This window comes from Cellulosimicrobium sp. NPDC030954 (assembly GCF_055571305.1).
Map to the genome: position 1 here is coordinate 314954 of NZ_JBVIFN010000004.1, position 56501 is coordinate 371454.

Here is a 56501-nt window from a genome sequence, read left to right on the forward strand (position 1 = left end):
CGCCGGCGAGCCGGTTGCCCGACGACGCACCCTCCTTGGGCCCGCCCGGCACCGGCGCCTTGCCCTTCGCGCCCTTGCCCGGCTGCCGGTACCCGCCCGCCAGCAGCTCGGCCGTGTCGACGTCCTCGCGCGCGAGCATGTCCGTCACGTCGGAGATCCGCTTGCGCAGCGGGGTCGGGTCGACCCCGTGCTCCGTGTTGTACGCGATCTGCCGCTCGCGACGACGCTCGGTCTCCTCGATCGCCGCGGCCATCGCCGGCGTGATCTTGTCCGCGTACATGTGCACCTGGCCCGAGACGTTGCGGGCCGCGCGACCGATCGTCTGGATGAGCGACTTGGGCGACCGCAGGAAACCCTCCTTGTCGGCGTCGAGGATCGCGACGAGCGACACCTCGGGCAGGTCGAGGCCCTCGCGCAGGAGGTTGATCCCGACGAGGACGTCGTACTCGCCGAGGCGCAGCTCGCGCAGCAGCTCGACGCGCCGCAGCGTGTCGACCTCGGAGTGCAGGTACCGCACCCGCACGTCCTTCTCGAGCAGGTAGTCGGTGAGGTCCTCCGCCATCTTCTTGGTGAGCGTCGTGACGAGGACCCGCTCGTTCCGCTCGACGCGCTCGCGGATCTCGTGCAGCAGGTCGTCGATCTGCCCCGTGGTGGGCTTGACGAGCACCTCGGGGTCGACGAGGCCCGTCGGGCGGATGATCTGCTCGACGACGCCGTCCGCCATCGAGAGCTCGTAGTCGCCGGGGGTCGCCGACAGGTACACGGTCTGGCCGATCCGCTCGACGAACTCCTCCCAGCGCAGGGGCCGGTTGTCCATCGCGCTCGGCAGGCGGAACCCGTGGTCGACGAGGCTGCGCTTGCGCGACATGTCGCCCTCGAACATCGCGCCGATCTGCGGCACGGTCACGTGCGACTCGTCGATGACCAGGAGGAAGTCCTCTGGGAAGTAGTCGAGCAGCGTGTTCGGCGCCGACCCCGCCTCGCGGCCGTCGATGTGCCGCGAGTAGTTCTCGATCCCGGACGCGGTGCCGATCTGGCGCATCATCTCGATGTCGTACGTGGTGCGCATGCGCAGCCGCTGTGCCTCGAGCAGCTTGTTCTGCCGCTCGAGCTCGTCGAGCCGATCGGCGAGCTCGGCCTCGATCGAGGAAATCGCGCGCTCCATGCGCTCCGGCCCCGCGACGTAGTGCGTCGCCGGGAACACGTGGATGCTCGGCTCGGACCGGATCACGTCGCCCGTGAGCGGGTGCAGGGTCTGGATGCTCTCGATCTCGTCGCCGAAGAACTCGATGCGGACCGCGAGCTCCTCGTACACCGGGATGATCTCGACCGTGTCCCCGCGCACGCGGAACGTGCCGCGCGTGAACGCCATGTCGTTGCGCGTGTACTGCATGGTCACGAACTGCCGCAGCAGGTCGTCGCGCTCGACCTGCATGCCGACGTCGAGCCGGACCATGCGGTCGACGTACTCCTGCGGCGTGCCGAGACCGTAGATGCACGACACGGAGGCGACCACGACGACGTCCCGCCGGGTGAGCAGCGAGCTGGTCGCGGAGTGCCGCAGCCGCTCCACCTCGTCGTTGATGGACGAGTCCTTCTCGATGTAGGTGTCCGTCTGCGCGATGTACGCCTCGGGCTGGTAGTAGTCGTAGTAGGAGACGAAGTACTCGACCGCGTTGTTCGGCAGCAGCTCGCGGAACTCCGTGGCGAGCTGCGCGGCAAGCGTCTTGTTGGGGGCCATGACGAGCGTCGGGCGCTGCAGCTCCTCGATGAGCCACGCCGTCGTGGCCGACTTGCCGGTGCCGGTAGCACCGAGGAGCACGACGTCCTTCTCCCCCGCACGGATGCGCTGGGAGAGGTCCGCGATCGCCGTGGGCTGGTCGCCCGACGGCTGGTACTCGGAGATGACCTCGAACGGGGTGGTCGCACGCTGGAGATCGGTCACGGGACGCATGCCTCCACGGTACGTCGACCCACCCACACGGACCCCTCCGTGCGCGGTCGGCGCCCCCTGGAGGAGTCGTTCCGGGAAATCACCCCGACGTAATTTGGAAGGTGTCATTCGCAACCTCTAGGGTCGCCTCGACCCTGCCGCGCTCCCCGACGCCCGTGGAGCAGCACGACACCACGGATCACGGGCGACGGAGTCCGTCCGCAGTAAGTCAGCGCCGCTAGCGAACCCTCGACCTGGAGCCGACACCATGCGCCTTCACCCCGCGCGCCCCCGCGGAATCCCCCTGCTCGCACTCACCGCCCTCGCCCTGACGACCGTCGGCCTCGCCGCGCCGGCGACCGCCGCGCCGCTGGCCACCACGCCGGAGGTCACCGCCGACGACGTCTGCACCGCGGATCCGTCCACGCGACCGGTCGACGTCTACGAGCTCACCGCCGTGGAGGACGCGGGCGTCGGCATCTGGGCGGGCGGCGGGCTCACCGTCACGACCGCGACCGAGCTCGAGGGTCGCGTCGTCGTGGGCGGGGACGCCGACCTCTCCGGGGCCGGGAGCCTCAACGTCGGGACCGCAGGGGGCGGCGGCTCGGCGATCACCCCGGCCGGCGGGACCGACATGCTCGTCGTCGGCGGCGACCTCGCGACCGCGACGAACACCCAGGTCGGCTTCCACGCCTCGAGCGGGGGCAACGTCGTCGTCGGCGGGAAGATCACCGGCGCGACCCCGAGCACCGAGAGCCGCAACGCGCCCGGCCGTCCGGGCACGGTCACGCAGGGCGTCGGCCGCGACGCCGCGCTGCGTCCCTACGTCGCGCTCCCCGGGCTCGTCACGGGCCTCGCGGCCGACGCCGCCGACGGCGCCGTCGCCGCCGCGCCCGAGGCCGGGGTGCTGACGGTCGAGGCCGGGGCGCGGTACACGCTCACGGCCGACCAGGCCTCCACCCTGACCACGCTGTACGTCACCGGGACCGGTCCGGTGCTCCTCACCGTCACCGGCGCCTCCGTGGACGTGTCGCGGCTGGAGCACGTCGAGTACGGCGGCGTGCGCGTCTACCAGGCCGCGCAGCACCTGTCGGCGCACTTCCTGTGGAGCTTCCCGGACGCGACCCGGGTGACGCTCGGCACGAACGACCAGTTCCCCGGGACCGTCGTCGTCCCGCGCACGGACGCGACCCTCACCGTCGCGACCTCGACCAACGGGCGCATCCTGTCGAACGGCGCCGTCTCCTACACCGGTGGCGCCGGGATCGAGCACCACAACTACCCGTTCGCCGGCCCGTGCGAGTCGACGCCGTTCGTCGAGGAGCCCAAGCCCGAGCCGTCGCCGGAGGGCCCGAACCCGGGCGAGGGCGTGACCACGCCGCCGACGACCGAGGAGACCCCGTCCACGGAGGAGCCGGGCGAGCCCACGGTGGAGGCGACCCCGGCCGCCGAGACCCCGGCGGCCAGCCCTGACGCGACCCCTGCGTCCGCCGAGGGCGACGACACGCCCGAGAGCGGCCTCGCCACGACGGGCACGTCGGTCGTCGTGCTGGGCGTGGTGGCCGCGCTGCTGCTCGCCGGGGGCGCGACGATCCTCGTCGTGGCACGTCGACGCGCGACGAGCTGACGCCTCGACCACGAGCACCGAGGGCCCGGCAGGCGAGACCTGCCGGGCCCTCGGCGTCCCGGCTCCGGCTCAGCTCTCCGCGCCGGCCGCGAGGGCCGGCTCGGGGGTGCCGAGGAGCGCGTGCCGCACGACCGCGGCCACCGCGGCGACCTGGTCCTCGACCGGGACCACGTCGGCGTCGGGGACGTGGACGAACCCGGCACGCCGCCCCGGCCCGGCGCCCCAGTGGTGCATGAGCGCGTAGAAGACGTCGTTGCACACGTAGGTCCCGGCGGTGCTCGACACCCCTGCAGGGACACCCGCCGTGCGGATCGCCGCGAGAGACGCCTTGAGCGGGAGCGTCGACCAGTACCCGACGGGCGCACCGGTGACGACGGGGACGTCGACGGGCTGCGCGCCTGCGTTGTCGGCGATCCGTGCGTCGCGCACGTTCACGGCAACCCGTTCGAGGCGGACGCCCGGCGCACTGCTCGCGAGGCCGAGCGCCACGACCACGTCGGGGTCGTGCTCGCGGATCGCGGCGTCGAGCACCGGCCACGCCCCCGCGAAGGTCACGGGGAGCCGGACGGCGACCACCCGATCGCCCACGAGCTCCTCCCCGCGCTCAGCGAGCCGCGAGGCGGTCTCCCACGACGGGTTCGCGACGGCGCCGTCGAACGGCTCGAACCCGCTGACGAGGACGGTCACGCCTCGTGCTCCTCGATCTCGGCCTGGACCTCGGCGTCGACCTCGGCACGCACCCGTGCCCAGAGCTCGTCGACCTGCTCCCGCAGCGCCTCGGGCGAGCCGGAACCGTCGAGGGTCACGTCCGCCGCGGCGAGGCGCGACGCGTCGTCGGCCTGGGCGGCGAGGCGGGCGCGGGCCTCGTCCTCGCTCAGCCCGCGACCCTCGACCATCCGGCCCACCCGGACGTCCGCGGGCGTGTGCACGACCACGACGCAGTGGAACCGCGCGGGGTCGCCCGTCTCGACGAGCAGCGGGATGTCGTGCACGACGACGGCCCGGGGGTCGGCCGCGCCGGCGGCGGCCTCGCGCTCGGCCGCGAGCCGGCGCACCTCCGGGTGGACGATCGCGTTGAGGCGCTCGCGCGCTGCGGCGTCGCCGAACACGACCCGGCCGAGCGCGGTCCGGTCGAGCGCGCCGCCACCGTCGAGGACGCCCGGCCCGAACGCCTCGACGACCTGGTCGAGGCCGACCGTCCCCGGCGCGACCGCGTCCCGGGAGAGCGCGTCGTAGTCCACGACGACGGCGCCGAGCTCGGCGAAGCGTGCGAGCGCGACGGACTTCCCCGCCGCGATTCCTCCGGTCAGGCCGATGCGAAACATGCGCCCCATCCTGCCAGCCGGTGGGCGACCTCGCGCCGGGACGGTCGACCTTCGCGCCGCGGCTCAGTCGTGCGCGCCCGTGCCACCTCTCGGCCGGTCGCCGGCGTGCGCACCGTCCGGCCGCTCCCCCGCGACGGCGCGCAGGAGCCGCAGGAGCTCGGCGCGCTCCGCGGGGTCGAGGCGCGCGAGGAGCGTGCCGGCGCTCGACGAGCGCTCCGCTCCTACCTGCGCGACGACCTCCCGCCCCCGCGGGGTGAGCGCGACGAGCGTCGCCCTCCGGTCGTGCGGGTCTGGGGTGCGCCGGACGAGCCCGGCCCGCTCGGCGTCGTCGACCTTGGACGTCACCGAGCGGGGCGCGACGTCCAGCGCCGACGCGACCGCGCCGAGCCGGCAGGGCTCGTCGCAGCGGGCGAGGAAGCGCAGCATCCGGTACTGGCCGGGGGTCGTCCCTGCCGGCTCGGCACGCTCGCTCGCCTCGCGCCGCACGCTCCGGAGCGCCGCGTGCAGGAGCGAGAGGAACTCGCCCGCCTCGTCCGTGGAGGTCAGGCCGCCCTCCGCGCCCCGCGCGGGGCGCGCGCTCGCATCGCTCGTCACGAGGCCGAGCGTACCGGGCGCGCGAGGTCTTGTGGAGTTTGCTCATTGTGAGTTAGACTCACTATCGCTCTCGCGCGAGCGGTCCTCGCGTCCGCCCCCAGCCGGCCGCGCTCGCCGGCCGCCACACCGCCGCAGACGACCGCGCCCCTCCCCCACCCAGGAGGCCCCATGTCTTTCACCTCACCCCTTCCCGGCTCCGGCGGCGGGCGCGGCATGCGCTCGTTCCGCCAGGACTCCTCCGTCGCGTCCCGTCGGCTGCACCGCGGCACGATCCGACGCGTCCTCACGTTCGCCCGGCCCTACCGGCGCCAGCTCGCGGCGTTCCTCGTGCTCATCTCGGTCGACGCCGCCGCGGGCGCGGCCACGCCGCTGCTGTTCCAGCGCATCATCGACGACGGCATCACGGCGGGCGACGTCGGCGTCGTCGTCGCGCTCTCCGCCGTCGCCGCCGGGCTGGCGGTGCTCTCGGGCGCGCTCGGCGTCGCCCAGCGGTGGTTCTCCTCGCGCATCGGCGAGGGCCTCATCGTCGACCTGCGCACCGCCGTCTTCGACCACGTGCAGCGCATGCCGCTCGCCTTCTTCAGCCGCACCCGGACCGGGGCGCTCGTCCAGCGGCTCAACGGCGACGTCCTCGGCGCCCAGCAGGCGTTCACGTCGACGCTCTCGAACGTCTTCTCGAACCTCCTCACCGTCGTGTTCGTCCTCGCCGCCATGCTCTCCATGTCCTGGCAGCTCACGCTCCTCGCCCTGACCCTGCTGCCCGCGTTCGTGCTGCCGGCCCGCTGGGTCGGCAAGCGCCTCGCCGCGATCACGCGCGAGAGCTACGAGCTCAACGCGGAGGCTGCGCAGACCATGAACGAACGGTTCAACGTCGCGGGCGCCCACCTCGTCAAGGTCTTCGGCGACCCCGCCCGCGAGTCGTCCCGGTTCGCCGACCAGGCGAGCCGCGTGCGCGACATCGGCGTGAAGCAGGCCATGTACGGCACGGTCTTCCGCGTCGGCCTCACCGTCGTCGCCTCCGTCGCCGTCGCGATCGTCTACGGGCTCGGCGGCGTCATGGCGATCTCGGGCTCGCTGACGGTCGGCACCGTCGTCGCGCTCACCGCCTACCTCGGGCGCCTCTACGGCCCCCTGACGGCCATGTCCAACGTCCAGGTGGACGTCATGACCGCGCTCGTCAGCTTCGAGCGCGTGCTCGAGGTGCTCGACCTCGAGCCCACCGTCACCGACGCGCCCGACGCCGACGACCTCGCCGACGACATCGAGCGGCACGGCGCGAGCCTCGAGCTCGACGGGGTGACGTTCCGCTACCCCAGCGCCTCGGAGGTCTCCCTCGCCTCGCTCGAGTCCGTCGCCGTCGAGGGGACCGACCCCACGACCGACACCCTGCGCGACGTCACCTTCGCGGTCCCCGCGGGGGCGATGGTCGCGCTCGTGGGCTCGTCCGGCGCGGGCAAGACGACCGTGTCACAGCTCGTCACCCGCATGTACGACCCGACCTCCGGGCACGTGCGGATCGCCGGGCGCGACCTGCGGGACGTCACGCAGGAGAGCCTCCACGACGCCGTCGGCGTGGTCACGCAGGAGGCGCACCTCTTCCACGACTCGATCGCCGAGAACCTCCGGTACGCCAAGCCCGACGCGACCGACGCCGAGCTCGAGGCCGCGCTGCGGCGCGCGCACGTGTGGGACGTCGTTGCCGCGCTGCCGTCGGGGCTCGACACCGTCGTCGGCGACCGGGGATACCGCATGTCCGGCGGAGAGCGCCAGCGCCTCGCCATCGCGCGCGTCTTCCTCAAGGCGCCGCAGCTCGTCGTCCTCGACGAGGCGACGGCCCACCTCGACTCCGGTTCCGAGGCCGCCGTCCAGGCCGCTCTCGCCGAGGCGCTGCGCGGGCGCACGTCGCTCGTCATCGCGCACCGGCTCTCCACGGTGCGCGAGGCGGACCTCATCGTCGTCCTCGACGCGGGGCACGTGGTCGAGACGGGCACGCACACCGAGCTGCTCGCCCGCGACGGGCGCTACGCCGAGCTCTACCGGACGCAGTTCGCGGACAGGCCCACGCCGTCGGACCTCGACCCGACCACCGCGCCGGCCGAGCCGGTGACCGCCACGGCCTGACGGCCCGGATCGCCCACCAGGCGATCCCGGACCGCCGAACAGGTGTTCCCGGCTCGTCCACGGCCGCTGACGGACCAGGACCACCTGTTCGGCACGGTCCCTGTACGTCGGGAACGGCGAATGGCCCGCCACCCTGGGGGTGGCGGGCCATTCTGCGACCTGCGACGTCTCCGCCGGAGCGGCGGAGGGCGTCAGGAGATCAGTTGCCGGTGAGCTTCTCGCGGAGCGCGGCGAGCGCCTCGTCCGACGCGAGCGTGCCCGTGGCCTCGGCGGCCGGGGCCGACGAGTAGGACGTGCTGCTCGAGGACGACGAGCTCGAGGAGCCCGAGTCGCCCGACGCGGCGTCGAAGTCGGCCTTGACGGCCTCGGCGACCTGCTTGCGGTGCGCCTCCCAGCGCTCGTGGGCCTTGGCGTACTCCGCCTCCCAGGCCTCGCGCTGCGTCTCGAAGCCCTCGAGCCACTCGTTGGTCTCCGGGTCGAAGCCCTCGGGGTACTTGTAGTTCCCCTGCTCATCGTACTCGGCCGCCATGCCGTAGAGCGCGGGGTCGAAGTCGTCCGACTCCGGGTCCACGCCCTCGTTGGCCTGCTTGAGCGAGAGCGAGATGCGACGACGCTCGAGGTCGATGTCGATGACCTTGACGAAGACCTCGTCACCGACGTTGACGACCTGCTCCGGCAGCTCGACGTGGCGCACGGCCAGCTCCGAGATGTGCACGAGGCCCTCGATGCCGTCCTCGACGCGCACGAACGCACCGAACGGGACGAGCTTGGTGACCTTGCCCGGGACGACCTGACCGATCGCGTGGGTCCGGGCGAACGTCTGCCACGGGTCCTCCTGCGTCGCCTTCAGCGACAGCGAGACGCGCTCGCGGTCGAAGTCGACGTCCAGGACCTCGACCGTGACCTCCTGGCCGACCTCGACGACCTCGGAGGGGTGGTCGATGTGCTTCCAGGACAGCTCGGAGACGTGCACGAGGCCGTCGACGCCGCCGAGGTCCACGAACGCACCGAAGTTGACGATCGAGGAGACGACACCGGGGCGCACCTGGCCCTTCTGCAGGGTCTGCAGGAAGGTGGAGCGGACCTCGGACTGCGTCTGCTCGAGCCAGGCACGGCGCGAGAGGACGACGTTGTTGCGGTTCTTGTCGAGCTCGATGATCTTCGCCTCGATCTCCTTGCCGACGTACGGCTGGAGGTCGCGGACGCGACGCATCTCCACGAGGGAGGCCGGGAGGAAGCCGCGGAGGCCGATGTCGAGGATGAGACCACCCTTGACGACCTCGATGACGGTGCCGGTGACGACGCCGTCCTCCTCCTTGATCTTCTCGATCGTGCCCCAGGCGCGCTCGTACTGGGCGCGCTTCTTGGACAGGATCAGACGGCCTTCCTTGTCCTCCTTCTGGAGGACGAGGGCCTCGACCGCGTCGCCGACGTTGACGACCTCACCGGGGTCCACGTCGTGCTTGATGGACAGCTCGCGGGAGGGGATGACGCCCTCGGTCTTGTAGCCGATGTCGAGGAGGACCTCGTCGCGGTCCACCTTGACGATCGTGCCTTCGACGATGTCGCCGTCGTTGAAGTACTTGATGGTCGCGTCAACGGCGGCGAGGAAGTCCTCCTCGGTGCCGATGTCGTTGACGGCAACCTGGGGTGCGGACTTCGCGGGGGTAGAGATGGTCATTGAGTTCGATGCTCCGATGCGGACAGGTGTAGTCGAGCGGGTAGGGTTCTCGGCGCGCCGCTGCCGCTGGTCCGTGGACCGGGTGACGCCATGGTCGGCGTCGTGGTCCGGGACGAAGGCAGGCGCAACGCACCGCCGTCCACCTTATCCGGGTGTCACCCCGGTGGTCAACGCGACGACCGAGACCCCCCCGCCGTCCGCCCGGGTCGCGTCAGGCGAGCACGCGCGCGACGCGCAGCAGCTCCTCGGGCACGCGCTTGGGCCGGCCGGCGACCTCCGCGAGCGGCACGAGCTCGACGCGCTCGCCCCGCAGCGCCGTCATCACGCCCGACGTCCCCGCGCTCACCGCGTCGACGGCCGCGACCCCGAACCGGCTCCCGAGGATCCGGTCGGTCGGCGTCGGCTCCCCGCCGCGCTGCACGTGCCCGAGGACCGTGAGCCGCGTGTCGAACCCCGTGCGCTCCGCGATCTCCGCGCTCACCCGCTCGCCGATCGACCCCGCGACGATCTCGCCGAAGCGGCCGAGCTGCTGCGTGAACTCCATCGACGACCCCTCGCGCGGGACCGCGCCCTCCGCGACGACGACGATCGAGAAGTTCGCGTGCGCCCGGTGCCGGTGCCGCAGGAACTTCACGAGCTGGTCGATGTCGAAGGGCTCCTCGGGAGCGAGGACGACCTCGGCGCCGCCCGCGATGCCCGCGTTGACCGCGATCCACCCGGCGTGGCGGCCCATGACCTCGACCACCATGACGCGGTTGTGGCTCTCCGCCGTCGTGTGCACACGGTCGAGGGCCTCGGTCGCGATGTTCACCGCGGTGTGGAACCCGATCGACAGGTCCGTCCCCTCGACGTCGTTGTCGATCGTCTTGGGGATCGCGACGATCTTGACGCCCGCCTCGGCGACGCGGCTCGCGGCGTGCAGCGTGCCGTCGCCGCCGATGCAGATGAGGGCGTCGAGGTGCTCGGCCTCGACCGTCGCGAGGACGGCGTCCATGCTGCCGTCCTCCTCGCGCGGGTGGAACCGCGCGGTGCCCAGCAGCGTCCCGCCGACCGGCAGCACGTTGCGGATGTCCTGGCGCCCGAGCGGGTGCACGTCGCCGTCGACCACGCCGCGCCACCCGTTGCGGAAGCCGATGATGGTGTGCCCGTACTCCCCCGTCCCCTGCTTGACCACGGCCCGGATCGCCGCGTTCAGGCCGGGGCAGTCGCCTCCGCCGGTGAGAAGTCCGATGCGCACCTGTTTCCTCCGTCTCGTCGTCGCGTCGCGCGTCCTCGCGCGCGTGCCCGGCGTCGACGGAGGTGCCGACCTCCGCGGCACCGCGTCGCCCTCAACCCTAGTCAACCCCGCGGCGTGGGTCACGGCCCGTCCCGGTCCTCGGGCACGCCGGCGACCAAGGTCCCGCCCGTCCGGGCCGTGCGGCGCCCCACGGTGCCCGGAAGCGGCGACGCCCGGGAGAATGGCCGGCATGAGCGCGACCCCCGCCCCCGTGCCGCCGCAGGTCCCGGTCCCGGACGTCACCCCGCCCGGCCCGACGGCCGACGCCGGCTACCGGGACGTGCCCGCCGCCGAGGGCGGCCGCGCCGGGCGCGGGTGGTGGGACGCGAACGCCGCCGAGTACCTCGACGAGCACGGCGCGTTCCTCGGCGCGGCGGACTTCTGCTGGTGCCCGGAGGGGCTGCGCGAGCGGGACGCGCACCTGCTCGGCGACGTGGCCGGTCTCCGCGTCCTCGAGGTCGGGGCGGGGGCTGCCCAGTGCTCGCGCTGGCTCGTCGCGCAGGGTGCCCGCGCGGTCGCGACGGACGTCTCGCGGGGCATGCTCGCCGCGGGGAAGGCGCTCGACCGGGCGACGGGCGTCCGGGTGCCGGCCGTCCAGGCCGACGCGCGCCGCCTGCCGTTCGCGGACGACACGTTCGACGTCGCGTTCACGTCGTTCGGCGCGATCCCGTTCGTCCCCGACGCGGAGGCCGTCCACCGCGAGGTCGCCCGGGTGCTCCGGCCGGGCGGCACGTGGACGTTCTCCGTCACGCACCCCACGCGGTGGGCCTTCCCCGACGACCCGAGCGCGCACGGGCTCACCGCGAACCGCTCCTACTTCGACCGGCGGCCGTACGTCGAGACGGACGACGCCGGCCGCGTCGTCTACGCGGAGTACCACCGCACGCTGGGCGACCACGTACGCGAGGTGGTCGCCGCAGGGCTGGAGCTGCGCGACGTCGTCGAGCCCGAGTGGCCGGCCGCCAACACCGAGGTGTGGGGCGGCTGGGGGCCAGTCCGCGGCGCCTACCTGCCCGGGACGGCGATCTTCCGCACGCGCCTCCCGGGCTGACGAGCCCGGGTCAGTGCCCCGCGTCGTGCCACGTCGCGCCCACGCCGACCGACACGTCCAGCGGCACGTCGAGGTCCGCCGCCGCGCCCATCTGCGTGCGCAGCACGTCCTCGACGGCGTCGCGCTCGCCCGGGGCGACCTCGACCACGAGCTCGTCGTGCACCTGCAGGAGCAGCCGCGAGCGCAGCCCGCGCTCGTCGATCGCCCGCTGGACGCCCAGCATCGCGACCTTGATGATGTCGGCCGCGCTGCCCTGGATGGGTGCGTTGAGGGCCATGCGCTCCGCCATCTGGCGACGCTGCCGGTTGTCGCTCGTGAGGTCGGGCAGGTACCGGCGGCGCCCGAGGATGGTCGCCGTGTATCCCGTGGCGCGCGCCTCGTCGACGACGCCCGTGAGGTAGTCGCGCACGCCGCCGAAGCGCTCGAAGTAGTCGTCCATGAGCTTCTGCGCCTCGCCCACCTCGATGGTGAGCTGCTGGGAGAGCCCGAACGCCGAGAGACCGTACGCCAGCCCGTAGGACATCGCCTTGATCTTCGCGCGCATCGCGGGCGTGACCTCGGCGGCCGGCACCTCGAACACCCGTGAGCCGACGTAGGAGTGCAGGTCCTCGCCGGACCGGAACGCCTCGATGAGCCCCTCGTCGCCCGAGAGGTGCGCCATGATGCGCATCTCGATCTGGCTGTAGTCGGCGGTCACGAGCGTCTCGTAGCCCTCGCCGACCACGAACGCGCGCCGGATGCGCCGGCCCGCCTCCGTGCGGATCGGGATGTTCTGCAGGTTCGGGTCGGTCGAGCTGAGGCGTCCCGTCGCCGCGATGGTCTGCTGGAACGTCGTGTGGATGCGCCCGTCGTCCGCGACGGACTTGAGCAGCCCCTCCACCGTCTGGCGCAAGCGCGAGGCGTCGCGGTGCGCGAGCAGGTGCTCGAGGAACGGGTGCTGCGTCTTGACGAAGAGGTCCGCGAGCGCCGACGCGTCGGTCGTGTAGCCCGTCTTGATCTTCTTCGTCTTGGGCATCCCGAGCTGGTCGAACAGCACCTCCTGGAGCTGCTTGGGCGAGCCCAGGTTCACCTCGCGCCCGATGACCGCGTACGCCTCCGAGGCGGCGGTCGCGACGAGGTCGCCGAAGTGCTGCTCGAGCTCGCGCAGGTACTCGACGTCGGCCGCGATGCCGCGCTGCTCCATGCGCGCGAGCACCTGGGAGAGCGGGAGCTCCAGGTCGGCCAGGAGCGTGGTGGCGTCGCGGTCCTCGAGCTCGCCCGCGAGGACGTCGCCGAGCTGGGCGACGGCGAGCGCGCGCACGGCGTCGCGCTCCTGCTCACCGTTCCCGTCGAGCGAGAGGTCGAGCGCGCCCTGGACGTCGTTGCCGGCCTCCGTGTCGGGGCGCAGCTCGCGGTGCAGGTGGCGCACCACGAGGTCGCCCAGGTCGTAGCCGCGCTGGTCCGGGTGGCACAGGTAGGCGGCGAGCTCGGTGTCGAACGTGACGCCCGCGAGGTCGTAGCCGCGCGCCGCGAGCTCGTGCCACGCGGACTTGGCGCCGTGCACGACCTTGGGCCGCTCCGGGTCGGCGAGCCAGGCGGCGAGCGCCTCGTCGTCGGCGCCCGCCACGTCGGCGAGCTCGAGCGCGACGGCCGCCCCGGCGTCGTCGGACACCGCGAGCGCCCAGGCGTCCCCGCCGCCGGGCACCGCCTTGCCGGCCACCTCGATCCCGAGGCGCCGGGCGCCGTGCTCGGCGAGCCACGCACCGAGCCCGCCGGGCAGCACGTCGGCGAGCTCGACGTCGAACCCGGCCTCCGTCTCGACCTCGCCCTCGGGGGCGATCGCGAAGAGCCGGTCGCGCAGGGCGCGGAACTCCAGGGCGTCGAGCACGCGGTGGGCCGCCTCGCGGTCCCACGGGCGCGTCGCGAGGTCGTCGGGGCCGACGGGCAGCTCGAGGTCGCGCAGGAGCGCGTTGAGCTGCCGGTTGAGGCGGACCTGGTCGAGGTGCGCGCGCAGGTTCTCCCCCGCCTTGCCCTTGATCTCGTCGGCGTGGTCCAGCAGGCCGTCGAGGTCGCCGTACGCGGTGATCCACTTGGCGGCCGTCTTGGGACCGACGCCCGGGATTCCCGGCAGGTTGTCCGACGTCTCCCCGACGAGGGCGGCGAGGTCCGGGTATCGCTCGGGCGGCACGCCGTACTTCTCGACGACGGCGGCGCTGTCCATGCGCGCGAGCTCCGAGACGCCCTTCTTCGGGTAGAGCACCGTGACGTCGGGGCCGACGAGCTGGAACGAGTCGCGGTCGCCCGAGCAGACGAGGACCTCCATCCCGGCGTCCGCGCCCTGGGTGGCGAGCGTCGCGAAGATGTCGTCCGCCTCGTAGCCCTCGCGCTCGAGCGTCGGGATGTGCAGCGTCTCGAGGATCTCCTTGATGAGCGGGACCTGGCCGCGGAACGGCTCGGGCGAGGACTCGCGCGTCCCCTTGTAGCTCGGGAGGATCTCGGTGCGGAACGACTGGCGCCCCGCGTCGAACGCGACCGCGACGTGCGTCGGCTCCTCGTCCCGCAGGAGGTTGATGAGCATCGACGTGAAGCCGTACACCGCGTTCGTGTGCTGCCCCGTGGTCGTCGAGAAGTTCTCCGCCGGGAGCGCGAAGAACGCCCGGTAGGCCATGGAGTGTCCGTCGATGAGCAGGAGGCGAGGTCGCGCGGAGGTCGTCACGGGTGCCAACCTACAGTCCATGACCGACACGCACGGCCCCGACCGGACCACCGACCCCACCGCGCCCGCGCCCGCCGCCACAGGCGCGCCCGAGGCCCCGCGCCACGCCTACGAGGCCATGGGCCTGCGCACCGCGGGCACGCTCATCGAGCGCATGGGCATCGAGCTGGAGGACGTGAGCGCCGACCGGGTCACCGCCCGCATGCCCGTCGCGGGCAACACCCAGCCCGCCGGTCTCCTGCACGGGGGTGCGTCGGTCGTGCTCGCCGAGACGCTCGGCTCGATCGCCGCCCAGCTCCACGGCGGACAGGGGCGTGCCGCGGTGGGGATCGAGGTCAACGCGACGCACCACCGCGGGGTGCGCGACGGCTGGGTCCACGGGGAGGCCGTCGCGGTCCACCGGGGCCGCACGACGGCGAGCTACGAGATCGTGGTGTCCGACGACGAGGGTCGTCGCGTGTGCACGGCGCGCCTCACGTGCATGATCCTCAGCCTGGACTGACCACGACGTCGCGGGCGTCCGCCCGCCGGGTGCGCCCGGCAGGCGGGCGGCCGCCGGCTCAGCCGGGCAGGGTCTCGCGGGCCTCGACCGGGGTCACGACGCCGCTGCGGCTGCGGTACTCCGCCTGGAACTCGCGCAGGTCGACCGGTCCGGACATCGTCTCGGTCCGGGCGCGACGACGGCGCGCGATGAGGTCCTCCAGGGACCGGGCGCCCCGGCGGGTGGGCGTGAGGTCGGCCGCGAGGCGGCGCTGCAGCACCGCGGTCGACACGACGCGGTGGCCCGCGACGGGGCCGAAGCCGAGGCGCGCGAGGAAGCGCTGGACGCCGCGCGAGCCGGGGATCGGGACCGAGTAGACGTGCGTCGCGCCGGCGCCGGCGGCGAGGTCGGCCGTGGCGCTGAGCAGCGCGTGACCCACGCCGCGTCGGCGGGCGTCCTCGCCGACGTAGACGGCCTCGACGTACAGGCTCGGCTCGTCGGCGAACAAGTGCGGGTCGAGCACGCGCGCCAGCACGAACCCGACGGGGCGGCCGTCGTGCAGGGCGACGAGGACGTTGCCGCCCGGCAGCGTCAGCAGCACCGACAGGTGCCGGACCAGACGGTCCTCGTCGGGCGCGCAGATCTGGGCCCCGGACGCCGACTCGCGTCGAGCCTCCGAGCACAGCACAGCGATCCCCGGCAGGTCGTCACCGACCGCGGGCCTGACCTCCACTGCTGGGCGCACCGCGCTCCTCCTCGTTCGCACCGTGGGACCGACGGCACCGAGGGACGTGGGGGGTGAGATGGTTCCACGTCGCTCGGACGGCGCCGTCGGCCGTCGACTGAGCACTACGTGGCGACCGCGTGTCCACCGCCCCGGGAACTACTGGACGCCAGTCCAAGACGATAGCCCGCCCGGGGCGCCGTGACAAAGGTCCTGCTCAGGACACCCGGCCACGGCCGATCGGTCGCCGATGCGGGCTCAGGCGCCGCCGACCTGCTCGATGACGGCGTCCGCGACCTCGCGCATGGTGAGGCGGCGGTCCATGGACGTCTTCTGGATCCAGCGGAACGACTCCGGCTCCGACAGGCCCATCTTGGTCATGAGCAGGCCCTTGGCACGGTCCACGCGCTTGCGCGTCTCGAACCGCTCCGCCAGGTCCGCGACCTCGGACTCGAGCGCCGTGATCTGCGAGTAGCGCGAGATCGCGATCTCGACCGCGGGCAGCAGGTCCGCCGGCGTGAACGGCTTGACGACGTAGGCCATGGCCCCGGCGTCGCGCGCCCGCTCGACGAGCTCCGCCTGCGAGAACGCCGTCAGCAGGACGACCGGCGCGGCGTGCGCCTTGCCGATCTGCTCCGCGGCGGAGATGCCGTCGAGCTCGGGCATCTTCACGTCCATGACGACGACGTCGGGCTTGAGCTCGAGCGCCAGCTTCACCGCCGTCGCGCCGTCACCGGCCTCGCCGACGACATCGAACCCGGCGTCGCGCAGCGTCTCGACCACGTCGAGACGGATCAGGGCCTCGTCCTCGGCGACGACCGCGCGGCGCGCGGGACGGCCCGACGGGGCGGGGGTCGCGGCGGGCTCGGGCTCGATCATCGGGGGCAGGTCGAGCGGCTGCTTGTCCTCGGGCTGCGCTGTCTGGTCACTCACGGGGTTCACTGTAGTGCGCCGTACCCCCTGCCGCCCCCGCGTTTCGCCCTCGGAGGAGTGTGATTCTCGTGAAGGCGGGCACGTGTGGTTCGATGGTGCACGCGCTGCGGACCCGGTGACCGGCCCCGCCGCGCACCGCCCCGGTAGCCCAACCGGCAGAGGCGTTCGGCTCAAACCCGATCCAGTGTGGGTTCGAATCCCACCCGGGGCACCCTCTACCTCCTGACCTCGTCCCGGCGTCGTGACGCGCAGGAAACCGCAGGAAACACTCGCGACACACCCCGCTCGTACCGTCCGGAGCAGGGCGCGTGGCCGTGCGTCCGGGTGGGAGGTGGGCGTGCTCGAGCACGTGGACCCGTTCGTGGGCACGGGTGTGACCGATCTCCCGGCGCCGACCGGCCTCGCCGCGACGTGGTGGTCCCCCAAGCCGCTCGTGGGCAACACCCACCCCGGAGCCACCCATCCGCTCGGGATGGTCTCGGCGTGCGCCTACTCGGGCGCCTACCCCACGGGGTACGGCCGGTACGACCTCGGCACCGAGGGCGTACCTCCCACGCTGTTCGACCACCCGGTCGCGTCGGGCCTCACGCACTTCCAGCAGTCCGGCACGGGCGCGATCCGCAAGTACTACAACTACGTGCGGGTGACGCCCATGCTCGAGCCGCTCGACGCGCTCGGCCGGCACTGGGACCTGCTCGACGAGGAGGCCTCCCCCGGCTACTACGCCGCCACGCTCGGCAACGGGGTCCGGTGCGAGGTCACGGTCGGCCCCAAGAGCGCGGTCCACCGCTACACCTTCCCCGCGCACCCGGACGCGCGCCTCGTCGTCGACCTCTCGCTCGGCGGCCTGGCGATCCCGTACGGCACGACCGTCCCGCTCCGCGCCCACCTCGCGACGCTGGGCCCCGGGACGGCGGCCGGGGAGATCGTCGTCGAGGGCGCGCCGCTCGCCGTCCACCTCGAGTGCGACGCGCACCCGTGGCGGCAGATGCTCTGGTACGACCGCCGCCTCATGCCGGGCAGCACCCGCCTGGACTTCGCGGACATCCGGCCGACGACGCTGCGCCCCTTCGGCCTCCTCTGGGCGGGCCCGACGACGGCCGGTCAGGTCGTCGAGGTCCGGCTCGGCTTCTCGCTGCGCGGGCCCGAGCAGGCGCACGCTAACCTCCGCGCGGACTGCGGCCCCGGCCCCGCGGCCTTCGCCGCCCGGCACGAGAGCACCACGACAACGTGGGCGCAGCACCTCGACCGGATCGAGGTCGAGTGCCCGGACCCGGCACGCCGCACGGTCTTCGCGACGGCCCTGTACCACGCGCTGCTCAAGCCCTGCCTCGCCCCGGACGAGAGCCCCTTCTGGCCCGGCGACACGCCGTTCGCCTTCGACGTGTCGACGATGTGGGACATCTACCGGACCCAGCTCCCGCTCCTCACGACCTTCTGGCCGGAGCGCGCCGTCGAGCTCGCGACCGCGCTCCTGCACGTCTGCGAGGTGGAGGGGAACTTCCCGATCGGGTACCGGATGGCGCGCGGGGCCGACCGCTTCTCGCGCCAGGCGAGCGCGCTCGCGCACACGTTCCTCGCCGACCTGTGCGCCATCGACGAGCCGGGCATCGACTGGGACTGGGCGCTCGTGCACCTGCACGCCGACCTGCGCCGGACCTACGGCGAGGACTACCTCCTGCACGGTGTCGCGCACCCGATCAGCCACACGCTCGACCTCGCGTTCGGCTACTGGTGCACCGCGCTCGTCGCGCGCCGCGTCGGCGACCACACGCTCGCCGACGAGCTCACGCGGCACGCCCGCGGGTGGGTGAACGCCTTCGATCCCGCCACCGGGCTGCTGCACGACTCGACCTTCTACGAGGGCGGCCGGTGGAACTACTCCTTCCGCCTCGTGCACGACATGGCGGCGCGGATCGCGCTCGCGGGCGGCGACGACGCGTTCGTCGCGCTCCTCGACCGGTTCTTCGGCGTCGGCGCACCGGCCGTGACGCAGCCGGGCGAGCGGCCGTCCGTGGCCGAGATGACCGCCGGGTACGCGCTGAACCGCTTCGAAGGGCTGAACAACGAGCCCGACATGGAGGCGCCGTGGGCCTACCACTACGCCGGGCGTCCCGACCGGACCGCCGAGGTCGTGCACGCGGCGGTCCACCAGCGCTTCGGCACCGGGCCGGGCGGCCTGCCCGGCAACGACGACTCGGGCGCGCTGAGCTCGTGGTACGTCTGGGCGTCGCTCGGCCTGTTCCCGGTCGCCGGGCAAGGGATCTTCCTCGTCAGCGTGCCGTCGTTCGTCGAGTCCCGCCTCCGCGTCCCCGGTGGGACGCTCACGATCGAGACCACCGGCTTCGTCGAGCCCGGCCCGCGCACGCCGCCGCAGCACGTGCGCGCCGCGTGGCTCGACGGCCGTCCGCTCGACCGGACCTGGCTCCCCGCGACGCGCGTGCGCCGCGGCGGGCGCCTCGTCCTCGAGCTCGGGAAGCACCCCACGGACTGGGGCACCGCACCCGAGCACCGGCCTCCGTCGTACCCCGACGGGAGCCCCGCACGCCACCCGACCGACCAGACCTCGGAGACGTCATGACCATCACGCCGCGCCAGACGCCCACCCGCCGCCTCGTCGTCGTCGTCCGCGCCGACCCCGTGATCTGCGGCCACTCGGGCGAGGCCCGCAACCTCGCCGAGGCCGCGCTGCACCGTGGGTTCACGGACGTGCGGATCGTGACCTGGCCGGTCGAGCGCCTCGAGGCCGCCGGGCTCCCGCTCAAGCCGCTCGACTCCGTCCTGCCCTACAGCGCGGGCATCACGGTCGAGCGGCCGGGTCCCGTCGGCGACTACAAGGTGCCCGACGGCCGATACCTCGCCGGGCTCACCGGCCGCCTCGTCGAGCTCTTCACCGACGGCGTGCCCACGGTCTGCCTCTCGTTGTACCTCAGCCCGCACACGACCGCGGTGACCGACGCCGTGCGCGTGGCACGCAGCACGGGCCTGCCCGTCGAGGTCGCCACGATCGCCGAGGCGGTCGGCTCCGACGTGACGAACGTCGTCCGCTCGTGCGTCGAGGACGGCCGCTTCGGAGCCGCCGCGCACGTCCTGTCCGGGTACCTGGCCAGCGACCTGTGCGTCACCGTCTCCCGGTACACGCGCGACCTCGTGGTGGCGTGCGCCCAGGAGATCGACGACCGGCACGGGACCTTCTTCGCGGAGCAGTGCGCCGAGCGCGTGCAGGTCTCGTACCCGGCGATCGACACCAGCGCGTACACCGGTCTCGATCCGGCGGTCACGCGCGACGTGCTCGCCGGACGCGGTCTGGACGACCGCCCGTACGTGCTCTTCCTGTCCCGTCTCGCCGCCGCGAAGGGCGTCGACGACCTGATCGACGGGTTCACGCTGTCCGCCCGCGCCGCGGGCGCCCGCCTCGTCGTCGCGGGCCGCGGTCCGGCCGAGGCCGACCTGCGTGCGCGCGCCGCCGCGAGCGGCGCGGCCGACCGGATCGTGTTCCTCGACGACGCCGACGACGCCACCAAGCCGCACCTCATGGCCGGCAGCGCCGCGTTCGTCCTCCCGAGCAAGCCACGCCCGGAGTTCGTCGAGACGTTCGGCATCGCCCTCGCCGAGGCGATGCTCTCCGGCGGGGGGCCGGTGATCACCACGGACACCGGTGGCATCGGCGAGGCCGTCGGTCCGCACGCGACGATCGTCCCGACGCACTCCCCTGCCGCCGTCGCGCACGCCCTCGACGAGGCGCTCTCCCTCGACGCCCCGGCGCGACAGGCGCGCGCCGGCGCGGCCCGGACGTACGCGTCGCAGTTCGACCGGGCCGCCGTCCTCGACGCGATGCTCGCCCGACTCGTGGCGTCGCCCACCGCGCCCCGGTGGGTCACGGACCAGCGGCCGGTGCGCGCGTGAGGTCCGGCGTCGGGCGGGACGGCGCCGGACCGTACCGCGCGACCAACGTCCGGAACGCCTCCGCGGCGACCGTGCGCGCACCGGCGCGGTCGCCGTCGTGCAGCACGGCGTCGGACGCGAGGGCCAGCTCGTCGGCCACGAGCCGAGCGAGCGGTCCCGGAACGGCGCCCGCACCCATCTCGCGCGACACGGCCTTGAGCGCGACGAGGTCCGACGCGGCACGCACCACGCTCGCCGAGGCCTCGCCCTCGGCGAGCAGGGTCGCCAGGTCCATCGGGGGGACCGCCTCGGGGCGAACCCGGAGCCAGCGCAGCGTCGCCGCCGGGCGCACGGCGTAGAACACCTCCTTGAGCGGCACCTCGGGGTCCGACCACCAGCGCTCCCGCTGCCCCCGTGCGACGTGCAGGTAGTGGCGCCGCAGCGCGGAACGGTCGACGACGTGCTCCGCGAGCGCGAGCAGCTCCGCCCGGAACGCGTCGTCGGCGCGGTACACGATCGGCGAGCGCACCCACTCCAGCAGCGTCGCGTTGCCCCGCACAAGGAGCCGCACCGCCTTGAGCAGGTCCCAGCCGTTCACGTCGAGCACGGCGTCGAGCGGCGTCTCGACGACGTCGCGCCGCGGCCACGGGTCCAGGTAGTCCGCCACCGGCCGCACGTAGACGAACCGGCAGTCGTAGTCCGAGTCCGGCGACGGGAACCCCCACGCACGGCTCCCGCTCTCCACCGCGAGCGGTATGGCGACCTGCTCGTCGCGCACGACGGCGTCCAGCCGCGCGTCGACCCGACGCACGACCGCAGGGTCCAGGGAGTCCGGCACGGCACGCATCCCGCGAGGGTAGGAGCACCGGAGCGTCCGTGTCGTGGTCTTTCCACCGACGGGTCGCTCGCGCGCGCGGTGGCCGCGGTGCTCGACGGCGAGACGCCGGACGGCGGCGCCCCTGCGAGAGGGGCGCCGCCGTCCGGCGTCGTGCGCGGTCTACGCCCTCACGGGCGCGACGGTGTCAGGCGCGCGTGTCGGAGTGGTCGCCGATCTTGTGCACGAGGATCGAGTTCGTCGTGCCCGGCTGGCCCACGGGGGCGCCGGAGACGACGACCACGAGGTCGCCGACCTCGGCGAGGCCGTTGGCCTGCAGGGTCGTGTCGACCTGGCCGACCATCGCGTCGGTGTTCTCCACCTCGGGCACCTGGTACGTCTGGGTGCCCCACGTGAGCGACAGGACGTTGCGCACGTGCTCGCGCGGCGTGAAGGCGAGCAGCGGGATCGACGAGCGCAGGCGCGACATGCGACGCGCCGAGTCGCCCGACTGGGTGAACGTCGCGAGGTACTTCGCGCCGAGGATCTCACCGATCTCGGCGGCGGCACGCGTGATGGCGCCACCGCGCGTGTGCGGGGTCGAGCCGAGCGGCGCGATGCGCTCGCGGCCGGCCTCCTCCGTCGCCTCGATGATGCGGGCCATGGTCTCGACCGTCAGGATCGGGTACTCGCCCACGCTGGTCTCGCCCGAGAGCATGACCGCGTCGGCGCCGTCGAGGACGGCGTTGGCGCAGTCGGACGCCTCGGCGCGCGTCGGGCGCGGCGAGTTCGTCATGGACTCGAGCACCTGCGTCGCGACGATGACGGGCTTCGCGTTGCGACGCGCGAGCTCGACGATGCGCTTCTGGACGAGCGGCACCTGCTCCAGCGGGAGCTCGACCGCGAGGTCGCCGCGGGCGACCATGACGCCGTCGAACGCGTCGACGATCTCGGCGAGGTTCTCCACGGCCTGCGGCTTCTCGATCTTCGCGACGACGGGGACCGTGCGGCCCTCCTCGTCCATGATCCGCTTGACGTCCTCGAAGTCCTTCGCGGACCGCACGAACGACAGCGCGATGATGTCCGCGCCGAGCTTGAGGGCCCAGCGCAGGTCGTCCTGGTCCTTCTCGGACAGCGCCGGCACGGAGACCGCGACGCCCGGGAGGTTCAGGCCCTTGTTGTTCGACACCGGGCCGGCGACCTCGACCCGCGTGACGACGCGCGGGCCCTCGACGGCAGTGACGCGGACGAGCACCTTGCCGTCGTCGATGAGGATCGGGTCGCCGACGCGCGCGTCGCCCGGCAGACCCTTGTGCGTCGTGGAGACGAGCTCCTTGGTGCCGACGACGTCCTCGGTCGTGATCGTGAAGGTGTCACCCTCCTCGAGCCAGTGCTTCTCGTCGCCGCCGAAGCGGCCCAGGCGGATCTTCGGCCCCTGGAGGTCGACGAGCACCGCGACGGAGCGGCCCGACTCGGCGGCGGCCTCGCGCACGCCGTGGTAGACGGCCGCGTGCTCCTCGGCGCTGCCGTGGCTGCGGTTGATCCGCGCCACGTCCATCCCGGCGTCGACGAGCGCGCGGAGCTGCTCCTTCGACTCGGTCGCGGGTCCGATGGTGCAGACGATCTTTGCTCTGCGCATATCTCCAGCCTCTAGTCTTCCGACCGGCCGGGAGCCGGTCGTCGCGGGGTGCCCCTCCCTAGGATGCCCCGCTCATCGTCCCGGCGCCGGACACCCGGCGCCGGGGTGCACGTCAAGCGCGCAAGGACACGGTGTTCGCGCGCACAGGCGCGGGCAGCTCGGTCCCTCCCTGAAGGTAGGCGTCGACGGACGCCGCCGCCGCCCGACCTTCGGCGATCGCCCACACGATCAGCGACTGCCCACGACCCGCGTCGCCGGCCACGAAGACCCCGGGCAGCGACGACGCGAAGTCGTCGCCGCGCGCCACGAGGCCGCGGCCCGTGAGGTCCGCGCCCGCCTGGGTCGTGATGGTCGCCGTCTCCGGCCCGGTGAAGCCCATCGCGACGAGCACGAGGTCCGCGGGGATCTCGCGCTCGGTGCCCGCCTTGGGCACGCGACGGCCGTCGGGCAGGTACTCGGTCTCCGCGACGCGCAGCGCGCGCACGGCCCCGTTCTCGTCGCCCAGGAACTCGACGGTGGACGCGAGGAACGCGCGCTCACCGCCCTCCTCGTGCGACGAGGACACCTCGAACACGATCGGGTCCGTCGGCCACGGCTGGGTCGCGGACCGCTCGAGCGGCGGCTGCTTGCCGATCGCGAGGGTCGTGACGCTCGCGGCGCCCTGGCGCAGCGAGGTGCCGAGGCAGTCCGAGCCCGTGTCGCCGCCACCGATGACGATGACGTGCTTGCCCGTGGCCGTGATCTGGTCGGGCACCTCGTGCCCCGCCACGACCGCGTTCGCCTGGTGCAGGAAGTCCATCGCGAAGTGGATGCCGCCGAGCTCGCGCCCCGGCACCGACAGGTCGCGCGGCACCGTCGCACCGGTCGCGACCACGACGGCGTCGTACCGCGCCCGCAGGTCGTCCCACGTGATGTCGACGCCGATCTCGACGCCGGGGCGGAACCGCGTGCCCTCGGCCTCCATCTGTGCGACGCGGCGGTCGATGTGGTGCTTCTCGAGCTTGAAGTCGGGGATGCCGTAGCGCAGCAGGCCCCCGACGGCGTCGTCTCGCTCGTACACCGCGACGGTGTGCCCGGCGCGCGTGAGCTGCTGCGCGGCGGCGAGCCCGGCGGGGCCGGACCCGACGACCGCGACCGTGAAGCCCGTGAGCCGCTGCGGCACCTGGGGCGTGACGTACCCGCGGTCGAACGCCTCGTCGATGATCGAGACCTCGACGTTCTTGATCGTCACGGGCGGCTGGTTGATGCCGAGCACGCAGCTCGACTCGCACGGCGCCGGGCACACGCGCCCGGTGAACTCCGGGAAGTTGTTCGTCTCGTGGAGGCGGTCGATCGCGTCGGCCCACTGCTCGCGGTAGACGAGGTCGTTCCACTCGGGGATGAGGTTCCCGAGCGGGCAGCCCTGGTGGCAGAACGGGATGCCGCAGTCCATGCAGCGGCCCGCCTGCTCCTTGAGGAACGGCTGGCCCTCCTCGAGGTGCGCGTGCACGTCCTTCCAGTCCCGCAGGCGCACGGCCACCGGGCGGTTCGGCGGGAGCTCGCGCTCCCGCACCTTCAGGAATCCGCGGGGGTCAGCCACGGGCCACCTCCAAGATCTGGTCCCACACGCCGGGCGCGGCCGGGTCGAGACCGGCCGACTCGGCCTTCTCGAGCGCCGAGCGCATGCGGGCGAAGTCGGTCGGCAGGACGCGCGTGAAGCGCTGCACCGCCGTGGCGAAGTCCTCGAGCAGCTCGGCCGCGAGCGGCGAGCCGGTCTCCTCGTGGTGACGGCGGACGAGCCGCTCGACGAGCGCGACCTCGGCGTCCTCGAGCGGGCTCAGCCCGAGCTCGCCGGTCGCGAGCGCGCTCGTGTTCACGGCGCTCTCGCGCAGGTCGAGCACGTACGCGGTGCCGCCGGACATGCCGGCACCGAAGTTGCGCCCGGTCGGGCCCAGCACGACGACCGTGCCGCCCGTCATGTACTCGCACCCGTGGTCGCCCACGCCCTCGACGACGAGCGTCGCGCCCGAGTTGCGGACGCCGAAGCGCTCCCCGACGCGACCGCGCAGGAAGATCTCGCCCGACGTCGCGCCGTAGCCGATGACGTTCCCGGCGACGACGTTGCTCGACCCGGTGAGGACCGCGTTGCGGTCGGGCCGCACGACGATCCGCCCGCCCGACAGGCCCTTGCCGACGTAGTCGTTCGCGTCCCCGAACAGGCGCAGCGTGACGCCGCGCGGGAGGAAGGCGCCGAGCGACTGGCCGGCGGACCCCGTGAGGGTCACGTCGATCGTGTCGTCGGGCAGGCCGTCGCCGCGGAACCGCTTGGTCACCTCGTGGCCGAGCATCGTGCCGACGGTGCGGTTGACGTTGCGCACCGGCAGGGAGATGCGGACCGGCTCGCGCCGCTCGAGCGCGTCCTCGGCGAGGGCGACAAGCTGGTTGTCGAGCGCCTTCTCCAGGCCGTGGTCCTGCGTCGTCGTGTTCCGCAGCGACGCGCCCTCGACGGGGACGGGCTTCTCGAGGATGGGCGCGAGGTCGAGACCCTGCGCCTTCCAGTGGTCGATCGCCTGGCGCGTGTCGAGGAGCTCGACGCGGCCGACGGCCTCCTCGATGCTCCGGAACCCGAGGCGCGCCAGGTACTCGCGCACCTCCTCCGCGATGAACTCGAAGAAGTTCACGACGAACTCCGGCTTGCCCGTGAAGCGGGCCCGCAGCTCCGGGTTCTGCGTCGCGACGCCCACCGGGCACGTGTCCAGGTGGCACACGCGCATCATGACGCAGCCCGAGACCACCATCGGCGCGGTCGCGAAGCCGAACTCCTCGGCGCCGAGCAGCGCGGCCACGACGACGTCGCGCCCGGTCTTCATCTGCCCGTCGACCTGCACGACGATGCGGTCGCGCAGGTTGTTGAGCACGAGGGTCTGCTGCGTCTCGGCGAGGCCGATCTCCCACGGCGTGCCCGCGTGCTTGAGCGACGTGAGCGGGCTCGCGCCCGTGCCGCCGTCGTGGCCCGAGATGAGGACGACGTCCGCGTGCGCCTTGGACACGCCCGTCGCGACCGTCCCGACGCCGAACTCGGACACGAGCTTGACGTGGATGCGCGCCGCCGGGTTCGCGTTCTTGGCGTCGTGGATGAGCTGCGCGAGGTCCTCGATCGAGTAGATGTCGTGGTGCGGCGGCGGCGAGATGAGCCCGACGCCCGGCGTCGAGTGCCGGGTCTTCGCGACCCACGGGTACACCTTGTGCCCCGGGAGCTGACCGCCCTCGCCGGGCTTGGCGCCCTGGGCGAGCTTGATCTGGATGTCGTCCGCGTTCGTCAGGTACTCGCTCGTGACGCCGAAGCGCCCCGACGCGATCTGCTTGACCTTGGAGCGGCGCTCCGGGTCGTACAGGCGCTCCGGGTCCTCGCCGCCCTCGCCGGTGTTCGACCGGCCGCCCAGGCGGTTCATCGCGATCGCGAGGGTCTCGTGCGCCTCCGCGGAGATCGACCCGTAGGACATGGCGCCCGTGTTGAAGCGCTTGACGATCTCGCTCACGGGCTCGACCTCGTCGAGCGGGACCGCGGGGCGCTCGCCCTCGCGCAGCGCGAGGAGACCGCGCAGCGTCATGAGGCGCGAGGACTGCTCGTCCACGCGGTGCGTGTACTGGCGGAAGATGTCGAACCGTCGCTCGCGCGTGGCGTGCTGGAGGCGGAAGACCGTCTCCGGGTCGAACAGGTGCTCCTCGCTGTCGCGGCGCCACTGGTACTCGCCGCCCGTCGTGAGACGGACGTGCGGGCGGTGGTTGCCGGACTTGGGGTACGCGTCGACGTGCCGCGCCGCGACCTCGGCCGCGACGACGTCGAGCCCGATGCCGCTGAGGCGCGACGTCGTGCCCGTGAAGAACGCCTGCACGAGGTCGTGGGACAGGCCCACCGCCTCGAAGACCTGGGCGCCGCGGTAGGAGGAGATGGTCGAGATGCCCATCTTGCTCATGACCTTGAGGACGCCCTTGCCGAGCCCCTTGATGAGGTTCGCGACGGCCTTCGCCGGGTCGACCGTGAGGTAGCCGCGGCGCGCGAGGTCCTCGACCGTCTCCATGGCGAGGTACGGGTTGACCGCGGCGGCGCCGTAGCCGATGAGCAGCGCGACGTGGTGCACCTCGCGCACGTCGCCGGCCTCGACGACGAGCGACACCTGGGTGCGCGTGTGCCGGCGCAGCAGGTGGTGGTGCACCGCGCTCGACAGGAGCAGCGAGGGGATCGGGGCGTGCTCGGCGTCCGAGTCGCGGTCCGACAGCACGATGAAGCTCGCGCCCGCGGCGACGTGCTCGTCGACCTCGGCGAAGATCTCCTCGAGGCGGGCGAGCAGGGACTCGCCACCGCCCGCGACGCGGTACAGGCCCTTGATCGTCACCGCGCGGAAGATGCCGGCGAGCTTCGGGTCCTTGTCGACGCGGATGATCTTGGCGAGCTGGTCGTTGTCGAGCACGGGGAACGGCAGCATGAGCTTGCGCGCGTGCTCGGGCGTGTCGACGAGGAGGTTCGGCTCCGGGCCGATCGCGCCGCCGATGGACGTGACGAGCTCCTCGCGGATCGCGTCGAGCGGCGGGTTCGTCACCTGCGCGAACATCTGCGTGAAGTAGTCGAAGAGCAGGCGCGGTCGCTTCGCGAGGACGGCGATGGGCGTGTCCGTGCCCATGGCGCCCAGCGGCTCCGCCCCCGTGTTGGCCATCGGGGTGAGGATGACCTTGAGCTCCTCCTGCGTGTACCCGAAGGCGCGCTGGCGGCGCTCGACCGACGCCGGGCTGTGCGCGACGTGCTCGCGCTCGGGGAGCTGGTCGAGGTAGACCGCGTTCTCCGCGACCCACTGCGCGTACGGGCGCTGCGCGGCGAGCTGGGACTTGATCTCCTCGTCCTCGATGATCCGGCCCTGGCCGGTGTCGACGAGGAACATGCGCCCCGGCTCGAGGCGGCCCTTGCGGACGATCGTCGCGGGGTCGAGGTCGAGCACGCCCGCCTCGCTCGCGAGCACCACGAGGCCGTCCTCGGTCACCCAGTAGCGTCCCGGGCGCAGGCCGTTGCGGTCCAGGACCGCGCCGATCAGCGTCCCGTCGGTGAAGTTCAGGCACGCCGGCCCGTCCCACGGCTCCATGAGCGTCGAGTGGTACTCGTAGAACGCGCGCAGGTCCGGGTCCATGTCGGCGTGGTTCTCCCACGCCTCCGGGATCATCATGAGCACGGCGTGCGGCAGCGAGCGGCCCGACAGGTGCAGGAGCTCGAGCACCTCGTCGAAGCTCGCCGAGTCGCTCGACCCCTCCGAGCACACCGGCAGGAGCGGCGCGAGGTCGCCGACGGCGTCGCTCGCGAGGGTGCCCTCGCGCGCCGCCATCCAGTTGCGGTTGCCGCGCACCGTGTTGATCTCGCCGTTGTGCGCGATCATCCGGAACGGCTGCGCGAGCGGCCACGACGGGAACGTGTTCGTCGAGAACCGCGAGTGCACGAGCGCGATCTCGCTCGCGTACCGCGGGTCGGACAGGTCCGGGAAGAACGGCTCGAGCTGCGCCGTCGTGAGCATGCCCTTGTACGTGAGGGTGCGCGCCGAGAGCGAGGCGAAGAACAGGCCGAGCTCGTTCTCCGCGCGCTTGCGCAGGCGGTAGGTGCGGCGGTCGAGCTCGACGCCGGACAGCTCGCGCGCGGGGTCCGCGACGACGACCTGGCGGAACAGCGGCATGGACGCGCGGGCGCTCGGTCCGACGAGGTCGGCGGTCACGGGCACGTCGCGCCACGCGAGGACCTCGAGCTTCTCCTCGGCCGCGATCGCCTCGACACCGCGGGCCGCCTCCGCGGCCGCGCCGGCGTCCTGCGGGAGGAAGGCCATGCCGATGGCGTAGTGCCCGGCGGGCGGGAGCTCCGCGTCGACCACGTCGCGCACGAACGCGTCGGGGATCTGCGTGAGGATCCCGGCGCCGTCGCCGCTGTTCTCCTCGGCGCCGACGGCGCCGCGGTGGTCGAGGTTGAGCAGGGCCGTCAGGCCCGCGTCAACGATGTCGCGTCCGGGCGTGCCGCGGAGCGTCGCCACGAAGGCGACGCCGCACGCGTCGTGCTCGGCGGCGGGGTCGTACAGACCGGATGCCGTGGGAGGGGCGGACAGGGCAGGTGCCCGGTGCGCGTCCCGATACTGCGGCGTGGTCATCAACACCGTCCTCACAGGCGCCCGACCGAGACGGCCGGGCTGGTTCCAGCTGGGGGATTCGGGACGTCGTCGGCCCTATGGACATGACAGAACCCACCGGGCGGTCGCCCGGCGGATTCGCCTATGAATGACGGATGCTCAGCGACCGGGGTCTGGTCGCGCGGCATCTGCCTGCTCGGACTCCTCCGAGTCGTCGGAGTCCTCGGTCGTCGAGGTGTCCGTGTCGTCGGTCGACTCCTCGACCGGCTCCTCGGACCCCGTGGTGGACGCCTCGTCCGGAGCGTCGAGGGACACCGTCTCCTCGCGCCCGGGGTGGCGACGCCCGACAACGATAAACGCAATCAACGCACCGACGCCGACCAGGATCGAGGTCCAGACGTTCAGCCGGAGGCCGAGGACGAGCTCGGCCTCGTCGATGCGCAGCATCTCGATCCACACCCGACCGAGCGTGTAGACGAAGACGTAGAGCCAGAATACCCGACCATGACCCAGCCGGAACCGACGGTCCAGGTAGATCAGGAGCAGGGCAGCACCGATGTTCCAGACCATCTCGTAGAGGAACGTCGGGTGGAACAAGGTGCCCGGCGGATAGCCGGCTGCGGCGGCCACGGAGTCGTCGACGCGCAGCCCCCAGGGCAGCGTCGTGGGAGCGCCGAAGAGCTCCTGGTTGAACCAGTTGCCGAGGCGGCCGACCGCCTGCGCGAGCAGCAGCCCGGGCGCGAGGGCGTCGGCGAACGCGGGGAAGCTCACGCGCTGGCGACGGCACCCGATGTACGCGCCGACCGCGCCGAGCGCGACCGCGCCCCAGATGCCGAGGCCGCCCTCCCACACGTAGAGCGCGCGGACGGGGTCGCCGTTCGGGCCCCAGTACGGGTCCGGCGTCGAGAACACGTGGTACAGACGTCCGCCGACGATCCCGAACGGGACCGCCCAGAAGGCGATCTCCAGGACGTCGTCCGCCTCTCCCCCACGCTGCACCCAGCGGCGCCGGGTGAGCCACAGGGCCACTGCGATGCCCGCGAGGATCGCGAGCGCGTACGCCCGGATCGGGAACGGCCCGACGTACCACGTGTGCTGCGGAGGGCTCGGGATCGCGGCGGGCAGGGCGCCCGCGGCCTCCACGAGCTGCCCGACGGCGAGCGCGGCGCTCATGCGACCACCGCTCCGGACGTCGTCGAGCCGGCCGGGGCGTCGTCGCCGGCCCCGCCGCGACCCGAGCGGACGCCCGCGGCGAGGTCCGCCGCGACGACCTTCAGGGCGGCGATCCGCTCGTCCCACGGCGCGTCGCCCAGGAGGGGGCGGACGAACGCGGAGCCGACGATGACGCCGTCGGCGTAGCGGCCGACCTCCGCCGCCTGCTCGCCCGTGGACACGCCGAGCCCGACGCACACGAGGTCGGCGCCGGCGGCGCGCGTGTCCGCGACGAGCCGCGCGGCCTGCGGCCCGACGGCCGCCCGCACGCCCGTGACGCCCATCGTCGAGGCGGCGTAGACGAACCCGCGCGACGCGCGCGCGGTGAGCCGCAGCCGCTCGGCCGTCGAGCTCGGCGCGACCAGGAAGACGCGGTCCAGCCCGTGCGCCTCCGACGCGTCCAGCCAGGCGCGGCCCTCGTCGGGGATGAGGTCGGGCGTGATGAGCCCGGCTCCCCCGGCGGCGGCGAGGTCGCGCGCGAACGCGTCGACGCCGTACCGCAGGACCGGGTTCCAGTACGTCATGACGAGCACCGGGACCCGGCCGCCGGTGCGTTCCGTGACGGCGGCGACGACGCGGAACACGTCGGCGACGCGCACGCCGGCGTCGAGCGCGGTCTGCGCGGCGGCCTGGATCACCGGACCGTCCATCACGGGGTCGGTGTACGGGATGCCGAGCTCCAGCACGTCCACGCCCGACTCGACGAGCGCGAGCGCCGCCTCGATCGAGCGGTCCACGGTCGGGAAGCCGACGGGCAGGTAGGCGACGAGCGCCGCCCGGCCCTCCGCGCGGAGCTCGAGCAGGCGGCGCGCGGTGCCCGTCGCGCCTGCGGTCGTCGCCCCGACGGCGTCCTTGGTCTGTGCCGCGCTCACAGCTGTCCCTCCGTGCCCGTCGCCGTCTCGGCGATCGCGTCGTCGTCCACGAGGTCGAACCACCGGGCGGCGGTCGCGACGTCCTTGTCCCCGCGCCCCGAGAGGTTCACCAGGATCACGTGGTCCGTGCGGCCCGCGGCGGCGGCCGCGCGGCCGACCCGCAGCGCGCCGGCGAGCGCGTGCGCCGACTCGATCGCGGGGATGATGCCCTCCGTGCGGCACAGCAGCCGGAACGCCTCCATGGCCTCGGAGTCGGTCACGGGCTCGTAGGTCGCCCGCCCGAGGTCGTGGAGCCACGAGTGCGCCGGGCCGACGCTCGGGTAGTCCAGCCCCGCGGAGACGGAGTGGCTGGGCAGGGTCTGGCCGTCGTCGTCCTGCAGCAGGTAGGAGCGAGCGCCGTGCAGGACGCCCGGGGCGCCCCCGCTGAAGCGGGCCGCGTGCCGGCCGGTCTCCACGCCCTCGCCGCCGGCCTCGAAGCCGTAGAGCTCGACGCCCTCGTCGTCGAGGAACGCGTTGAACAGGCCGAGCGCGTTGGACCCGCCGCCGACGCACGCCGCGAGGGCGTCCGGCAGCCGCCCGATGCGGTCGAGGATCTGCGTGCGCGCCTCCTCGCCGATCACGCGGTGGAACTCCCGCACCATCTCGGGGAACGGGTGCGGGCCGGTCACCGTGCCCAGGAGGTAGTGGGTCGTGTCGACGTTCGCGACCCAGTCGCGCAGCGCCTCGTTGATCGCGTCCTTGAGCGTGCGCTGCCCGATCGTCACGGGCACGACCTCCGCGCCGAGCAGGCGCATGCGGGCCACGTTGAGCGCCTGGCGCCGCGTGTCCTCCTCGCCCATGTACACGACGCACTCGAGGTCGAGCAGGGCCGCGGCGGTCGCGGTGGCGACGCCGTGCTGGCCCGCCCCGGTCTCGGCGATCACGCGCGTCTTGCCCATGCGCTTGACCAGCAGCGCCTGGCCGAGCACGTTGTTGATCTTGTGCGAGCCGGTGTGGTTGAGGTCCTCGCGCTTGAGGAAGACGCGCGAGCCGCCCGCGTGCTGCGCGAAGCGCGGCACCTCCGTGAGCGGGCTCGGACGCCCGGTGTACTCGCGCTGGAGCCGCGCGAGCTCGTTCACGAACGCCGGGTCGTCGAGCGCCTTGCGGTACTCGGTCTCCAGCTCGTCCAGCGCGGCGATGAGCGCCTCGGGGACGAAGCGTCCGCCGAACTCGCCGAAGTAGGGACCCTCCTGGGTCGCGAGGGAGCGCGTCAGGTCGGCGCGCACGGAGTGCTCGGCGCTCCGGGAGGTGGTCGAAGGTGTCGAGTCGGGCACGGGGCCGGTCCTCCTGCGTGGTGGGGTGTGCTGGGCCGGGGCGCGGCGCCTGCGGCGTGACGGACGGTGCCGTCGTGCCTCAGGGCCGCACGGACCACAGCGACGGGTGCGACCCGGCCGCGACGAGGTCCGCGACGGACGAGCGCGGGGCGTCGTCGGTCACGAGCGCCTCGCCGACGAGCACCGCGTGCGCACCGGAACGGGCGTAGTCCATGACGTCGTGCGGCCCGCGCACGCCGGACTCGGCGACGCGGACGACCTCGTCCGGGATGGCGGGGGCAAGGCGCGCGAACGTCGTGCGGTCCACGTCGAGGGTCTTGAGGTCGCGCGAGTTCACGCCCACGACGCGCGCACCGGCGTCGAGCGCCTGCGAGACCTCGTCCAGCGTGTGCACCTCGACGAGCGCGGTCATGCCGAGCGAGTGGACGCGCTCGACGAGCGATGTGAGGACCGTCTGCTCGAGCGCGGCGACGATGAGGAGGACGATGTCGGCGCCGTGCGCCCGCGCCTCCCACACCTGGTACGGCGTCACGACGAAGTCCTTGCGGAGCACCGGGACGTCGACCCGGGCGCGCACCGCGTCGAGGTCGGCGAGGCTCCCGTTGAAGCGGCGCTGCTCGGTGAGCACGGAGATCGCGGCCGCGCCGCCCTTCTCGTACTCCCCCGCGAGCTCGGCCGGGTCGGAGATCGCCGCGAGCGCACCCTTGCTGGGGCTCGAGCGCTTCACCTCGGCGATGACCGCGACGGCGTCGTCCGCCTTGAGGCGGCTCACGACCTCGAGCGCCCCGGGGACACGGGCGGCACGTTCCTTCAGCTCGTCGAGCGAGGTCGCCGCCTGACGTACCGCGAGGTCCTCGCGCACGCCCGCGACGATGTCGTCCAGAACCGTCATCGTCCCACCACTCCCCGTGTCGTCTCGCCCCCCGGCCGGGCCGGTCGGCCATCGTGCACCCACAGGTTCGGGCCGACCCGTTGACAGGGAGGTACCTGCCATCGTAGAGCCGCCCCCGAGTGACGATGACCACGGCTCAGCCCCCGAGACGACCGTCGCGGCGCTGCCCGACCGTCTCAACCCGCTACCGGGCCGAGCCACGGGACGAGCGCGGGCACGTTCCGCAGGACGCCGAAGAGCACGAGGACGCCGAGGGAGGCCCACGCCAGCCAGACGGGGAGACGCAGCGCCGGGCGCCCCCGCCAGGCCCGGACGAGCCACGTGACCCACAGCGCGGCGAGCAGCGGCGCGACGACGACCCACAGGGGGTTCATGGACCAGGCCGCGGCGAGGTCGAGGTGCACGAGGTCGTGGGTGGCGCGCAGGCCGCCGCACCCGGGGCACGCGAGGCCGGTCAGCGCGAGCAGGGGGCACGTGACGTAGTGCCCCGGACGGTTGGGGTCGACGGCGCCCACGTAGGCCGCCGCGGCCACCACGAGCGCGCCGACGGCGAGGGGTGCCTGCGCCGCGCGCGGGACCCGTCGACGTCGGACGGCCTCGGACGTCACGTGCGCACCCGTCAGTACTGGTCCGGGATCGTGCCGACCCAGGCGAGGATGCCCGGGACGAAGATCAGCAGGAAGAGCACGCCGAGCACCGACAGGCCGATCGCGACCCAGCCGAGGATGATCCCCGCCGTCGCCATGCCGTCGTTGTCCGCCTGGCCCTCCGCCACCGCCCGCTTCGCGGCGTTGCCGACGATCACCGCCGGGATGCCCGTGAAGAATCCGCAGCTCAGGACGAACGAGGCGATCCCCAGCACCAGCGACCAGATCGCCAGGTTGTTCTTGGGGTAGTACGGCGGCGCCCCGTAGGCGCCCGCCGGGTACTGCTGTCCGGGGTACTGCTGCTGCCCCGGGTACTGCGGTTGCGCCGGGTACGGCGGCTGTGCCCCGTACGGGGCTCCCGCGGGGTCGCCCGTCGGGTGCTGCGGGCCGCCGGGCGCCGACGAGCCGTACGGCGCCTGCGACCCGTCCTGCGGGCCTGCGGGGTCGTACGGGCCGGGACCCGGCGGCTGCGTCATCGCGACTGCTTCTGGCCGTAGCCCATGTTGCGGAGCACGAGGCCGCCGACGAGCGCCACCGCCACGACGCCCATGCCGACCCAGAAGAGCCAGACGCCGGACACCTGGGCCATGCCCGGGAGGAGGACACCGATCGCGGCCACGAGCGCGCCGACCATGATGCCGATCATGGTGAACCACGCGGCGACGGTGTGGCCGTGGTTCGTGGGCGGCGCCGCCGTCGGCAGGTAGGCGATCTCGGTGGTCTTCTGGTTCTCGGCCATGAGGGTCGTGCCTTTCGTCAAGATGTGGTCAGAGCCTATCGGACCGGGCCGGTGCCCGTCCCCCGCGCGGTCGCGGGCCGCGAGGGCAAGGACGGGCGTCCGCGCTGCTCAGCGGTCCGTGGGGTCCTCGCCGCGGGACAGCGCGTCCCACGCGTCGTGGTCGGAGAGGTCGTCGGGCGCGGAGGGCTCCGCGGTCCTCGCCGCGGCGTCCGGACGGTCCTCGGGACCCGTCGCGGACGGCGCCGGAGCGCTCGGGGGCACCGGGGGCGCCGCGCGCTCGTGCCGGGTCGAGGCGCCCGCCCACGACCGCGAGCCGAGCGCGACCCACACCACCGCGAGCACCGTGAGGACGCCGAGGGCCGCGGCGAGCCAAGGCGCGACGGTCAGCTCGACGGGCGCGGTGAGCTCCGTGACGCCCGTCGCGTCCGCGACGGCCGACCGGGCGCTCGGCCCCGGGTCGAGCGCGACGCCGAGCGCGGAGACGGTCGCGACGACACCGCTCGCCGCGGCGACCGCGAGCACGACCCACCGGCCGACGCGGCCGACGAGCCCGAGCGCGAGCGCGGCGGCGACGAGCACGAGCGCCGACGCGCTCACCCCCGGCGCCGCCGACGTCCCGGCGACGGCGACCTCGACCTCCGGGTCGAGCGCCGTCGCGCCGGTCGTGCTCAGCCACGTCGGTACCGCCGTCGCGAGGGTCGCGCCGCCGAGCAGGAGCAGGACCCAGATCGCGGTACGCCGGCTCGGCCCGGCCGGCCGGCTCATGCCAGCCCCCGCAGCCGCGCGGCGACCTGGACGGCCCGGACCGCGGCCGCTGCCTTGTTGCGCGACTCCGCGTACTCCAGCGCCGGCACCGAGTCCGCGACGATGCCGCCGCCGGCCTGGACGCTCGCCCGGCCGTCGCGGATGAGCGCGGTCCGGATCGCGATGGCCATGTCCATGTTCCCGTCGAAGTCGAAGTACCCCGCGGTCCCACCGTAGATCCCGCGCGACGCCGGCTCGAGCTCGTCGATGAGGGCGATCGCCCGCGGCTTGGGCGCGCCGGAGAGCGTCCCGGCCGGGAACGTCGCCCGGAAGGCGTCCAGCGCGGTCGCGCCGTCGCGCAGCGTCCCGACGACCGTCGAGCACAGGTGCATGATGTGGCTGAACCGCTTGGTCGCCATGAACTCCACGACCTCGACGGACGTCGGCTCGCACACCTTCACGAGGTCGTTGCGCGACAGGTCCACGAGCATGATGTGCTCGGCGAGCTCCTTCGGGTCCTGCAGGAGCTCCTCGCCCAGTGCCACGTCCTCCTCGGGCGTGGCGCCGCGGGGACGGGAACCGGCGATCGGGAACGTCGTGACGCGCCCGTCGTCGACCTTCACGAGGGTCTCCGGGCTGGACCCGACGACCGCGAAGTCCCGCCCGTCCGCGTCCGTGAGCTGGAAGTAGTACATGTACGGGCTCGGGTTGATCGTCCGCAGCGCGCGGTACACGTCGAGCGGGTCCGCAGGGCAGTCGAGGTCCAGGCGTTGGGACAGCACCACCTGGAACACCTCGCCCTCGCGGATCGCGTCCTTGCCCGCGACGACGGCCGCCTCGAACTCGTCGCGCGTCGAGCGGAACTCGAGCTCGGGCTCGGCGACGTCCGGAGCGAGGACGGACGCGACGTGCGCGCCCCCGGCGACGAGCCGGTCCTGCATCGCGTCCAGCCGTGCGACGGCGTCCGCGTACGCCTCGTCGACGCGCTCGTCCGTGTCGTCGAAGTTGATCGCGTTGGCGACGAGCCACACGCTGCCCTCCGCGTGGTCGACGACCGCGAGGTCCGTCGCGAGGCACAGCGTCAGCTCGGGCACGCCCAGCTCGTCCGGTGCGTCCGCGGGCAGGGTCGGCTCCCAGTGCCGGATCACGTCCCAGCCGATCGCGCCCGCGAGGCCGCCCGTGAGCGGCGGGAGGCCTTCGACGGCCGGCGTGCGCAGCACGTCGAGCGTCGCCTCCAGCACGTCCACGACGTCCCCCTCGAGCGGGACGCCCGCCGGCACGTCGCCGGACCAGACCGCGCGGCCGCCGCGCGCCGTGAGCGTCGCGCGGGACGCGACGCCGACGAACGAGTACCGCGCCCAGCGGCCGTCCGACTCGGCGGACTCCAGGACGAACGTGCCCGGCCGCCCCTGCGCGAGCGTGCGGTACAGGCCGACGGGCGTCACGTCGTCGGCGAGCAGGCGCCGGACGACCGGGACCACGCGTCGCGACGTGGCCAGCGCGCGGAAGCCGTCGAGCACGGGCCACGTCTCGCCCCACGCGGGACCGCCCGCGGGGACGGTGGTGGTCTCGGCCGGGTCGACGGTCGCGCTCACTGGTTCTCCTCCTCAGGATCGGGGTCGGGCGTGGTCGAGGGGTCGACGGCGCCGGGCGGCAGGTCGCCGACGACGGCGCCCAGGTCTCCCCCGGCCTCGAAGCACGTGCGCGTGCCGGTGTGGCACGCGGCCCCGACCTGGTGGACGCGCACGAGCAGCGCGTCGCCGTCGCAGTCGAGGGCGACCGAGCGCACGACCTGCACGTGGCCCGACGTGTCGCCCTTGCGCCAGTACTCCTGCCGGGACCGGCTCCAGAACGTCACGCGCCCGGTCGTCAGCGTCCGGCGCAGCGCCTCGTCGTCCATCCAGCCGAGCATGAGCACGTCGCCCGAGTCGTGCTGCTGGACGATCGCGGCGACCAGCCCGGCGTCGTCGCGCTTGAGCCGCGCGGCGATCTCGGGGTCGAGCGAGAGGTCGGTCGTGGGCTGCGGGCCGGTCGTGGAGTCGGGCACCCGAGAATCCTGCCAGACGCCGCGCCCTCCCCGGTCCGCCGTCTCGCCTCGCCCACGGTCGGGCCGGGGCGTGGTCTCGTCCCCCGACCCGCGGCCGCCCCGGAGCGCCCCGTCCCGGCGACGGGCGGCTCAGCGGGTCTGCGAGACCCAGGCGTCGTGCATGCGGGCGTAGACGCCGCCTGCGCGGGCGAGGTCGTCGTGGTGGCCGACCTCGACGACGTGGCCCGCGTCCACCACGACGACGAGGTCCGCGGCCTCGGCGGTTGAGAGTCGGTGCGCGATGGTCAGCGTCGAGCGGCCCGCGGTGAGCGAAGCGAGGGCGCGGGCGATGCGGACCTCGGTCCCGGGGTCGACGGCGGACGTCGCCTCGTCGAGGACGAGCAGGTCGGCCTCGGCGAGGTAGGCCCGCACCAGCGCGACGAGCTGCCGCTCCCCGGCCGAGAGCGACTCGCCGCGCTGGCCGACCGGGGAGTCGAGCCCGTCGGGCAGGTCCGCGACCCAGTCGGTGAGCCCGAGCCGTTCTACGGCGGCCTCGATCCGGGCACGGCGCGCGGCGTCGGGCTCCTGCTCGGCGTCGCCCCGCAGCCCGTAGGCGACGTTGTCGGCGAGCGTGCCGTCGAAGAGGAAGCCCTCCTGCGGCACGAGCACGACGCGCTCGCGCAGGGACTCGACGGCGAGGTCGCGCAGGTCGGTGCCGTCGAGCAGCACGCGGCCCGCGGTCGGGTCCATGAGCCGGGTGACGAGCTTGGCGATCGTCGTCTTGCCGGACCCGGTGGCCCCGACGACGGCGACCGAGGCCCGGGCCGGGAGGTCGAGGTCGACGCCGTGCAGCACCTCGGGCCCGTCGGGGTAGGCGAACCGGACGCCCTCGAGCCGCACGTGCGCAGGTCCGCGGGGGCTGCGCTCGCCGTCGGCGCCCTTGTCGACGACCTCGACGGGCGTCTCCAGCACCGCGAGCACGCGGCGCCAGCCGGCGACGGCGTTCTGGAGCTCGTTGAGGATCTCGGTCGCCATCTGCACGGGGCCCGTGAAGAGCTGGACGAGGAAGAGGAAGGCGAGGAGCTGGCCGACCGAGATGTCGCCGGCCACCCCGAGGTACGAGCCGACCACCACGACGACGGCGAGCACGAGGTTCGCGACGAGCACCCCGCTCGAGAAGACGACGGCGACGAGCTTCTGCGCCCGGACCATCGCCCGCCGCGTCGCGTCGACGGCGGCGTCGATGCGGCGCGCGGTGCGCGCGCCCGCACCGTAGGCGCGGATCGTCTCCGCGCCCACGATCGACTCGGAGATGGCGCCGAGCATCCCGCCGACGCGCGCCCGGACCTGCGTGTAGGCGTCGTTGACCCGGGCCTGCGCGGGGCGCAGGACGAGGAACAGCGGGACGAAGCACGCCCAGACCACGAGCGTGAGCTGCCACGAGTAGACGGCCATGAGGACTGTCGCGACGCCGATCTGCAGCACCGAGACGAGCAGCATGATGCCGCCCCACTGCACGAAGAGCGAGATGGTGTCGACGTCGCTCGTGACGCGCGAGACGAGCGACCCGCGACGCTCGGTGTTCTGGGTGAGGACCGAGAGGTCGTGCACGTGCCGGAACGCCCCGACCCGCAGGCCGGCGAGCCCCGCCTCCGTCGACCGGAACAGCCGGACGTTGACGAAGGCCGAGCAGAGGCCCGCGAGGACGATGACGACCGCGGCGACGCCGACCAGCACGGCCACGCGCGTCGTGTCCGGACCGCCGTCGGCGAGCACGCCGGTGTCCACGGTCTGCTGGACCGTCACCGGCACGACGACGCGACCCAGCGCGGCGGCGACCGCGAGGCCGAGAGTGATCCAGATCCCGTCGAGGATCTGCGGCGAGACCTGGACGCCGCGGCGCAGGGTGGCGAGGACGCCGAGCGAGCTCGCCGCGGCGATGCGGGCCTCGGCCGCCCGGCCCGGCGTGCCTCCGGGCGCGGGGGCCGCGCTCCCGGTCGCGGAACGCTCCGTGGTGGTGGTCCGGCTCATTCCTCCAGCGCCCCCGTCTCGACGTGCCGCACGACGTCGTCCTCCTCGCTCTCCTCCCGACGCGCGAGGTCGTCGCCCCGGCTCGCGTCGTCCTTCTCGGCCGCCTCCAGCGCGGTCGCGTCGGTGGCGTCCGCGCGCTCCTGCTCGCGCCGCTCCGCCTCGCGGGCGTAGGCCGTCGCGAGCTCGCGGTAGCCCCGGTCGCGCGCGAGGAGCTCTTCGTGCGTCCCGACGTCGACCACGCGGCCGGACTCGACGTGCACGACGACGTCTGCGAGCGCGACGCTCGACATGCGGTAGGCCACCATGACGACGGTCGGGCGGTCGGCCCCCTCGCGGGCGAGGCCCGCGAGGATCTGCTGCTCGACGCGCGGGTCGACCGCGGACGTCGCGTCGTCCAGGACGAGCAGGCGCGGACGGCGCACGAGGGCGCGCGCGATGGCGAGCCGCTGGCGCTGGCCGCCGGACACGTTCGCCCCGCGCTCCCCCAGCGGCGCGTCGAGGCCCTCCGGCAGGCGCGCGACGACGTCGTCCACGCGCGCCAGGCGCAGCGCCTCCCAGACCTGGTCGTCGTCCGGGCCCGCGTCGCCGTCGTCGACGAGCGTGACGTTCGCCCGCACGGAGTCTTCGAAGACGAAAGCCTGCTGCGCCACGAGGGCGACCTGGGACGTCAGGTCGGCCTCGCGCACGTCGCGCACGTCCGTCTCGTCGAGCAGCACCCGACCGCGCGTCGGGTCCGAGAGCCGGGCGAGCAGCGACACGAGCGTCGTCTTGCCCGCACCCGTCGGGCCGACGACCGCGACCGTGGTCCCGGGGTCGACCTCGAGGTCGACCCCGTCGAGCAGGGTGATCGCCCGACCGCCCGCGCGGACGTCCACGCCGACGCCCTCGAGGCGGACGCCCAGCCCCGAGCCCCCGCCGGGGAGCCCGCCGGTCCCGGGGCGCAGCACGCCGCCCGCGTCGACGACGCGGCTGATGCGCTCGTACCCGACGAGGGCGCGCGGGAGCTCGCCCAGCACCCACCCGAACGCCCGGACGGGGACGGCCATGATCGTGAGGAGGTAGGCGGCGGTGACGATGTCACCCGCCGCGACGCCGCCCGAGGTGAGCCGGACGGTCCCGACGGCCAGGACGAGGAGCGTACCGAGCGACGGCAGCAGCTCGATGACCGGGTCGAAGAACGCCCGGACGACCCCGACGCGTACGTTCGCGGCGCGCAGCTCGTCGGTGCGCTCGGCGAAGCGCCGCTCCTCGCGGTCCGCGGTCCCGAGCGACGTGACGAGCAGCGCCGCCTCGAAGCTCTCGTGCGCGACGTCCGAGACCTCGGCCCGGAGCTGCTGCGCGCGCGTGATCGCGGGCGACATGTAGCGCTGGAAGACGATGTTCACGGCGATCGCGAGCGGGATGACGATCAGTGCCGCGCACGCGAGCCACACGTCCACGCGGAACAGCATCACGGCGGCGACGCCGATCATGACGACGACACCGAGCGCGAACGGGAGCGGGTTGAACACGCCCGTCGCCGCCTCGACGTCGGAGTTCGCGTTGGACAGGAGCTGCCCGGCGGGGTGCGAGCGGTGCCACGACATGGGCAGGCGCAGGTACTGGCGCGTCACCGCGGTGCGGTGCCACGCCTGGAGCGCGGCGTACCCGTTGCCCGCGAAGATGCGACGCGCGGCCACGCTCACCGCGAGGGAGACCGCGATGCCGGCGAGGACCAGGCCCGCGACCCAGATGCGGCCGCGCGCGGCCGCGTCGCCCGCGATCGCGGGGACGACGACCTCGTCGGTCGCGGTGCCGATCGCGCTGCTCACGGCGACGGTGAGCGCGCCGAAGAGCGCGGACGACCCGATCGCCAGGGCGTAGGTGCGCGGCTCGTCGCGGATGCCGCGGCCCATGAGGGCCAGCGACCGGCGCACCCGCGACCCGGTCAGGGCGTGGGGGCGCCGGACGGTCGGCTCGTCGGGGAGCAGGTCCCGGGGCGGGTCGGGCCGGTCCGTCGAGGCCGGCAGGTCGGTCGGGGCGGGCGGGGCGTCGGCGCCGGTGGGGCGCGTCCTGCTGCCGGGCACGGGACGGTCCTCGTCTTTCGTTCAGGGGTTGCACGATCTTCTCATGCGCCCCTGACGCGCCCCGACGGAATTCTGCCGACCGCGACGACGGAGCCGGCCCTCCGCCCCACGAGACGGCCTCAGCGCACCTCGACGCCCTGCGCGCGCATCGCGTCCTTGACCTGGGCGACCGTGAGGGCGCCGAAGTGGAAGACGCTCGCCGCGAGCACCGCGTCGGCCCCGGCGCGCGCCGCGGCCACGAAGTGCTCGGGCGTCCCCGCACCGCCGCTCGCGACGAGCGGGACCCGGACCTCGGAGCGCACCGCCCCGAGCATCTCGAGGTCGAAGCCCGCGGTCGTGCCGTCCGCGTCCATGGAGTTGAGCAGGATCTCGCCCGCCCCGAGCCCCGCGGCGCGGGCGGCCCACTCCACGGCGTCGATGCCCGTCCCCCGGCGCCCGCCGTGGGTCGTGACCTCGTACCCGGAGTCGGTGCGCACGTCGCCCGTCGTGCGGCGCGCGTCGACGGACAGGACCAGCACCTGGCTGCCGAAGCGGTCCGCGATCTCCGCGATGAGCTCCGGCCGGGCGATCGCCGCGGTGTTCACGCCGACCTTGTCCGCGCCCGCGCGCAGGAGACGGTCCACGTCCTCCGCCGAGCGCACGCCGCCGCCGACCGTGAGGGGCACGAAGACCTGCTCCGCAGTGCGCCGCACGACGTCGTACGTCGTCTCGCGGTTCCCCGACGACGCCGAGACGTCGAGGAACGTCAGCTCGTCGGCACCCTCGGCGTCGTACCGCGAGGCGAGCTCCACGGGGTCGCCCGCGTCGCGCAGGTTCTCGAAGTTCACGCCCTTGACGACGCGCCCCGCGTCGACGTCGAGGCACGGGATCACACGGATCGCGACGGTCATGAGGACTCTCCTTGGTCGGCCGGCGCGTCGCCGGTCGTGTCGGTACCGGCGCCGTCGGTGCCGCCCTCGGCGGCCTCCTCGGCGGTCACCGGGAACTGGGCGTCGAGGATGTCCACGACGTAGACGAGCGTCTCGCCCGCGAGCGGGTTGGCCGTCTCGCCGTAGGCGAGGTCCGGCGGAACGACGAGCAGCACCTGGCTCCCGACCGACTGCTCCAGGAGGCCCTGCTCCCACCCCTCGATGACCTCGCCGATCCCGATCATGATCGACAGGGGCGCGGTGCCGTCGGCCCAGGTCGTGTCGAAGACCTCGCCGTCGGACCAGCGCACGCCCGTGTACCGGACCGTGACGACCTGGCCGACCTCGACCTGGCGGCCGTCGCCGCGGATCAGCGGCTGCACGACGAGCCCGCCCGGCGCGGCCGTCTCGGGCGGGACGGCGACGTTCGGCGCGCCGTCCTCGGCGAGCGTGACGGTCGGCAGGCCCTCGACCGGCGCGACCGCCTCGCCCGACGCCCGGGTCGGGAGCACGTCCACGACCAGCGCGACGGGGACGCCGTCGTCCTCCTCGAGCCGCAGGAGGCGCGCGCCCACCCGCTGGCCGCGCAGGAGGTCGCGCAGGTCCCGCCCGATCGACTCGTCCGTCAGCGTGCGCCAGCGCGGGGCGTCGGTGTAGGTGTTCTGCAGCACCGTCCCGTCGCTCACGTCCTGCGCGTAGAGGTTGAGCAGGAGCGGGCCGCCGTCGACGAGCTCGGCCCCGGCGCCCGGCCACACCACCTCCGACGTCGCCTCCGGCACGTCGAGCGGGGCGCGGTACTGCAGCTCCGGGGGCGCACCCGAGGAACCGGCGACCGTGAGGTCGGTGTTCAGCGGCGTCGGCGTCGCGTCCTCGGGCTCCGTGCAGGCGGCGAGGACGACCGAGGCGACGAACGCCACGAGCAGCGCGAGCGCCGCCCGGGCGCCGGGCGCACGACGACGAGCGGACCGGGAGCCCGGCACGGGGCGCCCGGTCGGAGGAACCAGGTTCGTCACATCACGTCCCGCATCACATCGACTCGATGAGGCGCTCCACGCGCTCGTCGACGTTCCGGAACGGGTCCTTGCACAGGACCGTGCGCTGCGCCTGGTCGTTGAGCTTGAGGTGCACCCAGTCGACCGTGTAGTCCCGGCGTGCCTCCTGGGCGGCGCGCACGAAGTCGCCGCGCAGCTTGGCGCGCGTCGTCTGCGGCGGGACCGCCGTCGACTCGAACACCTCGAGGTCCGTCGTGACGCGCTCGACCATCCCGCGCGCGGCCAGGAGGTTGTACAGCCCCTCGGTGCGCGAGATGTCGTGGTACGCGAGGTCCAGGCGCGCGATCCGCGGGTCGTCGAGCTCGAGCCCGTGCTTGGCCTGGTACCGCTGGATCAGCCGGTACTTGATGACCCAGTCGAGCTCGCGGTCGACCAGCGAGAGGTCGCCGGTCTCGAGCGCGCGCAGGCCACGCTCCCACAGGTCGAGGACCTGCTTGACGACGGGCGTGGGCGCGACGTCCTGCTCGACGAACTCCTTGACCCGCTGCAGGTACTCGCCCTGCAGGTCGATCGCCGTGACGGTCCGTCCGCTCGCGAGCTGGACCGGCTGCTTGCCCGTCATGTCGTGGCTGATCTCGCGGATCGACCGGATCGGGTTCTCGAGCGCGAGGTCGCGCATGGGCACGCCCGCCTCGACCATGCGCAGGATGAGGTCGGTCGTGCCGACCTTGAGCATCGTCGTCGTCTCCGCCATGGACGAGTCGCCGACGATGACGTGCAGCCGCCGGTAGCTCTCGGCGTCGGCGTGCGGTTCGTCGCGCGTGTTGATGATCGGGCGCGACCGGGTCGTCGCGCTGGAGACCGCCTCCCAGATGTGGTCGGCGCGCTGCGACAGGCAGTAGACCGCGCCGCGCGGCGTCGTGAGGACCTTGCCCGCGCCCGTGAGCACCTGACGGGTGATGAGGAACGGGACGAGCACGTCGGACAGGCGCGAGAAGTCGCCCTGGCGCCGCACGAGGTAGTTCTCGTGGCAGCCGTAGGAGTTGCCCGCCGAGTCGGTGTTGTTCTTGAACAGGTGGATGCGGCCGGGCAGCCCCTCGTGCTCGAGGCGCTGCTGCGCGTCCGCGACCAGACCCTCCAGGATCCGCTCCCCGCCGCGGTCGTACGCGACGAGCTGGTGCACGTCGTCGCACTCCGCCGTCGCGTACTCGGGGTGCGAGCCGACGTCGAGGTACAGGCGCGACCCGTTGCGCAGGAACACGTTGGACGACCTGCCCCACGCGACCACCTTGCGGAACAGGTAGCGCGCCACCTCGTCCGCCGACAGCCCGCGGCCGTCGTCGGACGCGCACGTCACGCCGTACTCCGTCTCCAGCCCGAAGATCCTGCGGTCCATGCGGTCCTACCCCTCGTCCGTCGCGGGACCGGTGCCGGTCGCGTCGTCCGCGAGCAGGTCCTCGAGGGCCTGCCCGGACAGCCGCCGGAAGGCGCGCCGCGGGCGCGTGCGGTCCAGGACGGCCACCTCGAGCTGCGTGGCCGGGATGGTCCGCGCCTCCTCGCCGTCACCGCCCGACCCGAGCGCGCGCACCGCGAGGCGCAGGACCTCGGCCAGCGCCAGGCCCGGCTGCCACGCGTCCTGGAGCACGCGGCCGAGCTGGTCGGCCTGCCCGCCCATGACGACGACGCCCTGCTCGTCCGCGACCGACCCGTCGTAGGAGATCCGGTAGAGCTGGTCCTGCGCCGCGGTGCGCCCGACCTCCGCGACGACGAGCTCGACCTCGAGGGGCTTGGACTCCGTGGTGAACACCGTACCCAGGGTCTGGGCGTAGGCGTTCGCGAGCCCGCGGGCGTTGACGTCGGTGCGGTCGTACGAGTAGCCGCGCAGGTCCGCGTAGCGCACCCCCGCGACCCGCAGGTTCTCGAACTCGTTGTACTTGCCCACCGCCGCGAACGCGATGCGGTCGTAGATCTCCGAGATCTTGTGCAGCGCGCGCGACGGGTTCTCCGTGGCGAACGCGATCCCGTCCTCGTAGGCGAGGACCACGACGGACCGGCCGCGCGCGATGCCCTTGCGCGCGAAGTCCGCCCGGTCCTTCATGAGCTGCTCGGGCGAGACGTAGAAGGGCATGTTCACTCGGCGTCACCTCCCGACGCGGGGCCCTGCGACAGGTCGTGCGGCTGGTCGTGCGGGACCGCCTCGGCGTTCGTCACCGCGGGGCTGCGGCGCGGCACGCCCGTGCCGGACCGCTCGGCGACGATCTGCTCGACGACGGCCGCGAGCTCGTCGTCCGGGACGCGCTCGTAGCCGTCCCGGGTCACGACCGCGACGACGGGCCAGATCCGGCGCACCGGGTCGGGTCCACCGGTGGCGGAGTCGTCGTCCGCCGCGTCGTACAGGGCCTCGACCGCGACGCGCACGGACGCGTCCCGGTCGAGCTCGGTGCGCCAGAGCTTCTTGAGCGAGCTCCGCGCGAACACGGACCCGGAGCCCACCGAGTGGTAGGCGCGCTCCTCGTACCGGCCGCCGGTCACGTCGTAGGAGAAGATGCGGCCCGTGGCCCGGTCGAGGTCGAACCCGGCGAACAGCGGGACCACGGCGAGGCCCTGCATGGCGAGGCCGAGGTTCTGCCGGATCATCGTGGACAGGCGGTTCGCCTTGCCGTCCAGCGAGAGCAGGGCGCCCTCGATCTTCTCGTAGTGCTCGAGCTCGAGCTGGAACAGGCGCACGAGCTCGACCGCGATGCCCGCGGTCCCCGCGATCCCGACCGCCGAGAACTCGTCCGCCGGGAAGACCTTCTCGATCTCGCGGTTCGCGATCATCGAGCCCATCGTCGCGCGACGGTCGCCCGCCATGACGACGCCGCCCGCGACGCCCTCGGCGCCGAACGTGAGCGCCACGATCGTCGTCGCGTGGGGCGCGTCGGGTGCCGCGCCCGCGGACGCGTGCCCGGCGGCGCGGTGCGACGGCAGCAGGTCGGGGGCGTGCCCGGACAGGAAGTCCAGGAAGGACGACGACCCGGGGGTCGTGAACGCGTCGGGCAGGCGCCCTGGCTGGTCCGTGCTCATCGGGTTGCCGTCACCCTTCCTACTCGCCGCCCTTCTGGACGAAGCCCCGGACGAAGGACTCCGCGTTCGTCTCCAGCACCTCGTCGATCTCCTCGAGGAGCGCGTCGACCTCCGCGTCGCGCGACTGCGCCTGCGGCGCGACCGGGACCTCGGGGCCCTCGGGCTCGTCGTCGGGACGCCGGTCCTCGTGCGACGCGTGGGTGCGTTCGGTACCCGCCATGGCTGCCTCCTCGTCCGTCGGCCCGGTGCCGCGCCGACGCTCTGTCCGTTCCAACCCGGTCGGGGCTCGCGCCCTTCCCGGCCCTGCTCGCACGCGGCGCCCGTTCCGCGAGGGGCGGGGCGCCGTCGTACGTCCAGCCTAGTCGCCGCGGCTCACGACGGGCCCGCCAGACCCGCCAGGAGCGCCGCCGCGTCCGGGCTCGCGTCGAGCAGCGCGCCGATGTGCGCGCGCGTCCCCCGCAGCGGGTCCATCATCGGGACCCGCTGGAGCGACGGCGCGCCCTGGACGTCGAAGATCACGGAGTCCCAGCTCGCGGCGGAGACCTGGTCGCCGTAGCGCGCCATCACCTCGCCGCGGAAGAACGCGCGCGTGTCCTCCGGGGCGTGGTGCACGGCGGCGCCGACCTCGCGCTCGGTGACGACCCGGTCGACCGCGCCCGCCGCGAGGAGCCGGTGGTAGATGCCGCGCTCCGGGCGCACGTCCGACCACTGCAGGTCCATCGCCGCGAGCCGCGGGTGGCCCCACTCGAGACCGTCGCGCTCGCGCAGCCGGTCGAGGAGGCGCAGCTTGGCGACCCACTCGACGTCGCGCGCGCACGCGGCACGGTCCGTCCCGAGACGGTCGAGCACGGAGGCCCATCGGGCGAGCACGTCGCGCGTGGGCGCGTCGACGCCGTCAGCCCCGGCGAGCCGCTCCGACGCCTGCGCCGCCACCTCGAGGTACTCGCGCTGGACCTCCAGCGCGGTCAGCTCGCGCCCGTCGGCGAGGGTGAGCCGCCGCGTGAGGTCCAGGTCGCGGCTGACCCGCTGCACGTCGGCCACCGGGTCCGCCAGCCGCAGGCCCGAAAGCCGCGACCGCACCTGCGGCCCCAGCTCCTCGAGGTGCTCGACGACGAACAGCACGAGCGACGTCGTGCCCGTCTTGAGATAGGTCGCGGTCTCGAGCATGCTCGCGTCGCCGATGATGAGGTGCAGGCGGCGCCAGCGCTGCCGGTCGGCGTGCGGCTCGTCGCGCGTGTTGACGATCGGGCGGCGCAGCGTCGTCTCCAGCCCGACCTCCGCCTCGACGTAGTCCGCGCGCTGGGAGATCTGGAACCCGTGCTCCTCGCCCGCGGGGCCGAGGCCGACGCGCCCCGAGCCGGCGAACACCTGCCGGGTCACCAGGAACGGCGTGAGCATCTCCACGAGCACCCCGAACGGGACGTCGCGGTCCACGAGGAAGTTCTCGTGCGTGCCGTAGCTCGCGCCCTTGCCGTCGACGTTGTTCTTGTACAGCACGACGGACCCGCCGGGGACCTGGTCCAGCTCGCGCGACGCCGCGAGCATGACGCGCTCCCCCGCCACGTCCCAGCACACGACGTCGTGCGGCACCGTGACCTCGGGCGAGGAGTACTCCGGGTGCGCGTGGTCGACGTAGAGCCGGGCACCGTTCGTGAGGATGACGTTCGCAGCGCTCGGGTCGTCGTACTCCTCCGTCGTGGGCCGCGCGACCTCCTGCAGCGAGCCCGCGGGCACCTCTTCCCCGGCGGGCTCCGCCACCGGCCCGGAGGGGGCGGGCCGGGTCGGGTCGTCGGTGAGCAACGACGGGTGCGCCGACGCGCGCGGCACGTGGAACCCCCGCGCGTCCTGCAGCGGGTCCTCGTCGTCGTAGTCCCAGCGGGCCCGGCCGCGCGCGCCGTCGCTCCGCGCGGCGAGCGCCCGGTAGGTGGTGACGACCTGGCTCGACAGGAGCATCGGGTTCGCCATCGGCTTCCCCGGCTGCAGGACGCCGTACTCGGTCTCGATCCCCATGACCCGTCGAACGCTCACGCGCTCACCCTATGTCGGTCCTCCGACGGCGCGCGGTCCCTGTCCACCGACGACGGCCCCCTCCCACGCAGCGGCGAGACCCCGCCGGTGCGACGGCCCGCGCGAGCAGGTCGCCGACCCGACGGGGTCTCGGGGCGTCGGTCGGATGGTCCTACAGGTACTGGCCGGTGTTGGTGACCGTGTCGATGGTGCGCGGGGAGCCGCCCTCGCCCTTCTTCTGGACGATCGTGCGGATGAAGACGATGCGCTCGCCCTTCTTGCCGCTGATGCGTGCCCAGTCGTCGGGGTTGGTCGTGTTGGGCAGGTCCTCGTTCTCCTTGAACTCGTCCACGCAGGCGGAGAGCAGGTGGTCGACGCGGATGCCGCGCTGGCCGGTGGCGAGGAAGTCCTTGATCGCGGACTTCTTGGCCCGGTCGACGACGTTCTGGATCATCGCGCCGGAGTTGAAGTCCTTGAAGTACAGGACCTCCTTGTCGCCGCTCGCGTAGGTGACCTCGAGGAACTGGTTCTCGTCCTCCTCGGAGTACATGCGCTCGACCACGGACCGGATCATCGCGTCGAGGGCCTCGCGCTGGTTGCCGCCGTGCTCGGCGAGGTCGGCGGCGTGGATCGGCAGGTCCTCGGTGAGGTACTTGGCGAAGATCTCCTTCGCGCCCTCCGCGTCCGGCCGCTCGATCTTGATCTTCACGTCGAGGCGACCGGGTCGCAGGATCGCGGGGTCGATCATGTCCTCGCGGTTCGACGCGCCGATGACGATGACGTTGTCGAGCCGCTCGACGCCGTCGATCTCGGCGAGCAGCTGGGGAACGATCGTCGTCTCGACGTCGGACGACAGGCCGGTGCCGCGCGTGCGGAACAGCGACTCCATCTCGTCGAAGAACACGACGACCGGGGTGCCCTGGGACGCCTTCTCCCGGGCGCGGGCGAAGATCAGGCGGATGTGCCGCTCGGTCTCGCCCACGTACTTGTTGAGCAGCTCGGGACCCTTGACGTTGAGGAAGTAGCTGCGCGCCGCGCCCGAGCCGGCCTCGACCTGCTCCCCGCGCGCCCGCGCGACTGTGTGCGCGAGCGAGTTCGCGACCGCCTTGGCGATGAGCGTCTTGCCGCACCCGGGCGGGCCGTACAGGAGGACGCCCTTGGGCGGGTGCAGCCCGTGCTCGCGGAACAGGTCGGGGTGCGTGAACGGGAGCTCCACGGCGTCGCGGATCTGCTCGATCTGCGGGCCGAGGCCACCGATGTCCTCGTACTCGATGTCGGGGACCTCCTCGAGGACGAGCTCCTCGACCTCGGACTTGGGGATCACCTCGAACACGAAGCCGCTGCGCGTGTCGATCGTCAGCGAGTCCCCGACGCGCAACGACGCGTGCGCGACCGAGCCGGCGAGGCGCACGACACGCTCCTCGTCGGCGCGACCCACGACGAGCACGCGGTCGGCGTCGAGGATCTCCTTGGCGGTGACGATCTCGCCCGTGCGCTCGTACCCGCCCGCCGCGACGACGGTCATCGCCTCGTTGAGCTTGACCTCCTGGCCGGGGCGCAGCCGCTCCACGTCGAGGCTCGGGCTGGCGCCGACGTGCATCTTGCGCCCGGCGGCGGACACGTCGACCGACCCGTCCGGGTGCGCGGCGAGGAACACCGCGTACGTGCCGGGGGGCTTGGCGAGGTCGTCGATCTGCCGCTTGAGGTCGAGGATCTGGTCGCGCGCGGCACGGAGCGCCTCGGCGAGCCTCTCGTTCTTCGCGGACAGCAGCGCGAGCTCGCGCGCGCTGCTCTGCGGGGCCTCGTCGCTACGGCCGAATGTCTCGCTCATGGGGTGTCCCCTCTCGCCGGCGGCTCGCCCGACCGCGTGGTGGACGGCGGACGACGGACCCGCGGGAGGACCCGTGCCGACCACCGTCCGGCGGTCGGGTGTCGACCTTAGGCACAATTCTGGCCCGTGCACACCGACGACACCCAGGGTGAGACGACCGGGTCCCGATCGTTACCGGACCGTCACGGACCCGACACGCCGGACGGGTGCTCGCCCTGCTCGGCGCCGTGCCCGGGGACCTGCTCCGAGCCCTGGAGGTCGGGCTGCTCCGGCCCCTGGCCGACGTCGCGCCGCACGCGGCGGATCTTCTTCTCCGACACCGGGCGTTCGCCGAGCTCCTCGGGCGACCACTGCTCGGCGTCGGTCGGGTACGCACCCTTGGCCGGGCGGCGCTTGCGCTCGGGCGGCGCGACGCCGTCGGCCAGACGGCGCGCGGTGAGCAGGAAGCCCGTGTGCCCGATCATGCGGTGCTGCGGGCGCACCGCGAGGCCCTCGAGGTGCCAGCCCCGCACCATGGACTCCCACGCGACCGGCTCGGCGTAGCGCCCGTCGGCGCGCAGGTCCTCCGCGAGGCGCGAGAGCTGCGTCGTGGTGGCGACGTAGCAGACCAGCACGCCGCCGGGGACGAGCGCGCGGGCGACGACGTCGAGGTTCTCCCACGGGGCGAGCATGTCGAGGACGACGCGGTCGACCGTGCCGTCCCCGGTGACGGTGGGCAACACGTCCGCGAGGTCGCCCACGGACAGCGTCCAGGCAGGGTGCGCGCCGCCGAAGAAGGTCTCGACGTTGCCGCGCGCGATGGCCGCGAAGTCCTCGCGGCGCTCGATCGAGTGCAGCTCGCCCGCGTCCCCGACGGCGCGCAGGAGCGACATCGTCAGCGCGCCCGAGCCGACGCCCGCCTCGACGACGCGCGCGCCGGGGAAGATGTCCGCCATCGCGACGATCTGCCCCGCGTCCTTGGGGTAGACCACCGCGGCCCCGCGCGGCATGGACAGCACGTAGTCCGCGAGCAGCGGGCGCAGCGCGAGGTACTCGATCTCGGCCGTGTTGCGGACGACGCTCCCCTCGGGCTGCCCGATGAGGTCGTCGTGGCGCAGGTAGCCCTTGTGCGTGTGGAACGTCGCGCCCGGCGCGAGCGTGATCGTGTGCAGGCGTCCGCGCGGGTCGGTGAGCTGGACCTTGTCACCCACGCGCAGGGGCCCGCGGCGCTCGTCGGCGCCGGTCGCGCCGGGGCGGTCCGGGGCGGCGGCCGCGGGCGCGGGCGCGGCGGTGTCCTCCGGTCCGGAGGGCGTCGTCTGGGGGCCGGGCGTGGCGGCGGGCTCGGAGGTCACGGGCGACCATCCTACGGGCCGGACGCGGTCAGCGACCGCGCTGCGCGTCCCGCAGAGCCGCCACGACCCGCGCGACCTCGAGCGCCCCGACGACGCGTCCGCCGTCGGTCACGACGACGACGGCGCCGTCCCGCCCGACGCGTGCCAGGGCGCCGAGCATGTCCTGACCCTGGAGGTGCGCGTCGATCGTCGCGCCCGCGGGCAGCGGCACGGCGACGGCGCCCACGGGCGTGGCCTCGGCGGCGTCGGGCGGCACGGCCGCGGCGGCCCCGGGGTCCGCGTATCCCACGGGCCGGCCCGTCCCGTCGACGAGCACGGCGAGGACGTGCGGCCCGCCCGCGAGCGCCACCGCCCGTCCCACGGCACCGACCGTCGCCGTGGAGGGCACCGCGACGGCGGGCCGCGCGAGGCCGCGCACGGAGAGCCCGGAGACCGCCTCGCGCGTCCGGCCCGCGGTGATCGCCTGCCCGGCGCCGCTCCAGAGGAACGCGCCGATGAGCGCGGCCCAGGCGACGGTCCACAGGTCGGGCTGGCGTCCGACCGTCAGCGGCCACACCAGGGCCCACGCGACGACGCCGACGGCGACCGCGCGCCCGACCCAGCCCGCCGCGACCGTGCCCCTGGTACGCGAGCCCGTCGCGGCCCACACGGCCGACTCGAGGATCTGCCCGCCGTCGAGCGGCAGGCCCGGCAGGAGGTTGAAGAACCCGACGAACGCGTTGGAGAACGCCCCGGCGTAGAGGAGCAGCGCGGGCACGGAGAACGTCGGCTGCGCCTGGAACGTCACCCAGAACACGACCGCGAGCGCCAGGTTGGTCAGGGGCCCGACCACGGAGATGAGGAAGCCGTCGAGCGGGCGGGCGGACGTCCCCGAGTACGCGGTGTGCCCGCCCCACAGCGTGACGGCGAGCTCGGTGACGTGCTGCCCGCGGGCCCGCGCGACGAGCGCGTGCGCCACCTCGTGCAGGAACACGGAGGCGAACAGCAGGAGCACGAACGCGAACGAGACGAGGTACACCTCGTTGCCCAGGTGCGGCGCGAGCCGCCGCACCGTGGGGACGAAGAGCACGGTGAGGATCGCGGCGGCCAGGAACCACGACGGCGTGAGGATGACCGGTGCGCCGACGATGCGACCGATGACCCAGCCCTTCGTGCGCGGGCCGGCCGGTGCGGGCGTGCGGGGGGCTCTGGGGTCGGGTCCGTCCACCCTGAGAGCCTATGCGTTCCGCGCGCCGACCCGGACGTCGGGCGGGCGGCGGGTGCGATGATCGGGCCGTGCACGCTCACGACGACGACGAGGACGAGGTCCCGCTGACCGGAGGGAACGTCAACGCCGTGGTGCGCGTCGGCGACACCGTGCGGCGGACGGCCGGGCCGTGGACGCCGACGGTCCACGCGCTCCTCGCCTGGGTCCGCGCCCAGGGGGTCTCCGTGGCCCCCGCGCCGCTCGGCCGCGACGCGGTCGGGCGCGAGGTGCTGACCTGGACCGAGGGCGAGGTCGGCGGCTGGCCGCTCCCGGACTGGCTCTGGGACCGCGCGACGCTCCGCCAGTCGGGCGCGATGCTGCGGGCGTGGCACGACGCGACCGTCGGCTTCGCGCTCGCCGGGGCGGTGTGGCGCTCGCCCGTGCGCGAGCCGGCGGAGGTCGTGTGCCTCAACGACGCCGCGCCGTACAACATGGTCCGCGCGGGGGGCGCGCTCGTCGGGTTCATCGACGTCGACATGGCGTCACCAGGGCCCCGGGTCTGGGACGTCGCCTACCTCGCCTACCGGTTGTGCGGCTGGTGCGAGGACATGCCGGCCCCGCCCGGGCTCGCACCCGAGGAGCGGCTCGCCGAGCTGCTCGTCGGCTACGGCCTCGACCGCGCGCCGGCTCCCGCCGCCGTGCTGTCGACGATGCACGAACGTCTCCTCGACCTCGCCGGCTGGACGGACGCGCACGCCCGGGACACCGCTCGGCCGGACCTCCACGACCAAGCCGCGATGTACCGCCGGGACGCGGCGCGCCTCGCGCGAGGCTAGGCGGCGTCGTCGTCCATGAGGTCGACGACCTCGCCGGAGACGAGCCGGGCGAGCAGGTCGAGGTCGACGAGCTCGAGCGACGGCGTCCGGCTCAGGCCGGGCGCGGGCAGGACGGGGACCACGGCCTGCACGCCGAGCGTCGCCGCGCCGGCCGCGCGGGCCGAGGCGATACCGGCAGGCGAGTCCTCGATGGCGACGCAGCGCGTGACGTCGACGCCGAGCCGCTCGGCCGCGAGCAGGTAGGGCTCGGGGTCAGGCTTGCCGCGCTCGACCTCGTCGCCGCACACGAGCACCTGGAACGCGTCGTCCGGCGCGAGCTCCGCGACGGGTGCGGCGAGCTCGCGGTAGGACATCGTGACGAGCGCGCACGGCACGCCGGTCTCGCGCAGCGCCGTGAGCAGCTCGCGCGCGCCGGGCTGCCACGGGACCGCGGCCTGCACCTGCTCGACGACCCGCCCCAGGAGGAACGCGACGATCTCGTCGACCGGCAGGTCCACTCCCCCACGGTCCCGGATGATCCGCGCGGACTCGCGCAGCGGGTTCCCCACGAGCGACATGGCGTCCTCGTGCGTCCACGTGCCCCCGTGCGCCTCGACGAGCTCGTGCTCCGCGGCGATCCAGTAGGGCTCGGTGTCGACGAGCGTCCCGTCCATGTCCCACAGGACAGCATCAGGCAGCTCCACGCTCGAAGACGTCTTGCGACCTGCGTTCATCTCGCCATGAGGGGCGGCCATCACATACTCCCAACCGAACGGTGCAGCACGTCGTGCAGCACCCGACCCTAGCCGCTCCTCCCGCCACGATCGTCGGGCACCACGCTCCCGGCCAGGACGCCGCGCGCAGGACGGTCCCTGCTCATCGACCCGGCCCCAGGCCTGCGGTACGCGTCGGACCCTCGCGCCACGCCGGTACGCCCGGCGCGGGTTCTCGTCACGGCTCCGTGCCGGTGATCGTGGCCGAGCGCCGTCGACCGGCCCAGCACCACCACGCGACGGCGTACACGAGCACCCCTGCGGCGAGCGTGGACCCCGCAGCCTTCGCGACCGCGGTGAGGACCCCCTCGACCCCGGCGAGCTCGTCCTGCCCCGCGCGCACGGCGGCCGCGACCGTGACCCCGACGACGAGCGCGACGATCCCGGCGACGATCGCCGCCCGGCCCGAGGTGAGCCGCAGGCGACCCCTGTCGCCTCGCCACGCGGCGAACCGGCGCCACGACCACACCGCGAGCACCCCGAGTCCCAGCGCCGTGCTCGCATGCTGCAGCACACGGCTGCCGTCCCACCCCGTCGCCGCGGGCTCGCGCGCCGGCACGAGGAGCTCGACGAGGACTCCGGCGTCGTCCGTCAGCGCGTCCCACAGCACGTGCGTCGCGACACCGAGCACCAACGAGACGACGCCCCAGCACGCGCGGACGCCCCAGGAGCCGCCCCCGGGCTTCCTGCGGACGTCCCCGCGCTCGTGCCCGACGACGAGGGCGCGGAGCGGGGCGCGCACGACGGACCAGAGCGCGAGGAGCACCGCGGCGGTCGGCACGGCCACGGCGAGCGCGCCGAGCGGCTGGTGCGTCGTCGTCGCGTTGACGAACGGCTCGTACCAGGAGTCCGCGGACCGCGGCACGCGGACGAAGTACGGGACGTCGGGGGCGACGGCCCCCGCCACGAGGGCGGCAGGGACGAAGGGGGCCCGCACGAAGGGCAGCACCGCGGCGGGGTGGGACAGGGTGAAGGGCACCCGTCGATCCTCGATCCTCCCTCACGGGGGCGACGTCCCACCAGGGACGTACCTCGTCGCGACGAGGTTCGTCCCGAGGAATGACAGGACGGCGCACCGGACCGAGGGGCGCGCCGCGCGCCCGAGGTACCCCTGCCCGCCGACTACGCCACGCGCGAACCCGCTCCGCCGTCGTCGGGCCCGGCCGCATAGGCTGGGGCGATGACCGAGAACGCGACCGAGGGCACCCGGCAGACCGTGATGATCGCGGCGTTCGAGGGCTGGAACGACGCGGGGAGCGCCGCCACGGCTGCGCTCCAGCACCTGCACGAGGTGTGGGGCGCCGAGGACGTCGACGAGCTCGACCCGGAGGAGTACCACGACTTCCAGGTGAACCGCCCCGTCGTCACGACGGACGACGACGGGCTCCGCGAGATCACGTGGCCGACGACGACGATCGCGTCCGCGACCCTGTCGCCCGGTGGGCGGCGGGTCGTGCTCGTGCACGGCATCGAGCCGTCGATGCGGTGGCGCCGGTACTGCCGCGAGCTGCTCGACATCGCGGAGGAGCACGACGTGCGCACGGTCGTCACGCTCGGCGCGCTGCTCGCCGACGTCCCGCACACGCGGCCCATCCCCATGACGGCGACGTCGGAGAGCGTCGGGCTCCAGGCGGTGCTCGACGTCGAGCCGAGCACGTACGAGGGGCCGACGGGGATCGTCGGGGTGCTCCAGCACGCCGCCGCCGAGCGGGGCCTGCAGTCGGTGTCGCTGTGGGCGGCCGTGCCGCACTACGTGGCGCACCCGCCGTCGCCCAAGGCGACGCTGGCGATCCTCGCGCGCATCGAGGAGCTCCTCTCGGAGCCCATCCCGCTCGGGGATCTGCCCGAGGACGCCGAGGCGTGGCAGCACGGCGTCGACGAGCTCGCCGCGGAGGACGCCGAGATCGCGGAGTACGTCCAGCAGCTCGAGGAGGCGAAGGACACCGCGGAGCTGCCCGAGGCGAGCGGCGAGGCGATCGCGCGCGAGTTCGAGCGCTACCTGCGCCGTCGCGACCGCGGCAACCCGGGCAAGGGCCCGACGGTCTAGGCCCTGTCCTGCGAATGTTCTTGGCATGTGTCCGGTAATGTCCGGGTTGTGGGTGTGGGGCGTGGTGAGCTGACTGACACGGCGTGGGCG

General features: G+C 73.7%; 45 protein-coding genes and 1 tRNA gene (1 of these 46 cut by a window edge). 9 read left to right on the top strand and 37 right to left on the bottom strand.

The features are described from left to right. A protein-coding gene (uvrB, locus tag ACZ402_RS11280; RefSeq protein WP_375823759.1) for an excinuclease ABC subunit UvrB crosses the window boundary here: on the bottom strand, nt 1-1954 show its 5' portion. It extends 155 nt beyond the left edge of the window; 1954 of the gene's 2109 nt are visible here — the first part of the coding sequence; its start codon is at nt 1952-1954; its stop codon lies off the left edge, out of view. A 247-nt stretch (nt 1955-2201) separates the two neighbouring features. Between uvrB and ACZ402_RS11285 the strand changes: the two genes are divergently transcribed. After that, on the top strand, nt 2202-3560 hold the full coding sequence (locus ACZ402_RS11285; RefSeq protein WP_375823760.1) for a choice-of-anchor A family protein: 1359 nt from the start codon (nt 2202-2204) through the stop codon (nt 3558-3560). Between the two features lie 69 nt (nt 3561-3629). Here the strand turns inward: ACZ402_RS11285 and ACZ402_RS11290 are convergent, their stop codons facing one another. From ACZ402_RS11290 to ACZ402_RS11300, 3 genes are all read right to left on the bottom strand, one after another. Beyond that, on the bottom strand, nt 3630-4247 hold the full coding sequence (locus ACZ402_RS11290; RefSeq protein ID WP_375823761.1) for a pyroglutamyl-peptidase I: 618 nt from the start codon (nt 4245-4247) through the stop codon (nt 3630-3632). Continuing rightward, nucleotides 4244-4885 (bottom strand): dephospho-CoA kinase, encoded by a 642-nt coding sequence (gene coaE / locus ACZ402_RS11295; RefSeq protein ID WP_375823762.1) that lies wholly within the window; start codon nt 4883-4885, stop codon nt 4244-4246. Before coaE ends, ACZ402_RS11290 begins: the two co-directional genes overlap by 4 nt. Before the next feature lie 63 nt (nt 4886-4948). Beyond that, entirely contained in the window at nt 4949-5479 is a 531-nt protein-coding gene (locus tag ACZ402_RS11300; RefSeq protein ID WP_375823763.1) for a MarR family winged helix-turn-helix transcriptional regulator, read from the bottom strand. Between the two features lie 168 nt (nt 5480-5647). On the opposite strand from ACZ402_RS11300, the gene ACZ402_RS11305 reads away from it, so the two are divergent. Next, entirely contained in the window at nt 5648-7600 is a 1953-nt protein-coding gene (locus tag ACZ402_RS11305; protein ID WP_375823764.1) for an ABC transporter ATP-binding protein, read from the top strand. A gap of 199 nt (nt 7601-7799) precedes the next feature. Here ACZ402_RS11305 and rpsA read toward each other — a convergent pair whose 3' ends face one another. Together rpsA and ACZ402_RS11315 are read right to left on the bottom strand one after the other, a co-directional pair. Then, nucleotides 7800-9281, bottom strand: a complete 1482-nt coding sequence (gene rpsA, locus ACZ402_RS11310) for a 30S ribosomal protein S1 (RefSeq protein ID WP_375823766.1) — start codon at nt 9279-9281, stop codon at nt 7800-7802. Nucleotides 9282-9492: 211 nt separating this feature from the next. Continuing rightward, nucleotides 9493-10518, bottom strand: coding sequence for a 6-phosphofructokinase (locus tag ACZ402_RS11315; RefSeq protein WP_204541848.1), 1026 nt, complete (start codon nt 10516-10518; stop codon nt 9493-9495). Nucleotides 10519-10747: 229 nt separating this feature from the next. Here ACZ402_RS11315 and ACZ402_RS11320 point away from each other — a divergent pair, with 229 nt between their 5' ends. Continuing rightward, the gene (locus ACZ402_RS11320) at nt 10748-11608 is read left to right on the top strand and encodes a class I SAM-dependent methyltransferase (protein ID WP_375823767.1); all 861 of its coding nucleotides are present in this window, start codon (nt 10748-10750) and stop codon (nt 11606-11608) included. A 10-nt stretch (nt 11609-11618) separates the two neighbouring features. On the opposite strand, the gene polA is transcribed toward ACZ402_RS11320, so the two are convergent. Continuing rightward, nucleotides 11619-14324: a DNA polymerase I gene (gene polA / locus ACZ402_RS11325; RefSeq protein WP_375823769.1), complete on the bottom strand. Its 2706-nt coding sequence runs from the start codon at nt 14322-14324 to the stop codon at nt 11619-11621. 97 nt (nt 14325-14421) lie between these two features. Between polA and ACZ402_RS11330 the strand changes: the two genes are divergently transcribed. Then, nucleotides 14422-14805 (top strand): hotdog fold thioesterase, encoded by a 384-nt coding sequence (locus ACZ402_RS11330; RefSeq protein WP_375823817.1) that lies wholly within the window; start codon nt 14422-14424, stop codon nt 14803-14805. 58 nt (nt 14806-14863) lie between these two features. On the opposite strand, the gene ACZ402_RS11335 is transcribed toward ACZ402_RS11330, so the two are convergent. Both ACZ402_RS11335 and ACZ402_RS11340 read right to left on the bottom strand, forming a co-directional pair. Beyond that, nucleotides 14864-15529 carry a GNAT family N-acetyltransferase gene (locus ACZ402_RS11335; protein ID WP_375823770.1) on the bottom strand — a complete coding sequence of 222 codons (666 nt, stop codon included), beginning with the start codon at nt 15527-15529 and terminating at the stop codon, nt 14864-14866. A gap of 237 nt (nt 15530-15766) precedes the next feature. Beyond that, nucleotides 15767-16387 (bottom strand): ANTAR domain-containing response regulator, encoded by a 621-nt coding sequence (locus ACZ402_RS11340; protein ID WP_053370758.1) that lies wholly within the window; start codon nt 16385-16387, stop codon nt 15767-15769. Nucleotides 16388-16578: 191 nt separating this feature from the next. Here ACZ402_RS11340 and ACZ402_RS11345 point away from each other — a divergent pair. The 3 genes from ACZ402_RS11345 to ACZ402_RS11355 all read left to right on the top strand — a co-directional run bounded on the left by ACZ402_RS11345 (nt 16579) and on the right by ACZ402_RS11355 (nt 20347). Further along, nucleotides 16579-16652: transfer RNA gene (locus tag ACZ402_RS11345), tRNA-Leu, on the top strand. A 126-nt stretch (nt 16653-16778) separates the two neighbouring features. Beyond that, on the top strand, nt 16779-19022 hold the full coding sequence (locus ACZ402_RS11350; protein WP_375823772.1) for a glycoside hydrolase domain-containing protein: 2244 nt from the start codon (nt 16779-16781) through the stop codon (nt 19020-19022). Beyond that, nucleotides 19019-20347, top strand: a complete 1329-nt coding sequence (locus tag ACZ402_RS11355; protein WP_375823773.1) for a glycosyltransferase — start codon at nt 19019-19021, stop codon at nt 20345-20347. The genes ACZ402_RS11350 and ACZ402_RS11355 overlap by 4 nt, the downstream gene beginning before the upstream one ends. Here ACZ402_RS11355 and ACZ402_RS11360 read toward each other — a convergent pair. The 26 genes from ACZ402_RS11360 to ACZ402_RS11485 all read right to left on the bottom strand — a co-directional run bounded on the left by ACZ402_RS11360 (nt 20319) and on the right by ACZ402_RS11485 (nt 52797). Beyond that, a complete protein-coding gene (locus ACZ402_RS11360) occupies nt 20319-21173 on the bottom strand; it encodes a nucleotidyltransferase domain-containing protein (RefSeq protein ID WP_375823774.1) in 855 nt (284 codons plus the stop codon). The two genes, ACZ402_RS11355 and ACZ402_RS11360, sit on opposite strands and share 29 nt — an antisense overlap. Nucleotides 21174-21348: 175 nt before the next feature. Continuing rightward, the gene (gene pyk / locus ACZ402_RS11365; RefSeq protein WP_375823775.1) at nt 21349-22779 is read right to left on the bottom strand and encodes a pyruvate kinase; all 1431 of its coding nucleotides are present in this window, start codon (nt 22777-22779) and stop codon (nt 21349-21351) included. A gap of 112 nt (nt 22780-22891) precedes the next feature. Further along, complete coding sequence (locus tag ACZ402_RS11370; protein WP_375823776.1) at nt 22892-24358, bottom strand: glutamate synthase subunit beta; 1467 nt, start codon at nt 24356-24358, stop codon at nt 22892-22894. Further along, nucleotides 24351-28934, bottom strand: coding sequence for a glutamate synthase large subunit (gltB, locus tag ACZ402_RS11375; RefSeq protein ID WP_375823777.1), 4584 nt, complete (start codon nt 28932-28934; stop codon nt 24351-24353). Before gltB ends, ACZ402_RS11370 begins: the two co-directional genes overlap by 8 nt. Nucleotides 28935-29072: 138 nt before the next feature. After that, nucleotides 29073-30086, bottom strand: coding sequence for a prolipoprotein diacylglyceryl transferase (gene lgt, locus ACZ402_RS11380; protein WP_336723233.1), 1014 nt, complete (start codon nt 30084-30086; stop codon nt 29073-29075). Next, nucleotides 30083-30997 (bottom strand): tryptophan synthase subunit alpha, encoded by a 915-nt coding sequence (trpA, locus tag ACZ402_RS11385; protein ID WP_375823779.1) that lies wholly within the window; start codon nt 30995-30997, stop codon nt 30083-30085. Before trpA ends, lgt begins: the two co-directional genes overlap by 4 nt. Beyond that, the gene (trpB, locus tag ACZ402_RS11390; protein WP_353709193.1) at nt 30994-32262 is read right to left on the bottom strand and encodes a tryptophan synthase subunit beta; all 1269 of its coding nucleotides are present in this window, start codon (nt 32260-32262) and stop codon (nt 30994-30996) included. The genes trpA and trpB overlap by 4 nt, the downstream gene beginning before the upstream one ends. 127 nt (nt 32263-32389) lie before the next feature. Beyond that, nucleotides 32390-33202, bottom strand: coding sequence for an indole-3-glycerol phosphate synthase TrpC (gene trpC / locus ACZ402_RS11395; RefSeq protein WP_375823780.1), 813 nt, complete (start codon nt 33200-33202; stop codon nt 32390-32392). A gap of 176 nt (nt 33203-33378) precedes the next feature. Further along, on the bottom strand, nt 33379-33810 hold the full coding sequence (locus tag ACZ402_RS11400; RefSeq protein ID WP_375823781.1) for a DUF2752 domain-containing protein: 432 nt from the start codon (nt 33808-33810) through the stop codon (nt 33379-33381). A gap of 11 nt (nt 33811-33821) precedes the next feature. After that, complete coding sequence (locus tag ACZ402_RS11405; RefSeq protein ID WP_375823782.1) at nt 33822-34325, bottom strand: DUF4190 domain-containing protein; 504 nt, start codon at nt 34323-34325, stop codon at nt 33822-33824. Beyond that, nucleotides 34322-34588, bottom strand: a complete 267-nt coding sequence (locus tag ACZ402_RS11410; protein ID WP_375823784.1) for an HGxxPAAW family protein — start codon at nt 34586-34588, stop codon at nt 34322-34324. The genes ACZ402_RS11405 and ACZ402_RS11410 overlap by 4 nt, the downstream gene beginning before the upstream one ends. Before the next feature lie 108 nt (nt 34589-34696). Next, on the bottom strand, nt 34697-35353 hold the full coding sequence (locus tag ACZ402_RS11415) for a Trp biosynthesis-associated membrane protein (protein WP_375823785.1): 657 nt from the start codon (nt 35351-35353) through the stop codon (nt 34697-34699). Continuing rightward, entirely contained in the window at nt 35350-36927 is a 1578-nt protein-coding gene (locus ACZ402_RS11420; RefSeq protein WP_375823786.1) for an anthranilate synthase component I, read from the bottom strand. The genes ACZ402_RS11415 and ACZ402_RS11420 overlap by 4 nt, the downstream gene beginning before the upstream one ends. Then, entirely contained in the window at nt 36924-37379 is a 456-nt protein-coding gene (hisI, locus tag ACZ402_RS11425; protein ID WP_375823788.1) for a phosphoribosyl-AMP cyclohydrolase, read from the bottom strand. Before hisI ends, ACZ402_RS11420 begins: the two co-directional genes overlap by 4 nt. Before the next feature lie 129 nt (nt 37380-37508). Next, a complete protein-coding gene (locus ACZ402_RS11430; RefSeq protein WP_375823789.1) occupies nt 37509-39389 on the bottom strand; it encodes an ABC transporter ATP-binding protein in 1881 nt (626 codons plus the stop codon). Next, the gene (locus ACZ402_RS11435) at nt 39386-41284 is read right to left on the bottom strand and encodes an ABC transporter ATP-binding protein (protein WP_375823818.1); all 1899 of its coding nucleotides are present in this window, start codon (nt 41282-41284) and stop codon (nt 39386-39388) included. Before ACZ402_RS11435 ends, ACZ402_RS11430 begins: the two co-directional genes overlap by 4 nt. A 290-nt stretch (nt 41285-41574) precedes the next feature. Further along, nucleotides 41575-42345 carry an imidazole glycerol phosphate synthase subunit HisF gene (hisF, locus tag ACZ402_RS11440; protein ID WP_375823791.1) on the bottom strand — a complete coding sequence of 257 codons (771 nt, stop codon included), beginning with the start codon at nt 42343-42345 and terminating at the stop codon, nt 41575-41577. Further along, complete coding sequence (locus ACZ402_RS11445; protein WP_375823793.1) at nt 42342-43343, bottom strand: FKBP-type peptidyl-prolyl cis-trans isomerase; 1002 nt, start codon at nt 43341-43343, stop codon at nt 42342-42344. Before ACZ402_RS11445 ends, hisF begins: the two co-directional genes overlap by 4 nt. A 46-nt stretch (nt 43344-43389) precedes the next feature. Further along, entirely contained in the window at nt 43390-44751 is a 1362-nt protein-coding gene (gene pafA / locus ACZ402_RS11450) for a Pup--protein ligase (RefSeq protein WP_375823794.1), read from the bottom strand. A gap of 6 nt (nt 44752-44757) precedes the next feature. Continuing rightward, a complete protein-coding gene (gene prcA, locus ACZ402_RS11455; RefSeq protein WP_375823795.1) occupies nt 44758-45489 on the bottom strand; it encodes a proteasome subunit alpha in 732 nt (243 codons plus the stop codon). Beyond that, nucleotides 45486-46421, bottom strand: coding sequence for a proteasome subunit beta (gene prcB / locus ACZ402_RS11460; protein WP_375823796.1), 936 nt, complete (start codon nt 46419-46421; stop codon nt 45486-45488). The genes prcA and prcB overlap by 4 nt, the downstream gene beginning before the upstream one ends. A gap of 19 nt (nt 46422-46440) precedes the next feature. Beyond that, nucleotides 46441-46641 carry a ubiquitin-like protein Pup gene (locus ACZ402_RS11465; RefSeq protein WP_047232853.1) on the bottom strand — a complete coding sequence of 67 codons (201 nt, stop codon included), beginning with the start codon at nt 46639-46641 and terminating at the stop codon, nt 46441-46443. 152 nt (nt 46642-46793) lie between these two features. Then, the gene (gene dop / locus ACZ402_RS11470) at nt 46794-48431 is read right to left on the bottom strand and encodes a depupylase/deamidase Dop (protein WP_375823819.1); all 1638 of its coding nucleotides are present in this window, start codon (nt 48429-48431) and stop codon (nt 46794-46796) included. Between the two features lie 169 nt (nt 48432-48600). Beyond that, on the bottom strand, nt 48601-50259 hold the full coding sequence (gene arc / locus ACZ402_RS11475; protein WP_375823797.1) for a proteasome ATPase: 1659 nt from the start codon (nt 50257-50259) through the stop codon (nt 48601-48603). A 182-nt stretch (nt 50260-50441) separates the two neighbouring features. Further along, a complete protein-coding gene (locus tag ACZ402_RS11480) occupies nt 50442-51449 on the bottom strand; it encodes a tRNA (adenine-N1)-methyltransferase (protein ID WP_375823820.1) in 1008 nt (335 codons plus the stop codon). Nucleotides 51450-51618: 169 nt separating this feature from the next. Further along, nucleotides 51619-52797 carry a site-2 protease family protein gene (locus tag ACZ402_RS11485; RefSeq protein WP_375823798.1) on the bottom strand — a complete coding sequence of 393 codons (1179 nt, stop codon included), beginning with the start codon at nt 52795-52797 and terminating at the stop codon, nt 51619-51621. Between the two features lie 68 nt (nt 52798-52865). Here ACZ402_RS11485 and ACZ402_RS11490 point away from each other — a divergent pair, with 68 nt between their 5' ends. After that, a complete protein-coding gene (locus tag ACZ402_RS11490) occupies nt 52866-53612 on the top strand; it encodes a phosphotransferase (RefSeq protein ID WP_375823799.1) in 747 nt (248 codons plus the stop codon). Here ACZ402_RS11490 and ACZ402_RS11495 read toward each other — a convergent pair. Beyond that, nucleotides 53609-54295: an HAD family hydrolase gene (locus ACZ402_RS11495; RefSeq protein WP_375823800.1), complete on the bottom strand. Its 687-nt coding sequence runs from the start codon at nt 54293-54295 to the stop codon at nt 53609-53611. The two genes, ACZ402_RS11490 and ACZ402_RS11495, sit on opposite strands and share 4 nt — an antisense overlap. A 247-nt stretch (nt 54296-54542) precedes the next feature. Further along, on the bottom strand, nt 54543-55343 hold the full coding sequence (locus ACZ402_RS11500; RefSeq protein ID WP_375823801.1) for a DUF4184 family protein: 801 nt from the start codon (nt 55341-55343) through the stop codon (nt 54543-54545). Between the two features lie 201 nt (nt 55344-55544). Between ACZ402_RS11500 and ACZ402_RS11505 the strand changes: the two genes are divergently transcribed. Beyond that, the gene (locus ACZ402_RS11505) at nt 55545-56411 is read left to right on the top strand and encodes a PAC2 family protein (RefSeq protein WP_253049744.1); all 867 of its coding nucleotides are present in this window, start codon (nt 55545-55547) and stop codon (nt 56409-56411) included. Nucleotides 56412-56501 lie beyond the last annotated feature (90 nt).

Coding starts and splice junctions, on each gene's coding strand:
- ACZ402_RS11355 (WP_375823773.1), top strand. CDS start 19,019: ATGACCATCACGCCGCGCCAGACGCCCACCCGCCGCCTCGTCGTCGTC.
- ACZ402_RS11305 (WP_375823764.1), top strand. CDS start 5,648: ATGTCTTTCACCTCACCCCTTCCCGGCTCCGGCGGCGGGCGCGGCATG.
- arc (WP_375823797.1), bottom strand. CDS start 50,259: ATGAGCGAGACATTCGGCCGTAGCGACGAGGCCCCGCAGAGCAGCGCG.
- rpsA (WP_375823766.1), bottom strand. CDS start 9,281: ATGACCATCTCTACCCCCGCGAAGTCCGCACCCCAGGTTGCCGTCAAC.
- ACZ402_RS11435 (WP_375823818.1), bottom strand. CDS start 41,284: ATGGGCCGCGGCATCCGCGACGAGCCGCGCACCTACGCCCTGGCGATC.
- ACZ402_RS11430 (WP_375823789.1), bottom strand. CDS start 39,389: ATGAGCCGGACCACCACCACGGAGCGTTCCGCGACCGGGAGCGCGGCC.
- dop (WP_375823819.1), bottom strand. CDS start 48,431: ATGGGGATCGAGACCGAGTACGGCGTCCTGCAGCCGGGGAAGCCGATG.
- ACZ402_RS11320 (WP_375823767.1), top strand. CDS start 10,748: ATGAGCGCGACCCCCGCCCCCGTGCCGCCGCAGGTCCCGGTCCCGGAC.
- ACZ402_RS11465 (WP_047232853.1), bottom strand. CDS start 46,641: ATGGCGGGTACCGAACGCACCCACGCGTCGCACGAGGACCGGCGTCCC.
- ACZ402_RS11410 (WP_375823784.1), bottom strand. CDS start 34,588: ATGGCCGAGAACCAGAAGACCACCGAGATCGCCTACCTGCCGACGGCG.
- lgt (WP_336723233.1), bottom strand. CDS start 30,086: ATGAGCGCCGCGCTCGCCGTCGGGCAGCTCGTGGAGGCCGCGGGCGCC.
- ACZ402_RS11405 (WP_375823782.1), bottom strand. CDS start 34,325: ATGACGCAGCCGCCGGGTCCCGGCCCGTACGACCCCGCAGGCCCGCAG.
- trpC (WP_375823780.1), bottom strand. CDS start 33,202: ATGACGGTTCTGGACGACATCGTCGCGGGCGTGCGCGAGGACCTCGCG.
- ACZ402_RS11415 (WP_375823785.1), bottom strand. CDS start 35,353: ATGAGCCGGCCGGCCGGGCCGAGCCGGCGTACCGCGATCTGGGTCCTG.
- ACZ402_RS11330 (WP_375823817.1), top strand. CDS start 14,422: ATGGGCCTGCGCACCGCGGGCACGCTCATCGAGCGCATGGGCATCGAG.
- hisF (WP_375823791.1), bottom strand. CDS start 42,345: ATGACCGTCGCGATCCGTGTGATCCCGTGCCTCGACGTCGACGCGGGG.
- ACZ402_RS11505 (WP_253049744.1), top strand. CDS start 55,545: ATGACCGAGAACGCGACCGAGGGCACCCGGCAGACCGTGATGATCGCG.
- ACZ402_RS11360 (WP_375823774.1), bottom strand. CDS start 21,173: ATGCGTGCCGTGCCGGACTCCCTGGACCCTGCGGTCGTGCGTCGGGTC.
- ACZ402_RS11340 (WP_053370758.1), bottom strand. CDS start 16,387: ATGATCGAGCCCGAGCCCGCCGCGACCCCCGCCCCGTCGGGCCGTCCC.
- pyk (WP_375823775.1), bottom strand. CDS start 22,779: ATGCGCAGAGCAAAGATCGTCTGCACCATCGGACCCGCGACCGAGTCG.
- pafA (WP_375823794.1), bottom strand. CDS start 44,751: ATGGACCGCAGGATCTTCGGGCTGGAGACGGAGTACGGCGTGACGTGC.
- coaE (WP_375823762.1), bottom strand. CDS start 4,885: ATGTTTCGCATCGGCCTGACCGGAGGAATCGCGGCGGGGAAGTCCGTC.
- prcB (WP_375823796.1), bottom strand. CDS start 46,421: ATGAGCACGGACCAGCCAGGGCGCCTGCCCGACGCGTTCACGACCCCC.
- ACZ402_RS11285 (WP_375823760.1), top strand. CDS start 2,202: ATGCGCCTTCACCCCGCGCGCCCCCGCGGAATCCCCCTGCTCGCACTC.
- polA (WP_375823769.1), bottom strand. CDS start 14,324: ATGGACTGTAGGTTGGCACCCGTGACGACCTCCGCGCGACCTCGCCTC.
- gltB (WP_375823777.1), bottom strand. CDS start 28,934: ATGACCACGCCGCAGTATCGGGACGCGCACCGGGCACCTGCCCTGTCC.